The sequence below is a fragment of the Candidatus Poribacteria bacterium genome (assembly GCA_026702755.1).
Classification (GTDB): Bacteria; Poribacteria; WGA-4E; order WGA-4E; family WGA-3G; genus WGA-3G.
Genome location: JAPPBX010000033.1, coordinates 1 through 57671 on the forward strand (window position 1 = coordinate 1; position 57671 = coordinate 57671).

General features: G+C 47.5%; 68 protein-coding genes and 1 tRNA gene (1 of these 69 running past the window's edge). 23 read left to right on the top strand and 46 right to left on the bottom strand.

The features are described from left to right. The first annotated feature begins 104 nt into the window (after positions 1-104). Together OXH39_06335 and OXH39_06340 are read left to right on the top strand one after the other, a co-directional pair. Positions 105-677 (top strand): hypothetical protein, encoded by a 573-nt coding sequence (locus tag OXH39_06335; GenBank protein MCY3550059.1) that lies wholly within the window; start codon positions 105-107, stop codon positions 675-677. 92 nt (positions 678-769) lie between these two features. Then, a complete protein-coding gene (locus OXH39_06340; GenBank protein ID MCY3550060.1) occupies positions 770-2053 on the top strand; it encodes an outer membrane protein transport protein in 1284 nt (427 codons plus the stop codon). A gap of 196 nt (positions 2054-2249) precedes the next feature. On the opposite strand, the gene rplQ is transcribed toward OXH39_06340, so the two are convergent. The 39 genes from rplQ to OXH39_06535 all read right to left on the bottom strand — a co-directional run bounded on the left by rplQ (position 2250) and on the right by OXH39_06535 (position 27575). Next, positions 2250-2654, bottom strand: coding sequence for a 50S ribosomal protein L17 (rplQ, locus tag OXH39_06345; GenBank protein MCY3550061.1), 405 nt, complete (start codon positions 2652-2654; stop codon positions 2250-2252). Between the two features lie 34 nt (positions 2655-2688). Continuing rightward, positions 2689-3708, bottom strand: coding sequence for a DNA-directed RNA polymerase subunit alpha (locus OXH39_06350; GenBank protein ID MCY3550062.1), 1020 nt, complete (start codon positions 3706-3708; stop codon positions 2689-2691). A 241-nt stretch (positions 3709-3949) separates the two neighbouring features. After that, a complete protein-coding gene (rpsD, locus tag OXH39_06355) occupies positions 3950-4585 on the bottom strand; it encodes a 30S ribosomal protein S4 (protein ID MCY3550063.1) in 636 nt (211 codons plus the stop codon). Between the two features lie 23 nt (positions 4586-4608). Then, positions 4609-4980 (bottom strand): 30S ribosomal protein S11, encoded by a 372-nt coding sequence (gene rpsK, locus OXH39_06360; GenBank protein ID MCY3550064.1) that lies wholly within the window; start codon positions 4978-4980, stop codon positions 4609-4611. Positions 4981-5180: 200 nt separating this feature from the next. After that, positions 5181-5573: a 30S ribosomal protein S13 gene (gene rpsM / locus OXH39_06365; protein MCY3550065.1), complete on the bottom strand. Its 393-nt coding sequence runs from the start codon at positions 5571-5573 to the stop codon at positions 5181-5183. A 39-nt stretch (positions 5574-5612) separates the two neighbouring features. Then, positions 5613-5729, bottom strand: coding sequence for a 50S ribosomal protein L36 (gene rpmJ / locus OXH39_06370; GenBank protein ID MCY3550066.1), 117 nt, complete (start codon positions 5727-5729; stop codon positions 5613-5615). 25 nt (positions 5730-5754) lie between these two features. Continuing rightward, on the bottom strand, positions 5755-7086 hold the full coding sequence (gene secY / locus OXH39_06375; GenBank protein MCY3550067.1) for a preprotein translocase subunit SecY: 1332 nt from the start codon (positions 7084-7086) through the stop codon (positions 5755-5757). Positions 7087-7116: 30 nt separating this feature from the next. After that, a complete protein-coding gene (gene rplO / locus OXH39_06380) occupies positions 7117-7593 on the bottom strand; it encodes a 50S ribosomal protein L15 (protein ID MCY3550068.1) in 477 nt (158 codons plus the stop codon). A 122-nt stretch (positions 7594-7715) separates the two neighbouring features. Beyond that, positions 7716-8225, bottom strand: coding sequence for a 30S ribosomal protein S5 (gene rpsE, locus OXH39_06385; GenBank protein MCY3550069.1), 510 nt, complete (start codon positions 8223-8225; stop codon positions 7716-7718). Between the two features lie 92 nt (positions 8226-8317). Continuing rightward, positions 8318-8662 (bottom strand): 50S ribosomal protein L18, encoded by a 345-nt coding sequence (gene rplR, locus OXH39_06390; protein MCY3550070.1) that lies wholly within the window; start codon positions 8660-8662, stop codon positions 8318-8320. 85 nt (positions 8663-8747) lie between these two features. Continuing rightward, a complete protein-coding gene (gene rplF / locus OXH39_06395; protein MCY3550071.1) occupies positions 8748-9317 on the bottom strand; it encodes a 50S ribosomal protein L6 in 570 nt (189 codons plus the stop codon). A 39-nt stretch (positions 9318-9356) separates the two neighbouring features. After that, positions 9357-9758, bottom strand: a complete 402-nt coding sequence (gene rpsH, locus OXH39_06400) for a 30S ribosomal protein S8 (protein ID MCY3550072.1) — start codon at positions 9756-9758, stop codon at positions 9357-9359. A gap of 82 nt (positions 9759-9840) precedes the next feature. Then, positions 9841-10026 carry a type Z 30S ribosomal protein S14 gene (locus OXH39_06405; protein MCY3550073.1) on the bottom strand — a complete coding sequence of 62 codons (186 nt, stop codon included), beginning with the start codon at positions 10024-10026 and terminating at the stop codon, positions 9841-9843. 118 nt (positions 10027-10144) lie between these two features. Then, on the bottom strand, positions 10145-10708 hold the full coding sequence (rplE, locus tag OXH39_06410) for a 50S ribosomal protein L5 (protein ID MCY3550074.1): 564 nt from the start codon (positions 10706-10708) through the stop codon (positions 10145-10147). A gap of 90 nt (positions 10709-10798) precedes the next feature. Continuing rightward, positions 10799-11032 (bottom strand): 50S ribosomal protein L24, encoded by a 234-nt coding sequence (locus OXH39_06415; protein ID MCY3550075.1) that lies wholly within the window; start codon positions 11030-11032, stop codon positions 10799-10801. A gap of 10 nt (positions 11033-11042) precedes the next feature. Further along, positions 11043-11411: a 50S ribosomal protein L14 gene (rplN, locus tag OXH39_06420; GenBank protein ID MCY3550076.1), complete on the bottom strand. Its 369-nt coding sequence runs from the start codon at positions 11409-11411 to the stop codon at positions 11043-11045. A gap of 158 nt (positions 11412-11569) precedes the next feature. After that, positions 11570-11845 carry a 30S ribosomal protein S17 gene (rpsQ, locus tag OXH39_06425; GenBank protein ID MCY3550077.1) on the bottom strand — a complete coding sequence of 92 codons (276 nt, stop codon included), beginning with the start codon at positions 11843-11845 and terminating at the stop codon, positions 11570-11572. Positions 11846-11949: 104 nt separating this feature from the next. Further along, a complete protein-coding gene (rpmC, locus tag OXH39_06430) occupies positions 11950-12138 on the bottom strand; it encodes a 50S ribosomal protein L29 (GenBank protein ID MCY3550078.1) in 189 nt (62 codons plus the stop codon). A gap of 85 nt (positions 12139-12223) precedes the next feature. Then, entirely contained in the window at positions 12224-12637 is a 414-nt protein-coding gene (gene rplP / locus OXH39_06435; protein ID MCY3550079.1) for a 50S ribosomal protein L16, read from the bottom strand. Positions 12638-12672: 35 nt separating this feature from the next. Further along, complete coding sequence (gene rpsC / locus OXH39_06440; protein ID MCY3550080.1) at positions 12673-13479, bottom strand: 30S ribosomal protein S3; 807 nt, start codon at positions 13477-13479, stop codon at positions 12673-12675. A gap of 64 nt (positions 13480-13543) precedes the next feature. Continuing rightward, on the bottom strand, positions 13544-13897 hold the full coding sequence (rplV, locus tag OXH39_06445; GenBank protein MCY3550081.1) for a 50S ribosomal protein L22: 354 nt from the start codon (positions 13895-13897) through the stop codon (positions 13544-13546). Between the two features lie 108 nt (positions 13898-14005). Beyond that, the gene (gene rpsS / locus OXH39_06450) at positions 14006-14281 is read right to left on the bottom strand and encodes a 30S ribosomal protein S19 (GenBank protein MCY3550082.1); all 276 of its coding nucleotides are present in this window, start codon (positions 14279-14281) and stop codon (positions 14006-14008) included. 60 nt (positions 14282-14341) lie between these two features. Beyond that, on the bottom strand, positions 14342-15157 hold the full coding sequence (rplB, locus tag OXH39_06455) for a 50S ribosomal protein L2 (GenBank protein ID MCY3550083.1): 816 nt from the start codon (positions 15155-15157) through the stop codon (positions 14342-14344). A gap of 23 nt (positions 15158-15180) precedes the next feature. Next, positions 15181-15483 carry a 50S ribosomal protein L23 gene (gene rplW / locus OXH39_06460; protein MCY3550084.1) on the bottom strand — a complete coding sequence of 101 codons (303 nt, stop codon included), beginning with the start codon at positions 15481-15483 and terminating at the stop codon, positions 15181-15183. Between the two features lie 5 nt (positions 15484-15488). Then, a complete protein-coding gene (gene rplD, locus OXH39_06465) occupies positions 15489-16136 on the bottom strand; it encodes a 50S ribosomal protein L4 (protein MCY3550085.1) in 648 nt (215 codons plus the stop codon). A gap of 35 nt (positions 16137-16171) precedes the next feature. Continuing rightward, entirely contained in the window at positions 16172-16816 is a 645-nt protein-coding gene (gene rplC / locus OXH39_06470; protein ID MCY3550086.1) for a 50S ribosomal protein L3, read from the bottom strand. A gap of 125 nt (positions 16817-16941) precedes the next feature. Beyond that, positions 16942-17253, bottom strand: coding sequence for a 30S ribosomal protein S10 (gene rpsJ, locus OXH39_06475; GenBank protein MCY3550087.1), 312 nt, complete (start codon positions 17251-17253; stop codon positions 16942-16944). Between the two features lie 107 nt (positions 17254-17360). Beyond that, positions 17361-18560 carry an elongation factor Tu gene (gene tuf, locus OXH39_06480; GenBank protein ID MCY3550088.1) on the bottom strand — a complete coding sequence of 400 codons (1200 nt, stop codon included), beginning with the start codon at positions 18558-18560 and terminating at the stop codon, positions 17361-17363. 217 nt (positions 18561-18777) lie between these two features. Then, positions 18778-20895 carry an elongation factor G gene (fusA, locus tag OXH39_06485; GenBank protein MCY3550089.1) on the bottom strand — a complete coding sequence of 706 codons (2118 nt, stop codon included), beginning with the start codon at positions 20893-20895 and terminating at the stop codon, positions 18778-18780. A gap of 56 nt (positions 20896-20951) precedes the next feature. Next, on the bottom strand, positions 20952-21422 hold the full coding sequence (gene rpsG / locus OXH39_06490; protein MCY3550090.1) for a 30S ribosomal protein S7: 471 nt from the start codon (positions 21420-21422) through the stop codon (positions 20952-20954). An 18-nt stretch (positions 21423-21440) separates the two neighbouring features. Beyond that, positions 21441-21812, bottom strand: a complete 372-nt coding sequence (rpsL, locus tag OXH39_06495; GenBank protein MCY3550091.1) for a 30S ribosomal protein S12 — start codon at positions 21810-21812, stop codon at positions 21441-21443. A 246-nt stretch (positions 21813-22058) separates the two neighbouring features. Next, on the bottom strand, positions 22059-23318 hold the full coding sequence (locus OXH39_06500) for an amidohydrolase family protein (protein MCY3550092.1): 1260 nt from the start codon (positions 23316-23318) through the stop codon (positions 22059-22061). Between the two features lie 27 nt (positions 23319-23345). Next, entirely contained in the window at positions 23346-23978 is a 633-nt protein-coding gene (locus OXH39_06505) for a ThuA domain-containing protein (GenBank protein ID MCY3550093.1), read from the bottom strand. Positions 23979-23988: 10 nt separating this feature from the next. Next, on the bottom strand, positions 23989-24477 hold the full coding sequence (locus OXH39_06510) for a dihydrofolate reductase (GenBank protein MCY3550094.1): 489 nt from the start codon (positions 24475-24477) through the stop codon (positions 23989-23991). Position 24478: 1 nt separating this feature from the next. Beyond that, a complete protein-coding gene (locus OXH39_06515; GenBank protein ID MCY3550095.1) occupies positions 24479-25048 on the bottom strand; it encodes a hypothetical protein in 570 nt (189 codons plus the stop codon). Positions 25049-25064: 16 nt separating this feature from the next. Next, on the bottom strand, positions 25065-25862 hold the full coding sequence (locus OXH39_06520; GenBank protein MCY3550096.1) for a thymidylate synthase: 798 nt from the start codon (positions 25860-25862) through the stop codon (positions 25065-25067). A gap of 64 nt (positions 25863-25926) precedes the next feature. Beyond that, positions 25927-26358 (bottom strand): dUTP diphosphatase, encoded by a 432-nt coding sequence (gene dut / locus OXH39_06525; GenBank protein MCY3550097.1) that lies wholly within the window; start codon positions 26356-26358, stop codon positions 25927-25929. A gap of 5 nt (positions 26359-26363) precedes the next feature. Beyond that, positions 26364-27248, bottom strand: a complete 885-nt coding sequence (locus tag OXH39_06530; protein ID MCY3550098.1) for an SMP-30/gluconolactonase/LRE family protein — start codon at positions 27246-27248, stop codon at positions 26364-26366. A gap of 253 nt (positions 27249-27501) precedes the next feature. Continuing rightward, positions 27502-27575, bottom strand: a tRNA-Arg gene (locus OXH39_06535). 124 nt (positions 27576-27699) lie between these two features. On the opposite strand from OXH39_06535, the gene OXH39_06540 reads away from it, so the two are divergent. Continuing rightward, on the top strand, positions 27700-28773 hold the full coding sequence (locus OXH39_06540) for a hypothetical protein (GenBank protein MCY3550099.1): 1074 nt from the start codon (positions 27700-27702) through the stop codon (positions 28771-28773). A gap of 8 nt (positions 28774-28781) precedes the next feature. Continuing rightward, positions 28782-29408: a hypothetical protein gene (locus OXH39_06545; GenBank protein MCY3550100.1), complete on the top strand. Its 627-nt coding sequence runs from the start codon at positions 28782-28784 to the stop codon at positions 29406-29408. 72 nt (positions 29409-29480) lie between these two features. On the opposite strand, the gene OXH39_06550 is transcribed toward OXH39_06545, so the two are convergent. The 4 genes from OXH39_06550 to OXH39_06565 all read right to left on the bottom strand — a co-directional run bounded on the left by OXH39_06550 (position 29481) and on the right by OXH39_06565 (position 34114). Then, the gene (locus tag OXH39_06550) at positions 29481-30806 is read right to left on the bottom strand and encodes a hypothetical protein (GenBank protein MCY3550101.1); all 1326 of its coding nucleotides are present in this window, start codon (positions 30804-30806) and stop codon (positions 29481-29483) included. A gap of 104 nt (positions 30807-30910) precedes the next feature. After that, complete coding sequence (locus OXH39_06555) at positions 30911-31972, bottom strand: ELM1/GtrOC1 family putative glycosyltransferase (GenBank protein MCY3550102.1); 1062 nt, start codon at positions 31970-31972, stop codon at positions 30911-30913. 71 nt (positions 31973-32043) lie between these two features. Beyond that, complete coding sequence (locus OXH39_06560; GenBank protein MCY3550103.1) at positions 32044-32811, bottom strand: hypothetical protein; 768 nt, start codon at positions 32809-32811, stop codon at positions 32044-32046. Position 32812: 1 nt separating this feature from the next. Beyond that, a complete protein-coding gene (locus OXH39_06565; GenBank protein MCY3550104.1) occupies positions 32813-34114 on the bottom strand; it encodes a redoxin domain-containing protein in 1302 nt (433 codons plus the stop codon). A 259-nt stretch (positions 34115-34373) separates the two neighbouring features. Here OXH39_06565 and OXH39_06570 point away from each other — a divergent pair, with 259 nt between their 5' ends. Both OXH39_06570 and OXH39_06575 read left to right on the top strand, forming a co-directional pair. Next, positions 34374-35147 (top strand): ADP-ribosylglycohydrolase family protein, encoded by a 774-nt coding sequence (locus OXH39_06570; protein MCY3550105.1) that lies wholly within the window; start codon positions 34374-34376, stop codon positions 35145-35147. Positions 35148-35285: 138 nt separating this feature from the next. Beyond that, entirely contained in the window at positions 35286-36164 is an 879-nt protein-coding gene (locus tag OXH39_06575) for a restriction endonuclease (GenBank protein MCY3550106.1), read from the top strand. 69 nt (positions 36165-36233) lie between these two features. Here OXH39_06575 and OXH39_06580 read toward each other — a convergent pair whose 3' ends face one another. Beyond that, positions 36234-37415, bottom strand: coding sequence for a mandelate racemase/muconate lactonizing enzyme family protein (locus OXH39_06580; GenBank protein MCY3550107.1), 1182 nt, complete (start codon positions 37413-37415; stop codon positions 36234-36236). Positions 37416-37677: 262 nt separating this feature from the next. Between OXH39_06580 and OXH39_06585 the strand changes: the two genes are divergently transcribed. Together OXH39_06585 and OXH39_06590 are read left to right on the top strand one after the other, a co-directional pair. Then, positions 37678-38541: a phytanoyl-CoA dioxygenase family protein gene (locus OXH39_06585; GenBank protein ID MCY3550108.1), complete on the top strand. Its 864-nt coding sequence runs from the start codon at positions 37678-37680 to the stop codon at positions 38539-38541. A gap of 229 nt (positions 38542-38770) precedes the next feature. Next, on the top strand, positions 38771-39868 hold the full coding sequence (locus tag OXH39_06590; GenBank protein MCY3550109.1) for a hypothetical protein: 1098 nt from the start codon (positions 38771-38773) through the stop codon (positions 39866-39868). Between the two features lie 98 nt (positions 39869-39966). Here OXH39_06590 and OXH39_06595 read toward each other — a convergent pair whose 3' ends face one another. Further along, a complete protein-coding gene (locus OXH39_06595) occupies positions 39967-41196 on the bottom strand; it encodes an MFS transporter (protein ID MCY3550110.1) in 1230 nt (409 codons plus the stop codon). Positions 41197-41610: 414 nt separating this feature from the next. Between OXH39_06595 and OXH39_06600 the strand changes: the two genes are divergently transcribed. From OXH39_06600 to OXH39_06660, 13 genes are all read left to right on the top strand, one after another. Further along, positions 41611-42729, top strand: coding sequence for a transposase (locus tag OXH39_06600; protein MCY3550111.1), 1119 nt, complete (start codon positions 41611-41613; stop codon positions 42727-42729). Between the two features lie 83 nt (positions 42730-42812). Beyond that, positions 42813-43832, top strand: coding sequence for a lysylphosphatidylglycerol synthase transmembrane domain-containing protein (locus OXH39_06605; GenBank protein MCY3550112.1), 1020 nt, complete (start codon positions 42813-42815; stop codon positions 43830-43832). A gap of 1 nt (position 43833) precedes the next feature. Further along, on the top strand, positions 43834-44655 hold the full coding sequence (locus OXH39_06610; GenBank protein MCY3550113.1) for an amidohydrolase family protein: 822 nt from the start codon (positions 43834-43836) through the stop codon (positions 44653-44655). 298 nt (positions 44656-44953) lie between these two features. Then, a complete protein-coding gene (locus tag OXH39_06615) occupies positions 44954-45301 on the top strand; it encodes a hypothetical protein (protein MCY3550114.1) in 348 nt (115 codons plus the stop codon). After that, entirely contained in the window at positions 45294-45542 is a 249-nt protein-coding gene (locus tag OXH39_06620; protein ID MCY3550115.1) for a hypothetical protein, read from the top strand. The genes OXH39_06615 and OXH39_06620 overlap by 8 nt, the downstream gene beginning before the upstream one ends. Before the next feature lie 90 nt (positions 45543-45632). Then, positions 45633-46802, top strand: a complete 1170-nt coding sequence (locus tag OXH39_06625) for an SLBB domain-containing protein (GenBank protein ID MCY3550116.1) — start codon at positions 45633-45635, stop codon at positions 46800-46802. A gap of 25 nt (positions 46803-46827) precedes the next feature. Continuing rightward, on the top strand, positions 46828-47667 hold the full coding sequence (locus OXH39_06630; protein ID MCY3550117.1) for an RNA chaperone Hfq: 840 nt from the start codon (positions 46828-46830) through the stop codon (positions 47665-47667). A gap of 233 nt (positions 47668-47900) precedes the next feature. Further along, positions 47901-50987: an N-6 DNA methylase gene (locus OXH39_06635; protein ID MCY3550118.1), complete on the top strand. Its 3087-nt coding sequence runs from the start codon at positions 47901-47903 to the stop codon at positions 50985-50987. Positions 50988-51013: 26 nt separating this feature from the next. Continuing rightward, on the top strand, positions 51014-51775 hold the full coding sequence (locus OXH39_06640; protein ID MCY3550119.1) for a hypothetical protein: 762 nt from the start codon (positions 51014-51016) through the stop codon (positions 51773-51775). Positions 51776-51791: 16 nt separating this feature from the next. Next, positions 51792-52016: a hypothetical protein gene (locus OXH39_06645; GenBank protein ID MCY3550120.1), complete on the top strand. Its 225-nt coding sequence runs from the start codon at positions 51792-51794 to the stop codon at positions 52014-52016. 214 nt (positions 52017-52230) lie between these two features. Further along, positions 52231-53349 (top strand): RNA-guided endonuclease TnpB family protein, encoded by a 1119-nt coding sequence (locus OXH39_06650; GenBank protein MCY3550121.1) that lies wholly within the window; start codon positions 52231-52233, stop codon positions 53347-53349. Between the two features lie 145 nt (positions 53350-53494). Then, positions 53495-53911 carry a PIN domain nuclease gene (locus OXH39_06655; protein MCY3550122.1) on the top strand — a complete coding sequence of 139 codons (417 nt, stop codon included), beginning with the start codon at positions 53495-53497 and terminating at the stop codon, positions 53909-53911. An 85-nt stretch (positions 53912-53996) separates the two neighbouring features. Beyond that, the gene (locus OXH39_06660) at positions 53997-54932 is read left to right on the top strand and encodes a PorV/PorQ family protein (protein ID MCY3550123.1); all 936 of its coding nucleotides are present in this window, start codon (positions 53997-53999) and stop codon (positions 54930-54932) included. A gap of 31 nt (positions 54933-54963) precedes the next feature. On the opposite strand, the gene OXH39_06665 is transcribed toward OXH39_06660, so the two are convergent. After that, positions 54964-55656, bottom strand: a complete 693-nt coding sequence (locus OXH39_06665; GenBank protein MCY3550124.1) for a gamma-glutamyl-gamma-aminobutyrate hydrolase family protein — start codon at positions 55654-55656, stop codon at positions 54964-54966. A 275-nt stretch (positions 55657-55931) separates the two neighbouring features. Between OXH39_06665 and OXH39_06670 the strand changes: the two genes are divergently transcribed. Together OXH39_06670 and miaB are read left to right on the top strand one after the other, a co-directional pair. Further along, positions 55932-56690 carry a PmoA family protein gene (locus OXH39_06670; protein MCY3550125.1) on the top strand — a complete coding sequence of 253 codons (759 nt, stop codon included), beginning with the start codon at positions 55932-55934 and terminating at the stop codon, positions 56688-56690. 2 nt (positions 56691-56692) lie between these two features. Beyond that, positions 56693-57671 carry the 5' portion of a tRNA (N6-isopentenyl adenosine(37)-C2)-methylthiotransferase MiaB gene (miaB, locus tag OXH39_06675; protein MCY3550126.1) on the top strand. 455 nt of this gene lie beyond the right edge of the window, so the window shows 979 of its 1434 coding nt (coding positions 1-979); its start codon is at positions 56693-56695; its stop codon lies off the right edge, out of view.

Sequence of the window (57671 nt, forward strand, 5' to 3'; positions counted from 1 at the left end):
ACGCACGCATCAAACTCAACAAATTATATCCAGCAATATAAATGTGACAGACTATTAGGTTATAATAGTCGAGATTGATGGACAAATCTAAAGGAGAAGAAGAAATGAAGTGGCAATTGACTTTCGTACTACCGTTGCTCTTGGGAGCGGTAGCATTCGCGGGGTGTTATACGCAAGTCGGCTATCATGCGTCTTCGGGTTTTGATCAAAAATATAATAGGGCTTTGGAAGAAGAAAAAATGGAAGGTGTCTCTGAGGCAGAATCGGAAGAATTAGAGTCAGAGAATGCTGAAGAATCGGAAGGTTATTACGGGCGGCGGAAGTATACCCGTCGTACCGTTTACGCGTATCCTTCCAGTTACGGTAACTATTGGATGCCTTACATACCGTATCCGTATGGCTATTATCCACCGGTTGCGCGCTATTATCCGCCTCCTTGGTTTTACGGATACAGGTACTACGGTTACGCACCCTATTATCGAGGCTATTATCCTTATACAAACGTCTACCGACGGTACTATCGTGGGAGTCGATATGTGCCACTTTCACGGCGGACATACAAAAAGGGTGATTTGCGGTTGGAAAATAAGCGTTCTCGGAGTTCACGTAGCGTGACTTCACCAAAGTCAAGATCCGAACGACTGCAGCGACGCACGAAAAATCGGAACGAAAAATAATGGAAGGGTGGGTCTACGGAGAAACACTTCAAAATCCCAAACCCACCTAAACGGACCGCAAGGAAAAGTTAAAAATTGGAGGAATCGAAACGATGAAACGAACAGTGTATACGACTTTTATTTTCCTGTTTGCTGCCGTGTTCTTTACAACTGTCGGCGTAGCACAAGTAGAGGAAATGGCGATCGGAAATACATTCGGTGTTGGCGCACGGACGATGGGAATGGGCGGTGCCTCTGTCGCCCTCGCTGATGATTTCACTGCGCTCTATTGGAATCCTGCGGGGATGGCGCAAATCCAAAAATTTGAATTTTTTAGCAGTTTTTCGCATAACACAGCGAGTACAGATACGTACTTTGCTGGAGATGAGATAACCGGGACGACCCGTTCACAGATGCGTCCGAATTCTATCGGATTTGTTTATCCAATCCAGACGAGACGCGGGGGGTGGGCAGTTGGTTTCGGTTACAATCGTCCACAAAACTTCGACTATCAGACTGCCATTCAAGGCATTGACCCCAGTTCAGGAACCGACTTTAGCGGGTTCGCTGTTGATGAAACCAACATAAACAGTGGCGGCATTGGGATATGGAGTTTTGGTACGAGTGTGTACGTCTCAAAACGGGTCCTTATTGGCGGTTCGTTGGACTTCTGGCAAGGGAGTAGCTTGAATGAGTTGGATACGACAGGTACCGATCTATTGAAGGTGGATAGTGACTTGTCACGCTTCAGGTACGACGATGAAATTGACCGAGAGTATTCAGGTTTAGGCGGTAGGATAGGGCTTTTGGCGAACCTGACGGACACTATCAGCCTCGGTCTGACCTTCGTCACACCCGTCGAATTGGGCGTTGATGAACTCTGGTATGAATCAACTCGGGTGGTCTATGATGACGGTGAGGAAACATCTGATGTCCTCGACGGGGCACAAACGTTTGATATTGAGCGTCCCTTTGAAATTGGAACAGGCGTGGCTGTGAAATTGCTAAATAAACAGTTAATCCTGGCTGGCGACATCCAACTCACAGACTGGACCCAGACGCGCTACGATCCAGCCCCTCCTGCGGATGACATTTCAAAGGATAACTTTGAGAAGTTCTATGCGACAACGCTCCAAGCACGGATCGGCGCGGAATACCGAATCCCCGCTATTGGTACACACGTCCGTCTCGGTTATTTTCGGGATACGATTCCATTCACGGATGCCGAGGTTGAAAACGCACGTGATTTCTTGACACTGGGGGCAGGCCAAATCTTTGAGGATTCGCTGAAACTTGATGTCGCGTATATGCTCGGCACTTGGCAACGAAGCAAAAATCAACTTACCACGGAACGGCTTACGCATCGCGTATTCGTATCCGCTGCGTATCGGTTTTAATAGTTGTCAGCAGTCGGCACTCGGGACGTTCGCTGCCCTCACTGTCAGTAATGGATGGTTTTCCATTCTTGGTAACTACTGGCGGTCAATAAGCGGTGGTATCTTTGTATTGAACTACGGTTTAAGCAGAAACGGGCGGAATTTTACCTCCGCCCGTGTGTTTTACCGACTGCTGATAGCCGATAGCCGACAGCCATTAAACCAATTGAATATAACCCATCTGGGTGCCGTCGCCTTTTCGGAGTTCACCGCGTATGATACGTGTGTAGCCGCCGTTTCGATCTTGATACCGCGGTCCAATGTCATCGAACAGTTTGCGCAAGATGTTCTGTTTATCGATGCCACTGCCCTCTTCTCCCCTTCTGGGTTTGTAATGCAGGTTGGTCCCATAGAGCATCTTTGCGGCTTGCCGACGTGCGGGTAGATCTCCGCGTTTTGCGAGCGTAATCAACTTTTCAGCGACACGCCGAAGTTCTTTACACTTCGGTAGTGTTGTCCGAATTTGTTCGTGTTCAAATAGCGCCGTGGCTTGATTGCGGAAAAGTGCTTTTCGATGACTTGTCGTTCGTCCCAATTTCCTTCCACGTTTTCTGTGGCGCATCGTCTTCCTCCATTTACGCGTTGTCGTGAAGAATTTAGGTAGCCGGTTGCAAGGGGGCTTGCATCATATCTTCTTCGTCGAGGTCCGCGTCGTCTACATCGTCCAGATTCATTCCGAGGGAAAGTCCCATGTTGTCAAGTTGTTCCTTAATTTCGTTGAGCGATGTCCGCCCGAAATTCTTGTACTCCAACATATCCTTTTCCTCTTTTGTGACGAGTTCTCGTATAGTTTTAATGTTAGCAGTTTCAAGGCAATTGCTGGCGCGGACAGAGAGTTCAAGCTCGGAGACGGGCTTGGCGAGATAGCGGTTGCGTCGGAGTTTCGCCTCATCAATCTCTGGTTCCGGTTCAACATAACTTTCATCAAATTCTGTAAAGATCTCGAGTTGTTCCAACAAGATGTCGGCAGCGCGTGTGACAGCTTCCTTCGCTGTGATAGTCGCATCCGTCCAGACTTCAAGGTTAAGCTTATCGAAGTTCGTCATATCCCCGACACGTGTTTCCTCTACCCAAAAGTTGACTTTCTCAACAGGTGAGAACTTTGCGTCAACTGGAATCAATCCGATTTCGTGTCTCGGTGGTCTGTGCTCTTCAGCGAGAGAGTATCCTCTTCCGGTTTGCACATGAATTTCTATGTCCAATCCTTCGCATTCATCAAGGGTCGCGATATGCTGGTCAGGGTTTATAATCTCAACGTACGCGTTAGGACGAATGTCAGCTGCTGTGATTTCACCGGAGCCTTCTGCTTTCAGTGTGAGTCGCATTGGATCGTCGGTTGATATGTTTAATCGGATCTCTTTGAGATTGAGAATAATCTGTACCACATCTTCCAGGACTCCGGGGATCGTAGCGTACTCGTGCTTTACTTGCTCAATTTGAACAGCTGTAATCGCTGCACCTTTAATTGACGACAGGAGGACTCGGCGTAGTGAATTGCCGAGGGTCATCCCAAATCCGCGCTCGAAAGGTTCAGCGGTATACTTCGCGTAATTGGGGCGTAAGGAGACTGTATCAGTTTTCAGCCGTTCGGGCTTTTCTAGCTCGGACCTTATCATCGATTTCCTCCTACAGGAATAGATTAAGTGTTAGCATACGGACAAACGGAGCGGCAGCGTGTTTGTATTTAGTACACGCCCTCTTAATTTTATGTCTGTATTGTATTTTGGGACATCCCCTAATTTCCTCGTGTGAGGTAGATTGCTGCTAAGCTCTTGATTGTATATAATAGGTACGCAGTCGTATCGCATACCGGCTTATAAAACCTATAGGCAGTAACACACGGGTATGGGGATGTACCTATCGGGAGTAAAGTTCAATGATGAGTTGCATTTCAAGGTCCGCAGCGATCTGCTCCACCACCGGTGCACCCTGAACACGCCCTTCTGGTTTGTCCCTGTCAATTTCCAGCCATTCAGGTGCCCCGCGATGCTGTGAGTAATCTAATGCCTCTTGAATGGTAGCGAGGTGCTGACTCCGTTCGCGTGGCGTAATGACATCCCCGACTTTCACTACATAAGAAGGGATGTTAACTCGCTTGCCATTCACGGTGAAGTGGTTGTGCTTCACAAGTTGCCGCGCCTGATTTCTGGAAGTTGCGAATCCGAGTCGATAAACGACATTGTCTAACCGGCGTTCAAGGAAACTAATTAAGTTCTCACCAGCGATACCAGTTTGGCGCGCTGCTTTGAAATAATAATTCCGAAATTGTTTCTCAAAAACACCGTAAGTACGTTTGACTTTCTGTTTGGCGCGCAACTGTCGTCGGAAGTCGTCCCCGCGACCTCTGCGCGGAATAGTCTGTCCGTGTTCGCCAGGCGGATAACTGCGGCGTTCAAAAGAACACTTGGGACCATCGCAGCGCCGCCCTTTCAGAAAGAGTTTTTCACCTTCCCGGCGACATAATTTACAGACTGAATCTAAATATCTGCTCATTCCCTCTCCTTATATAAAAACCCTTAAACCCGCCGTCTCTTAGGCGGACGACATCCATTGTGTGGGATCGGAGTCACGTCCTTCATTAAACTAATTTCGAGACCGGCTGCAGCAAGTGCCCGTATCGAAGACTCGCGTCCTGAACCGGGACCCTTGACTCTAACCTCCACGCGTTTCACGCCGTGATCCATTGCTCTGCGGGCACACGCTTCTGCTGTTTGTTGTGCAGCAAAGGGCGTTGACTTCCGTGAACCAGTAAAGGTCATACCAGCGTTTGCCCAAGCAACGGTATTTCCGTTTAAGTCTGTTATCGTAATAATTGTATTATTGAAGGTCGCTTGTATGTGTGCGATACCCTCGGGGACGTTCTTACGTTCTCTTCTTCTTCCACGCAAAACGGTTCTCCTTTCTTATCAGTGGTTGTCAGTTATCGGTTATCAATTGTCAAAGTCAGCAACTGTGCTAAAGTTTCAAAGTGTGCTAAAGTTGCGAATGCCTCACAGTGAGAGTAACTTTACGGACTTTAGAAACACTTTAGGAACTTCTTTAACGGATAACTATTGCCTCTGCTAACCGATAACTGAAGGCAATTGCGTTAGCCGCCTTTGCGTGCTGCCTCTTTAGCTTTTCTACCAACGGAAATCGTTCGTGCTTTCCCTTTGCGGGTACGAGCGTTGGTATTCGTACGCTGTCCGCGGACAGGTAGCTGCCGACGGTGCCGCAAACCACGATAACTATTGATATCCATTAGTCGTTTAATGTTCTGGTCAATTTCGCGACGCAAATCACCTTCAATCTTGTATTCTTGAACCTTGTCTCGGAGTTGGTTAATCTCATTTTCAGCGAGGTTGTCAACTTTTTTTCCTGGGTCAAGATCAAGGTCGGTGACAATTTGCGATGCGGTATAACGGCCGATGCCATAAATTGCTGTTAGGGCAATATCCACCCGTTTGTCTCGGGGTAAGTCAACCCCTGCGATCCTTGCCATGAGTTTCCTCCTTCTCGGAATCCGAGAGGTGTAAACGGATTAGCCTTGTCTTTGTTTGTGCTTCGGGTTTGAAGGACAAATGACGCGGATTATCCCTTTTCGTTTGACAATTTTACACTGGTTACACATCTTTTTAACAGAAGGTTTGACTTTCATGATGTCCTCTTTCAGGTGAAAGTGCTCAACGCCGTCTGCCTTTGAGCTTACGATCTTTTAAGAATCCTTCATAATGGCGTACCGTTAAATAGGATTCGATTTGTGACATTGTATCTAACACGACACCGACGACAATCAAGATAGAAGCACCTTCCACCATGTTTCCAACGTTAAGCCGACTTGTGATAATAATCGGAATCACGGCGATAGCGGCGAGAAAAATTGCCCCTGGAAGCGTAATACGCGTAAGTGTGGTGTTAATGTAATCTGCAGTCTGTTTGCCAGCACGGATACCGGGGATAAAACCGCCGTATTTTTGTAAATCCTCTGCCATTTGAATCGGGTTGATTTGCACGGCTGTGTAGAAATAGGTGAAGCCAATAATTAACAATCCATAAACAGCGAGATACAACGGTGTTCCCGGAGCAATGAGGGCTTCTACACCAGCCACCCATCCCCAATCCCGTGGGAGAAAGCCAAGTACAGTCGGTGGAAACTGGATAAGCGTGACAGCGAAGATGATTGGAATCATGCCAGCTGCATTAACTCGGAGTGGCAGGTGGGTCGATTGTCCACCGATCACTCTACGTCCGCGAATCTGCCTGCCGTATTGCACCGGAATCTTCCGCACAGAAAGTGTGATAAACACAGTTCCCATGACCGCTACAACAACAAGACCGACTAAGAGAGCGAGTTGTAAAATGCCGAACTCTGGTCGCGTTACCAGATTGTTGAAAACAGTTGTAACACCGCCCGGCAATCCAGCAATAATACCGACTGTGATAATTAATGAAATACCTTGTCCAATGCCGCGTTCAGTAATCTGTTCACCCAACCACATTACAAAAGAGGTGCCTGCTGTGAGTGTCAAGACTACGAGAAAATGCCACCATAAATTAGGATCCCTGACAATCTCACCCGCTTGTCCGGTAATGTTCTCTGGATTCCGCAAGACGATGCTGATCGTTATGCCTTGAATGATACTGAGTATAACCGTTCCATATCGGGTATACTGGGTAATCTTCTTTCTGCCATCAGGTTCTTTGGAGAGTCGCTCCAATGAAGGAACAATGACAGCGAGGAGCTGCATAATGATTGAGGCACTGATATAAGGTTGTATGCCGAGCGCGAAAATTGTCATCTGGCTAAAAGCACCGCCAGAAAACAGGTCAATGAATCCAATGACATTACCCCCACGCTCCATAAGTTGCTGAAAAAAAGCTTCAAGTGCCTGGTCGTCGATACCCGGAAGCGTAATATGGGCACCAAGGCGATAAACAATCAAGAGCAACGCTGTAAACATGATGCGTTTCCGCAATTCGGGTATTTTAAAAGCGTTTTGAAATGCCTTAATCACTTATTTCTTTTCCTCCTCGCCTGCAAGTTCTCACGCAGCGTTGCCAGTATTCGCGTGCATCTCAAGGACTTCGGTTGTGCCACCTTTGGATTCAATTTTCTCGATTGCAGATTTTGAGAAGCGGTGCGCTTGGACTTTCAGCTGTTTTTCCAGTTCACCATCGCCGAGTATCTTTACCAGCGCATTCTTCCGTTTAATTAAGCCTGCTTCGCGTAGGGCTTCAAGGCTAACGACCGCTGCGTCCTCAAACAGATTAAGGGTTTCTACGTTAATAATGTCGTACGCAACCCGTTTATGTGCAGTCCGCCGCGGACCTCGCTTCGGGAGCCGTCGCACGAGCGGCATCTGCCCGCCTTCAAACCATGCGGGGATTGAGCTGCCAGATCGAGATTTTTGTCCCTTGTGACCGCGACCACAAGTGCCACCCTTGCCCGAAGCGTTGCCTCTTCCTACCCGCTTTCTGGAGCGGTTTGCCCCAGGGGCAGGTTTGAGTTCATTCAGTTTCATCAGGATTTACTCCATTCCTTTATGGCTATCAGCTATCGGCTTTCAATTGTCAAGTAAGAGGAATTTGAATGTTCAATTACCTACTTTCTGACCACTGACTGCTAACCGCTGATTACCAATCTTTAGCGTTTCTTGAGTAGTTCTTCGACGGACAGGTCTCTTAACCGTGCGACTTCGTTAACATCTTTGAGGTTTTTCAACCCTAACATAGTAGCTTCAGCGATATTTTTCACGTTTCGCGAAGAAAGGCATTTCGTCAACGCATCTCGAACGCCTGCAAATTCGAGGATAGCACGTGTTGCATTCCCTGCGATGATACCTGTCCCCGGACTCGCCGGTTTTAACAAGACTTTGGCAGATTTGAATTCGCTGACGATCTCATGCGGAAGTGTGCCGTCGACGATTGGAACCCGGATCAAATTTTTTCGAGCATCCGCGAAACTTTTTCGGAGCGCGCCTGCTACCTCGCTCGCGCTGCCGAATCCAATACCAACAATACCGTCACGATTGCCAACAACGGTGAGCGAATTGAAACTCGGCGTTCGCCGCCCTTTACCGACTCGCATCACGCGGTTGATTTTAATCATGCGCTCCTCAAATTCAAAGTCATCAGGGTTGATTTTATCTTTCAGCAAAAAAATCTCCTATCCGGTGTTAGCCTGTTATCTTAGATATAGTGTTAATTCTACAATCTTTTTGACAACAGAACCCGGTTCGCGGGGTATTAAAACTTCAATCCTTCCGCTTTCGCAGCTTCAGCAAGGGCTTTTATACGCCCATGGTAGAGATGTCCGCCCCGGTCAAAGACCACTACCTCAATCTTCTGCTGTTTGGCTTTTTGCGCGATAAGTGCCCCAACGCTTTCCGCTGCCGGTACATTTCCGCCGGTTGAAAGGTTCTCTTTCAGTTCAGGGGACAAAGTCGAGGCTTCCGCGACCGTCACGCCAAGCTCATCGTTAATAAGCTGCGCATAAATATGTTTTATGCTTCGAAAAACAGAGAGCCGCGGTCTGTTACCGGTGCCACTAATCTTTTGGCGGACACGCCTCCGGCGCCGTAAATGGCCCATCCGTTTCTTTTTAATGAGTGCCAAGGGGTCTCCTTATTACTATAAACACGCTTGCTATTTCCTAACGTGCAAAAGTCTAATAACGTTAGCCAATAGCGGCTTTTCCTTCTTTATCTCGAACGCGCTCCCCGTCGTAGCGGATACCTTTGCAAGGTTTGTAAGTTTCCGGTTTCTTAATTTGACGAATAGAAGCCGCGACTTGTCCAACCAATTGTTTATCAATGCCACTGATAATAACAGGTGTATGGGTCTGTCCATCTATTGTTTCAGTCGCTTCAACACTCAGCGTTATCCCCTCAGGTGGGGTGTAAGTGACGGAGTGCGAATAGCCAACGTCAAGAACCAAATTTTTATCGCGGTTGACTTCGGCGCGATAACCCGTACCAACCACTCTTAGTTTTTTCTCAAAGCCTTCTGAAACACCGGCAATCATGTTAGCGATGAGGCTACGTGCTAACCCGTGCAAAGCTTTGTATTGTTTGAGTTCACTCGTTCTTTGGACGGTTAGGACGTTTTCCTCAAGCGTCGCATTGATTCCTTCTGGAAGTTTCCAATTGAGACTCCCTTTCGGTCCATCCACCTGCACGTCGCTTTTGTCCAAAGCTACCTGCACCTTGTCAGGCACCGGAATCGGTTTTAGTCCAATACGTGACATTCTATCTCTCCCAACTCGTTGAGAGTCATCAACAAGATTTTACCAGACGTAGCAAAGGACTTCACCGCCGATTTTTTCTCTACGGCATTCTGGGGTGGTCTTTAGTCCTCCAGATGTCGATAAGATCGCGACACCAAGTCCTCCATAAACCCGTGGCAGCTTATCGGCTTTCGCGTAAACCCGCCTGCCAGGTTTGCTGACGCGCCTAAGGTTTGTGATGACCTTCTCTTTTTTTGTGTTTCCGTATTTCAAGTAAATTCTTAAAATCCCCTGTTTTCCGTCTTCAAGTAAACGATAGTTGCGGACGAAACCTTCTTCTGCCAAAATGCGTGCGATCTCAGCTTTGACTTTTGAAGAGGGAATTTCAACGCGTTCATGTCCTGCCATATTGGCATTGCGGATACGGGTCAACATATCTGCAATCGGATCGGTCATCGACATGAAAGATTCTCCTTATTTGTTCTCGTTTCTGAAGGGTCGCTGTGCCCGTCATGTTTGTGTAAGTGAGGACAACTCTCAGTTTTTACCAACTCGCCTTTCGGACACCGGGGATCTTACCGGCGCGGGCAAAGAGGCGAAAACAGATGCGACACAATTCAAACTTGCGAAGATACCCACGCGCCCTACCGCAACTTTTACAGCGGCTGTATTTTCGGGTTTGGAACCGCGGGGTTCTTTTCTGTTTGGCAATCCATGATTTACTTGCCAATCTGGATGCTCCTTTCCTGACTTATCCGTAATGTGTACGGATGTTGGAAGTTAGCTGCGGATTCACGGAAACCTACGCGCTTGTTTGTAGATTTACCAAAAAACTCGGCACACTCAATCTATTGCCGAAACGGCATCCCCAGCAATCTTAGCAGCTCGCGGCCTTCTTCGTCCGTTGGGGCGGTGGTAACAATGGTTACATTCAGCCCGCGGATGTCGTTAACTTTGTCGTACTCAATTTCAGGAAAAATTAACTGCTCGGTGAGACCGAGGGAATAGTTACCGCGGCCATCAAAAGAATCAGGCGATACACCGCGAAAATCCCGAATTTGGGGTAGGACGACGTTAATCAAACGATTGAGGAACTCATACATCCTTTGCTGCCGAAGCGTAACCTTACACCCGATAGCCATGCCCGGCGTACGCCCTAACTTCGATGGCCCCCTGATTTTGAAGGCAGAGATCGACTTTTTGGCGCGGGTGATGATTGCCCGTTGACCCGCAATTAGACTCAATTCTTCAACGGCATCTTCCAATACGTTTGGAGTCTGAACCGCTGCACCAACACCGATGTTCAGTGTAATCTTGTCCAATTTCGGGATCTGCATCACATTTTTATAGTTAAAGTGATTTTGCAGCGAGGGTATGACTTCCGATTGATAAAATTCTTTGAATGGGCTCATAAGCCTTGTATCCTATAGAAATCGTGTATTCCATGAAGAGTGCTTTTGCAGAGCACATCTTCTACGGTGTCTGGAGCGATTCGCTCCGGTTTAGGCATCAACCTTTTTGAGATTAGAAACGTGAATGGTGCCTTCGCGTTCGACAATACCGCCTTGTCCCGCTTGGTTGGGCCGAAGGTGGCGTGTGATGATATGAACGCCTTCAACGATTGCCCGTTGTTTCTTTGGGAACACCTCTAAAACCACGCCTTGTGTACCTCGGTTTTTCCCACTGAGAACTACCACCGTATCATTCTTCTTGATATGTAGTTTTTGCTTTGCCACAATCGTCCTCCTAAATCACCTCGGGGGCGAGCGAGACAATTCGGGTGAACTCCTTTTCCCTGAGTTCACGAGCGACCGGTCCGAAAATTCGGGTACCACGCGGTTGATTCTGCGGGTCAATCAGAACCGCAGCATTCTGGTCGAATTTAATATAGGAGCCGTCTGCACGTCGATATTCTTTGGTCGTACGGACGACGACTGCGCGCACAACTTCACCGGCACTTACCTGTGTATTAGGTGTCGCTTCCTTAATGCTTGCAACGATCACGTCGCCTACACGCGCATAGCGACGACGAGTTCCGCCAAGCACGCTAATGCACATTAATTGCCTTGCGCCAGTATTATCAGCACAGGTTAATCGAGTATATGATTGAACCATTTTTATTTCCTCCTCTATCGTTTTCAAAGCAGTTTGTTTGGAAACGTCAGAGTGGAGATCAAACCCTTTCTTCTCAAGTGCTATGCGATCCACGTTGCTACGCTGTTTGATTTCACATACGCGTTACAAACCACGCGTGCTATCGGTGGTGGCACTTCTTAATCGTTTGCGGGTTGTACTGAGCTCACTATCGCTTGGACCCGCCACCTTTTATGACGACTCAGCGGCCGGGTTTCGACAACCTGCACCACGTCACCGACGTTACAACTATTCTGCTCATCGTGAGCCAAAACCTTTTTCGTTTTCCGGACTACCTTTTTGTAAAGGGGATGTTGATAGCGCCGAACAAGTGAAACTGCGACAGTTTTGTCCATACTGTTACCTGTAACAAGACCTGTCCGAGATTTGCGATGTTTTCGTCTTTCCTCGTTCAACTTTATCCTCCAAACCAGTCAAAACCTATTTTTTGTAAGTACACAGTACAAATTTGATGAAACGGAATACTGCTGAGGCACGCAACCTTGCCCTATAAGTTCCATTACTCTGAACGGGACCGTAGAACAGTTTTCACACGTGCAATGTCCTTCCGGATCTTTCCAATAAGCGTTGTGTCCTCCTGTTGGCCTAAGATATTTCGGAATTTCTGGTTAAACAAATTCTCTTTCAGAGCCTTCAGTTCACCTTCTAATTCTTCGGTTGTCTTTCCTCGTAGCTCATCCGCTTTCATTTTTCCGAATCTCCTTGCGTGTTCTCAAACCACGGTGCTGCGTCACTACACTCATGATTTTCCAACCTCGGAGTCGCAGACGAAATTACTCATTCCGTGCAACGAACTTAGTTTTGATTGGCAATTTGTGGGCGGCTCGTTCCATCGCCCCTTTTGCATCTTCAAGCGAAACGCCGCTTAATTCGTAAAGGACTCTACCGGGTTTAACAACAGCAACCCAATGTTCAGGGGGACCCTTTTTACCTTTACCCATGCGTGTTTCAGCAGGTTGTTTACTGAGTGGTTTATGTGGAAAAATTTTAATCCAAAGTTTCCCACCACGGCGGACATATCGCGTAATAGCGACACGTGCCGATTCAATTTGGTTACTGGTAATCCAACCAGCTTCCATCGCTTGCAAGCCGTACTCACCAAAGTTAATCCTTGAACCTCGGAGCGGCTTTCCACGGCGTTTTCCGCGATGCACATACCGGCGCATCACACGTTTCGGCATTAACACTTAAATGCCTCCTTAAAAGTCTGTAAATGCGATTCTCAACGATTCTGAGAGTTCCCCGCGCCCCGACGTTGCCTGCGACGACCTCTGCCTCTACCCTGTTCACCGGATTGTCCAGAACGTCTGTCACCACGGCGACGTTCGGAACGTTGCGAACCTGTGTCCTCACGTCGTCCAGATTGACGACGGACAGACGGTTCACCTTTTAATTTGTCCGGGACCCCAATAATTTCACCTTTAAAAATCCACGTTTTGACCCCGATCTTACCGTATGTTGTGTTTGCTTCCGTAAACCCGTAGTCAACATCGGCTCTGAGTGTGTGAAGAGGTACCCGTCCTTCAATACTCGACTCCGCACGGGCAATTTCCTTGCCATCCAACCTGCCACTCACCATGATTTTAACGCCCAATGCACCTGCTTGTATTGAACCGGAAATTTTACGCCGCATCGCTTGTTTAAAGCCAGCACGGCGTTCTATTTGTGTCGCTACGTCTTCTGCAACGAGTTGGGCATCAAGTTCTGGTTCTCTGATTTCCGAGACATTAATCCGGACAGAACAACCGACCTCTTTTTCGATGAGTGCTTGTAGCTTCTCAGCTTCTGCGCCGCGACGACCGATCACGATACCTGGGCGGGCTGTATGGATATTAATACTGCAGCGGTCAGCAACGCGTTCCACTTCAACACGCGAAATACCAGCACGCGCAAGTTGCTCTTTGACGAACTCCTGAATTTTAAAATCTTCGTGGAGCCACTTGGCGTAATCGCGTTCACTGTACCACTTTGAATCCCACGTTTCAATGATTCCTAAGCGTAATCCACGCGGATGAGTTTTTTGTCCCACGCAAACCTCCTATCAAACGATTTCCCGTTCGAGATGTTGCTGTCGGTGCGTTGTCAGCGTGTTGCTATTCATCATCTACGGTACTCTCCTCATCAACAACAACGACAATATGACTGCTCCGTTTTAGAATTCTATTTGCCATGCCTCGCGCCCGGGGACGTATCCATTTCCGCGTAATCCCTTCATCAACCCGAATCTCTTTGACATATAAGTTTGTGATATCAATGTTCGGATCCTGATATTGCGCATTTGCAGCTGCTGACTGAATCAGTTTATAAATTATAGGGGACGCGGCTTTATGCGTAAAGCGCAGCTGACTTAACGCATCCTCAACATACTGATTACGGACGAGATCGGCTACTAAGCGCGCTTTCCGTGGCGCAACCGACGCGTTCCTAATCTTAGATCTGGCTTCCATCAGTGTCTCCTAATAAAAGCAATTGGCTGATTTCATCGTGATTTATATGAGACATTCAAACGCATCACTTCATACGTGCCTCAATCTGCGATGAAGGCTATCACAAAACTATCTTCTGGCACCGCCACCACCAGCATGGGACCGGAAGGTGCGAGTTGGCGAGAATTCCCCGAGCTTGTGTCCTACCATGTTCTCCGTAATGTACACCGGAAAGAACTTTTTGCCGTTATAAATCGCCAAAGTGTGTCCTACCAACTCAGGGGTAATCATTGAACGACGGGACCAAGTCCGGATCACCCGTTTGCTACCAGAACGTTCCATAGCAGCTACCTTCTTAGCAAGTTTCGTATCTATGTAAGGTCCCTTTTTCAGAGAGCGCGCCATTATGTTCTCCTCTACCTTATAAACATTAAGCCCGTACCGAACGAAGCGTTACGAAAAAGATTATTTACGTTTTCCAACAATATAGCGACCCGATTTCTTCTTCGGATTTCGGGTCTTATACCCCTTCGTTGGAACGCCCCAAGGGGTAACTGGATGTCTACCACCGGAACTCTTTCCTTCTCCACCGCCGTGTGGATGATCAATCGGATTCATCGCCACGCCACGAACCTTCGGTCGTTTTCCGAGCCATCTTGAGCGACCCGCTTTACCGATGACGATCTGGCTAACGTTGCCGACCTGTCCAAGCGTTGCCATTGCTTGCACAGGGACAAGCCGAATCTCGCCTGACGGAAGTCGGATACGCGCGTATTTTCCTTCTCTGTCAACCAATTGCGCAGCAGCACCAGCACTCCGCACCAGTTGTCCGCCTTTGCCAGGACGCATCTCTATGTTATGAATTGAGGAGCCGAGCGGAATCCTTTCGAGCGGTAAAGCATTACCGACGCGAATTTCCGCGTCCGCACCTGAACTTAACATGTCGCCAACCTGAATACCAACAGGCGCAAGAATGTAGCGTTTTTCGCCGTCAACATAGTGTAGCAGTGCTATATGTGCTGACCGGTTCGGATCGTATTCAATTGAGGCAACTTTAGCAGGGATGCCAAACTTGTCTCGTTTGAAGTCAATGACTCGGTATCGACGTTTGTGGCCGCCACCACGCCGTCTCACTGTCATACGACCACTGGCGTTTCGACCAGCTCTCTGCTTCATACCTTTGACAAGAGATTTTTCCGGTTTGCTCCGCGTAATTTCTTCAAAGGTATACCCCGTCATAAACCGGCGACTTGGGGTTATCGGTGAATAAGTTTTAGGCACTCTGATTTCCTCACTTGATGTCCCTATAATATAGTTTCAAAGGCTTGGATGGTTGCCCCTTCTCTTAGGGTAATAATCGCTTTCTTCCAATTCGGTTTTCTACCACGTTGATAACGCAACATTTTACCTTTAGGTTTGCCGCGAACTCGCATCGTACGAACTTTGAGAATATCTCCTTCGAGATCAAACAATTCTTCCGCAGCTTGCCGAATTTGTGGCTTCGTTGCTTCGCGGTTGACAACAAACGCGTATTTGTTAGAATCACGGAGTATTGTGCTTTTCTCCGTGATTAGGGGTTGTAATATAACCTGATATGCATCTTTCATCAGCTTTATCCTTCTGTCTCTGAACTAATGCTGACAAATTTGGATTCCAGTTTCTCAGCGGCGTTTTCAGTGATTATCAGTGTGTCATGCCACATGACCTGATAAACGTTGAGGTTATTCCATATACAACTATTAACTTGTGGAATATTCCTTACAGAAAGGCGGATATTCGTGTCGTGTTCATTGAGAACCAGCAACACTTTTCCTTCAGCATTCACCGCCTTTAACATGTTGACCATGTCCTTGGTTCGCGGGCGTTCAAGTGTGAAATCTTCAACCAGAATGCACTGCTGATTCTGAAACCTGTCTGCAAGTGCGCTGTGGAGCCCAAGTTGACGAACCCGCTTCGGGGTGTATTGTCGGTAACTGCGCGGCTTAGGTCCGAATGCGACACCACCATGCACTCGAATTGGAGATTTGGCATGTCCGACACGAGCCCTGCCGGTTCCCTTTTGGCGGTAGAGTTTTCTCCCACTGCCTTTCACTTCACTCCGGGTTTTTGTCGATGCAGTCCCTTGACGCTGATTGGCGAGATAGGCAACGACACACTGGTGAATAACAGGGCCATTCACTTCAGCATCGATAAATACATCGGCTAATTCCTTTTCGTGAAGGACGGCTCCGGATCTGTTGTGTACAGCTAAAGTTGACATATTTTCCTCTTGACAATCTGTTTGGTGGAGGTTGTCTACATAGCACTCGGTGCTTTAGATGCCTTTCTAATCAGAAGTAAACCGTTGGGGGGTCCAGGAACAGCCCCTTTTATCACCAACAGGTTGCGTTCAGGATCGGCTTGAATCACAGGTAAATTTTGGATAGTATGGCGTTTAGCACCCGAACGACCAGCCATCCGTTTCCCTTTGAAGACTCGTGAAGGGGTCGCGCTCGCTCCAATTGAGCCGGGACGCCGAAGGTCTTGTTCCCCACCGTGGCTCTTCTTACCACCAGCGAACTTCCAGCGTTTTACCACACCAGTGAAACCACGTCCTTTTGAGGTACCCGTCACGTCAACAAGTTCACCTTCTGAAAAGACACTGGCATCAATAACACTTCCTACGGATACGTCTTCGAGGCTCTGCACACGAAACTCCCGAAGCACAAAAGTTGGATCAACTTCGGCTTTGGCGAAATGTCCACGCTTTGGACTATTCACGCGGTTTTCTTTCCGTTCTCCGAAACCCAACTGAACTGCTTGGTATCCGTCTTTTTCTTGCGTTTTGAGTTGAACAATTGGACAAGGACCTGCTTCGATGACAGTAACAGGCACGGCTTCTCCTGAATCCTCAAAGACTTGTGTCATGCCGACTTTGCGACCAATAATTCCATTAACCATTTTCTTTCGCCTTTTTTAATGGTTGTCAGTTGTCAGTTGTCAGTTGTCGGTCGCCAGTAAGAGATTTTCGTTTAACGAAACCCTCTTTAACTGAAAACCGATAACCGATAACCGACGACTATTTTCTAAAGAAGCGTGATTTTGACATCGACACCTGCCGGCAGGTCCAAACGCATCAAAGCATCAACGGTTTTAGGGGTCGTCTCTAAGATATCCAGCAGACGTTTATGAATCCGCATCTCAAATTGTTCACGCGACTTTTTGTCTTTAAACGTTGAACGTTGAACGGTGTAGGTATGCTTTTTCGTCGGCAATGGAATCGGACCAGAGACAGCTGCGCCCGTACGTTTCGCAGTTTCTGCTATCTGCTTTGACGACAGGTCTAACAACCGATAGTCAAATGCCTTGAGCCGGATGCGAATTTTTTGATTGTCCATCTTTTCGTATCGCCTTTATCAAACAGAGCGTTTCCGCTGTTTTACATACTGAATGCCCTGTGTTGATAGCATTAAAAGGGCAGGACGTGAGTCCTGCCCTAAACGTTTTATTCAATGATTTTGGAGACAACACCGGCACCGACAGTTTGCCCACCTTCCCTAATCGCGAATCGGAGTTGTTCTTCCATCGCGATGGGTTTGGAAAGTTTTACGGTGATCTGTGCGTTGTCGCCAGGCATAATCATTTCGATGCCTTCAGGGAGATTCATCTCTCCGGTTACGTCGGTTGTGCGGAAATAGAACTGCGGTCTGTATCCACTAAAGAATGGATTCCAGCGTCCACCTTCATCTTTTGTGAGAATGTAGGCTTCGGCTTCAAATTGAGTATGCGGCGTAACAGTCCCGGGGACTGCTAAGACTTGTCCGCGTTCGACTTCATCACGCTCAACGCCACGGAGCAGCGCACCGAGATTATCACCGGCTTGACCTTCGTCAAGGCTTTTCTTGAACATCTCAACACCTGTGACGACGGTGTCCTGTGTTTCGCGCAGACCGACGATTTCAACCGTGTTTCCGATTTCAACGGTCCCACGTTCCACACGTCCCGTTACAACGGTCCCACGTCCACTGATGGTGAAGATGTCTTCTATCGGCATCAGGAAGGGTCTGTCCGTATCACGCAGAGGTTCTGGAATGTACTCATCAACGGCTGCCATGAGTTCCAGAATTGGTTGACAGGCTTCGTTACCGGGATCACCACCGGATTCCATCGCTTCAAGAGCGGAACCGATGACGATAGGAATGTCGTCCCCAGGGAAGTCATAATCGCTAAGTAATTCGCGAACTTCCAGCTCAACGAGTTCAAGCAACTCTTCGTCATCAACCATATCTGCTTTGTTCAGGAAAACAACGAGAGAGGGAACGTTCACCTGCCGCGCGAGTAGCACGTGCTCACGCGTTTGAGGCATAGGACCATCAGCAGCGGATACAACAAGAATTGCGCCATCCATCTGTGCCGCACCAGTAATCATATTCTTGATATAGTCGGCGTGTCCGGGGCAATCCACGTGTGCGTAATGCCGATTCTCGGTTTCATATTCAACGTGTGCTGTGTTAATGGTAATGCCACGCTCTTTTTCTTCAGGTGCCTTATCGATTTCGTCATATTCCATAACGTAATCGGTATCGGCAAGTTTTGAGAGTACCATAGTAATTGCTGCTGTCAGCGTTGTCTTACCGTGGTCAACGTGGCCGATTGTTCCAACATTAACGTGTGGCTTCGTCCTTTCAAATGTTTCCTTAGCCATTTTTTCCGAGCTCCACTAAAAGTTTATTGTTGCGGGCATTGTAGGCGCGGTTTACAGTATTTCCACTATAGGCTTACAATCTCTGCCTTAAAACTGCGCATCCCCGTTTCTATGAGATGTTCAAACGTTTTGGCGTCCGAACACACCTTTTAACTAAATCTTGTGTCCGCTTATGGGAAGTGAGAACACTCCCACAGTTCGGACACTTCACAATTACTTAACGATTCGCTGATGAAATTAAGTCCTCCATTACACTCGTGGGGACTTCGTTATAGTGTGCAAACTCCATAGAGTAGTTGGCTCTACCCTGTGTGAGCGACCTAAGGGTTTTGACGTACCCAAACATTTCCGAGAGAGGCACATCAACACTGATAACTTGAATACGAGATTTCGCTTGCGTTTCCGTATTACGTATCTGGGCACGCCGCGAATTTAAATCTCCTATTACTTTGCCGAGATATTCGTCAGGGACGATAACCTCAACGTCCATAATCGGTTCAAGGAGTATTGGTGACGCTTCCTTCATCGCATCCTTAAACGCCATTGAACCGGCGATAGAAAACGCCATTTCCGATGAATCTACGGCGTGATGTGAACCATCAACCAACCTTACGGATACATCAACAACCGGATACCCCGCAAGGACACCTACATTCATCGCGTTCTCAATGCCTTTCCGTACGGCTGGGATATATTCCTGTGGAATAGCACCACCTTTGGTTTCATCGATGAATTCAAAGCCAGTCCCTTTCTCAAGCGGTTCAACCTCGATCACGACGTGACCGAATTGACCCCTACCACCAGACTGACGGACGAAACGCCCCACAGATTTGACCGGTTTAAGGATTGTTTCTCGATACGCAACCTGCGGATTGCCAACGTTCGCTGAGACATTGAACTCACGTACAAGTCTATCAACAATGATTTTGAGGTGAAGTTCTCCCATACCAGACAGCAACGTTTGTCCTGTTTCACTGTCTTGATGCACTTTGAAGGTTGGATCTTCTTCGGCGAGTTTCGAGAGCGCAAGGTTCAGCTTATCGATATCTGACTGTGTTCGTGGTTCAACTGCGATAGACATTACGGGCAGCGGAAACACCATAGTTTCCAGCGTAATATGCGCCTTCGGATCGCAAAGTGTATCACCCGTTGAGAGGTCTTTTAAGCCGATTGCTGCAGCAATGTCGCCCGCATAAACTGCTTGATGCTCTTCCCGCTTATTCGCGTGCATCTTCATCAACCGTCCGATCCGTTCGTGCTTCCTTGTTTTACTATTATAAACTGTATCCCCTTTCTTGAGGACACCAGAGTACACACGTAGGTAAGTCAGTTTGCCAACGTGGGGATCGGTCATAATCTTGAATGCCAAAGCGCAGAATGGTTCATTGTCATTCGGTGAACGTGCTTCATCGTCTTCCGTCACTGGATTAAACCCTGCTACTGGCGGTACATCCGTAGGGGCTGGTAGATAGGAAACAATCGCGTCTAAGAGGGGCTGAACACCTTTATTTTTTAAAGCGGTTCCGCATAGAATTGGGACAGCTTTGCCAGCAATTACAGCGTTTCGTATTGCCACTTTAATTTCTTCGGGCGAAATTTCAATACCATCCACGTATTTCATCAGGAGTTCGTCATCGTAATCGGCGATCGCCTCTAACATACGATCCCGATAGTCATTTGCCATTTCCTCCATTTCCTTGGGGATGTCTGTTTCTTGGATAACAGTACCATCACTACCAGCATCGTTCCCTATGTTCCATATCTGGCCCTTCATGGAGATGAGATCTACGATTCCTGTGAACTGTTCCGCCGAACCGATAGGAAGTTGCACCGGGATTGCCGTAGCACCGAGGCGTTCTTCCATCATTTCAACAGTACGGAAGAAGTCAGCACCCGTCCGATCCATTTTATTTACGAATGCGATTCGCGGTATGTCATATTTATCCGCTTGTCTCCAAACGGTTTCAGATTGGGGTTCAACGCCACCAACTGCGCAGAAAACTGCCACCGCACCGTCAAGGACACGCAGCGAGCGTTCAACTTCGACGGTAAAATCAATATGCCCCGGCGTATCAATGATATTGATAGAGTGTTCTTTCCACTGGCAAGTCGTCGCAGCCGCAGTAATCGTGATACCGCGTTCTTGCTCTTGCACCATCCAGTCCATAGCGGTGGTGCCGTCGTCCACGTCGCCGATCCGATAGAGTCTACCGGTATAGTACAGAATGCGTTCGGTTACAGTGGTCTTTCCGGCATCAATATGAGCCATGATGCCGATATTTCGCATGTGGGGCAGTTCTAAGCGTTGTGAGTTGTTATTTTTTTTCTCTGCCACGATCGAGTGACTCCTTATTGTCTATTCGCGTTTCGGTTATAAGCCCCGATCACGTTTTACCATCGGTAATGCGCAAAAGCTCGATTGGCTTCTGCCATTCGATGCTGATCCATTTTTCTGCGGATTGCGCCGCCTTCGTTACGTGATGCTTCAAGTATCTCGCCTGCAAGGCGTTCTGCCATTCGTCTTTCACCACGCTCGCGCGCTGATTGGATAAGCCAACTAAAAGCCAATCGCTGTTTCCGTTCTGCCTTTACATCGACGGGAACTTGGTAAGTCTGGCTACCTACACGCCGTGGCCTAATTTCCAACACCGGTTTAACGTTATTGATCGCTTGGCGGAACACAGCGAAACCATCTTCATTCGTCCGAGATTCGATGATTTGAAAACTCTCATAAAGGATTGATTGCGCTGTACTTTTCTTCCCATCCAACATGAGACTGTTGATGAATTTTGACACTAACTTACTGTTATGAACTGCGTCGGGGTTCACATCCCGTTTGCTGATATTTCCACGTCTCGGCATCTACAATTCCTCCGCTGTTTAACCCGGTTTCCGCGCCCCGTATTTTGAACGACCTTGACGGCGGTTATCAACACCTGCTGTATCTAACTGCCCACGGACGATGTGGTAACGCACGTTAGCGAGATCCCTCACTTTTCCACCCCGAACCAAAACGACTGAGTGTTCTTGCAAATTGTGATCAATCCCCGGAATGTAACAGGTGGCTTCATAGCCGGTCGTGAAACGGACTCGAGCGACTTTGCGCAGGGCAGAATTCGGTTTCCTCGGTGTTACCGTTTTCACCTGTAAACATATACCGCGCCGCTGGGGACACTGCTCAAGTACCGGTGATTTCGTCTTCTTCCGGGATCTTTTGCGCGGTTTTTTGATTAATTGATTAATCGTCGGCATTTCATAACCTCCGCAATGGCATCTTATGGGCTTCTCGCATTAAAAAAGCCCCGCGCGGGGCATCACAACTTCAACAAATTAACGTGGAATTTCGGATACGACGTTAGAATGTTTTCCGGATAAGTGCCCCTCGTTTCTAAAAAAGATTGATTAGGCTTTCCAAAACATATATTATACACTATAAATTAGGCGATGTCAAATTTTTTTTGAAAAAAAAGCAAAAAACATTGGAATTCTATGAATTTTCTAATTTTTCAGCAGTTTTCCACGTAAAATAACCCTTTGAACGCTTAAATTGTCATCAACAATAACGATATCTGCTATTTTACCGGCGGCTATCGAACCGATCGATTCCGTAACGCCTAAATTTTGGGCAGGCGTTAATGTTGCCATTGTTAAGGCATCTTCGATAGCGTGTTCCCAGTTTATAACGTTGCGAATGCCATCCATGAGTGTAATTGTCGCACCAGCAAGCCGTTCAGTAGGTTTCCCGACATCCAACCACATCGCCCCGTTACGGACGTATTTCTCGGTACTGCCTACTTCAAAGGCTGTGTCGCTTTCAGAACCCATGTCTTCGTTGAGGCGATAAGCGTCAAGTTCAGGCATGTATGTTGCCGACTCCTGCCATTCTTCCGTAGGGACACCTGCGAGTTCTGTGCAATCTGTGATGAGTCCAACTGCATTGATCCCTTTCTGCTGAATCAGGTGATTGCCCCAGAAAGGGTGAACGTGATGTTCATCAACGATAAGTTCTGCGTGGATATCCGGATGGGAGAGGACAGCTTCAACGGCTCCAAGGTCGCGGTGGTGCATTCCGCTCATGCCGTTATAGGTGTGTGTTGCGCGCGTTATACCTGCGTCAATCGCTTCCATCGCCTGTCGATAGGTTGCGTTTGTATGCCCCATCGCAATGACGATGTTGTTGTAAGCGTCTGCCTTAAAGGTCGAGAGGTGCTTGATGAATTGGAGATTCTCGTCGTTTTCGGGTGCGACGGAGATAACTTTCAAGGTGCCATCAGAAGCCGCCCACATTGCATGGAATTCTTCAAAATTCGGAGGTGTAATATACTTCGCGTTCTGTGCGCCGTTTTTAGCGAGACTCCCAAATTTCCCTTCCACATACGACCCTAAAATCTGAGAACCGTCTGCTACCGGTTCATCGACGATCTGTGCAATAGCAGTTAAGGCACCGTTGATTTGTGCCATGCTTCCGGAAGAAATCCCTAACACCAACGAAGTGACACCGCTCTGCGCATGTGCCCGCGCGATTGTCGCAATATCTTCAACTTGACCCGTCATGCTATCATAGCCGCCACCACCATGCACTAATCCATCAATCAACCCCGGAATCACGAGGCATCCGGATGCATCAATAACCTCCCCTGCTGGTTGAAGTGCTTCTGATGTTATCGCTGAAATTTTGTCATCTTGAATGACGATACTTCCGTGCCCGTAATGCGTTGGGGTATAGATGTCGCCATTCACAATCGTCAGTGTTTCCATATCTCCAAAATGCCTCGATTTTTTTTCCTAAATCTGTTCCGATACCCACAAAATACTTTGTGCAAGGAATCGTAAAAAGGGTTCTACTTCAAAATCTTTCTGGTGCCCTAATGAAGTATAACAGATGCGACCGCCGTTATGTAAACGCGTCCATGCGACAGGTTCTGAATGTTCATCTGTGTGTCCCATTAAGAGTAAAGACGTATCATCACGAAGTGATGGGTTTTTGTAAAGACTCCCATAACAATCGAACGCTGGTATATCCTTCAGAATTGGATGTCCCGCCTCAACGATTTCAACACGCGTCATCGGTCCATGACCGTAATGTCCTTGATAATCCCCACCGAGAACATCTTTATCAAACGCCAGCCAGTTTTGATACGCATGACTCGCTGTCCTGACCCCGACGATTGGTCTGCCCTGTTCACAGTACGTTTGAAACTGTCTGAGCGATGCCCCATCTGTATTGAGGCGACGTGTGAAAACCAACAAAGCGTCTGCGTCGTTCAACGCTGCCAAAGAGGGATCGTCATCCTCGGAACCGTAAATAATTAAATTCGCTTGAATCGGATAGTGTTTCTCAACAAAGGTCTTGAAAATCTTCAAAGATACTTCGGAATCGTATTCAAAGGAACCTGAAAGCATACACAAATTAAGCACAACTTTGCTCCTATTTTCTTTCTAAAAACAGAAAACTGTAAGGATAAGGATTTTTCTCATCGGGTTCACCATCAATGCGTTTCACTTCTTGCCACGCTTCCATATCAAACGCGGGGAAATAGACATCACCTTCAAATGTGGCGTGAACCTGTGTGAGGTAGAGCCGGTCCGCGTGCGCTAAAAAGGCTTCGTAGATAGGGGCACCACCACATATCATGAGCTCTTCTGAATCCTTACAAACGTTAAGGACCTCTTCTACGGAATGGGTGACGATACAACCTTCCGGTGCCTTATAAGCCGTATTTCGCGTGAGAATGATGTTGCGCCGTTTGCCAAGCGGACGTTTGAGTGTTTCAAAAGTCTTACGTCCCATAACAACAGGTTTACCGATTGTCATATCGCGAAAATGCCGCCGATCAGCAGGTAGCTGCCACGGAATATGCGGTCCGTTGCCAATAAGCCGATTTTTGTCCATCGCGGCAATCATTGAAATTACCATTTTAAGGGGATACTCCTCCTTCGCGCTCTCCTGCCTCTAAGCCACTCAAGACCTGTTCAGCAAAATTGATTACTGTCTCTTTTATCATCCGAGGTGCCAACTTGATCTGATTACGTCGTTTCCACTCTATCTTAAATTGCCCTGTTTTCACGAGCTCATTGATCCCTGTCCGAATGTTTTTCACATTGGTATCAAAGTGTTCAGCGAGTTTACGAAGGCTTAAAGGTTCTTCGGTTTGAAAAGAGAGCACTTCAATCCATAGCCACATTCCCAACCGCCGGGCGAAGTGTGAGATATCCTCGGTTGTTTCCGACAGATGAATAATTGAGGCAAAACAGTAAGCGGCGTGATGCGGATAGTCATTTAAAAGTCCTTCAAATTCCTCAAAGATAAGTTGAATAAGGAGTGCAGCTTCGTCTGACAGCGTAAGTTCGTCTGAAGCGGACGGGTTACCGTTTTGTTCTGAAGTGCCGAAGTTATCTTGGTTTAGTTTTTCCTGTTTCATTGTTTCCTTGTTATGCTGCGTTGTGATAGTTAAAAACAGAAGTATCAACCCTTTTGTTTTTACCATTAACTTGCTTCTCCTGTTAAACAATCATAGGAGCACGGATCGCGTCGTGGTGTTGATAGTCCTCTAACTGAATGTGTTGCATCTTGAAAGCATCAATTGACTTGATTTTCGGATCCAATTCAAGTCGCGGAAGCGGATACGGACTCCGTTTCAATTGTACTTCAACAGCTTCAAAGTGTGCGTGATAGATGTGCGCATCACCTAAAGTATGAATGAATTCGTAGGGTGTTAATCCTGTTACCTGAGCCACCATATGTAGGAGGAGCGCGTAGGATGCGATGTTAAACGGGACTCCTAAAAACATATCACAGCTGGGCTGATACATCTGTAGCGACAACTTACCGTTTGCTATAAAGAATTGAAAGAATGCGTGGCATGGTGTCAACGCCATCTCATCTAAGTCTGCCGGGTTCCATGCCGTAACAATATGTTTACGGCTATGCGGGTTTATCTGAATTTGTTCAATGACCCTGGCGAGCTGATCAATCGTGCCTTCTTCCGTTTGCCACTTTCGCCACTGAACACCATATATCCGTCCAAGGTACCCATCACGTCCCCAAGCATCAGCGTTTGCGTTCCATATCTGTGTCCCGAGTTTCTCAAACTGCTCAGCGTGATCATAGCCGCGCAAAAAACCTAAGAGTTCCGCTTTTACGGAACGGAACGCAAGTTTCTTGGTAGTTACAGCGGGGAATCCATCTTCCAGATTATATCGCATCTGCATGCCGAAGAGGGCACGAGTTTTCCCGTTTCTGCCCACTCGGTCAACTCCAGCATCTAAGACCTGCTGAAGTCCTTCAAGGTATTGTTTCATGCCTATTGATTACCAGTATTTGGTACTGGCTTTCCTCCCATAAGACGCGCTTCGTAGTTTATGACTACCGATCTGTGCTGCCAAATCCGCCGCGAGACGGTGTCGTCATCTGTTCAACTTCGTTCCATTCTGCGGTGTCCACACGTACAAAAATTCCTTGCGCAATCCGACTCCCTTTTTCAACATGCACAACCTCATCCGTAAAATTGTAAACCTGAATCTTCAGTTCGTCCTCTTCGCCGCAATAATCATTATCGACGATGCCTACGCCTTGCGGCATCATTAATCCCAATTTACGAGGCGTGCTGCTTCGCAGACATACCATCAGCATATAGCCGGGGGGTGTTTCGACAATAACATTCGCAGGGATAAGGACAATAGAGTTCGGGGCAATCTCTGCTGATTCTCGACAGATGAGATCAAAACCTACAGACCCTGCCGTTTCATATTTCGGCAACGGAAGCGTTTTATCTATGCGTTTGATTTTGATTTTCATTGGCATCACGGCACTGCGACCCCAGTTGCTTTGCATTCTACTCGATAGACAGAGGTACTCGCCGTGATAAACAAACTTTGCCAACCATCTCCACCCCACGCCAAATTCGCTGAGCGTTCTGGGACGAGAATAATTCCGAGGTGTGTTCCGTCCGGCGCGAAAACCCAAATACCATCAGGACCGGTTAAATAAACATTTCCATGTGTATCGGCTTTCATTCCGTCTGGTTTTCCGGTATCCCCTTCCTCTTCACCAAAGACGCGGTCGTTCGCGATTGTGCCATCGGGCTGAACATCAAATGCGCGGACGTGCATCCGTTCGGTGTCGTTGATATAGAGGATGGACTCGTCTGGTGAGAAACAGATACCGTTGGGTCTGTCAAAATCGTCAACGAGAAGCGTCAGTGTATCACCGTTTGGGGACAAGCGATAGACACCTTGAAAATCGAGTTCCTTCTCCGATTCAACGCCGTACGCTGCGCTTAACCCATACGGTGGGTCGGTGAAATAGATGCTTCCATCAGATTTCACAACAACATCGTTCGGGCTGTTCAAGCGTTTGCCCTGATAGTGGGACGCAATTGTGAGCACCTGTCCATCTGCCGTTGTTCGCGAAACTCGGCGGTTGGCGTGTTCACAAGCGATAAGATGTCCGCCCTTATCGTAAGTCAAACCGTTTGACTTACCGGAGGGTTCACGAAAAACAGTCATTCCAGCGTCTGCATCCCATTTCCGCATCTTGTTCGCAGGAATATCGCTGAAAAGCAAAAACTGTTCTGTCGCGTGCCAAAGCGGTCCCTCGGTGAATTCGCAGCCTGTTGCTATTTGTTCAACAGATGCTTCTGCATCAATCAAATCCAATAGTCGTGAATCACGCACGTCAAGTGCCATATTTTCCTTTCAGGGCTATTTAGTTTTCCGTTTTTTCGCCCAATTTTGGACCCCCAGGCCCGGTAGGTGCAGTTTCCTAACCGCATCGGATCTTTAAAAAAGGACATCCAACCAGATAATTTATTAAAACTAAATGCCCAGTTTTCCTTTTAAATGTCCTTGACAACTATCTTAATTAATGTTAGGATAGTCTTTAAAGTGAAGTGGTGGATGTAGGATTTCGTGCAGTTTGCACGCCCATTAAGTGAAAAAACGTGCCTGGGGCGACTCGAACGCCCGACCTTCAGCTCCGGAGGCTGACGCTCTATCCATCTGAGCTACAGGCACATGAATTTAAAATCAGGAAGGTTGCGAAACCGAGCCTGAATTTACATATATCTTTAATATTTTAACAAATTCGGTATCTTTTGTCAAGTTTTTTCAGCGAAAAAATCTAAGGAGGAAGATCAGGGTGAAACGTAAATTTCAAAAATTCTCAATCCTCGCAGTTTTGGTTGTCTTTTTGTTTAGTTTCGCACCGGATATCGTAGAAAGCCGCCGCGGCTTTGGGGGTGGGCGGAGTTTCAGTCGCAGCCGGAGTTTCAGCCGCAGCACCAGTCGCCGAAGTTCCACACCGAGGCGTTCTTATAGTACCCCGCGAAGTTCGACACGGACGACACGCAGTACCGGTAGCAGTTATAGCAGAAACAGGGCGACGAGAAGCACCACGCGCTCCAGTACTGTAGCACGTCAGAGGCAGACAGCGACAAGCCGTGCCAGAGCAACAACCGCAACGAACCGAAACACGACTACAACGCGCGGCCAGCAGCGACAGGTGAGAACACAGAACCGAAAACAGGTTCGGCAACTCAAAGCAGAAAATCGCAGCTTGAAACGCCAGAACCGAAGGGCAAATCGGGAAACCGCACGTGCGCGTCGAGACGGACGCCAAACGATTAACGTCAATAACTACGGTGGTTACTATCCTATGATGGGATATTCGATGTATCCCTTGGCTGCATCTATGGCGTTTAACAATCTCATGTTCGGTATCTATTTTCACGATTACTACAACCATGCGATTCGCCATAGTTACTTGTGGCACTACCACCATCGCGATTATGACAGGTCGCATTGGAGTGCCGAAAAACAGGCGGAGTATGAGTATTATAAGGAATACTATGAAAGCCAAGGTGTCGAACCCAACCCGAATTACGTGGACCCGGGCACGAACCGCGATGAAGATTATGTCGCGAGTTATGTCGAGGAAAATCCTGATGAGTTTTATGGGGAAAATGCTGAATCTTTCACTGTTGAGGAGCTCCCCGATGAAGAGGCGTTAAAAACGGAACTCCTTGCAGCTGCCCAAGAAACACCTAACGTAACTGCACCCGCATCCACCACAAGCACAGCGCGTGCACCACCCACGCGAACCGTTGTTGTCCAGAAGGGGACATCCGGAGGGACTTGGTTCCTTCTTATCTTCGGAAGCATCCTTGTTGTTGGTGTGATTGCGTTGGTGATGTATAATAAGGGTTATTTTTAGGTGGGAACATGGCACTATTTGGTAGAAAAGACGGCAAATCCCTATTTGGTAGACGAAAAAAAGAGGCTGAACCCAAAAAGCCAGAACGGCATGAATTAGTTGACATTCCGATTGACAGCATGATTGAACTCTCCGACATCATTACGTATGAGGAGACCGGAGATACTTCACACGCCTTCAAACTGGTCACGCGAAAGAAGTATGAAGGCGACAACCTCCGTCGCTATATGTATCATATCCGTGATGCAGAGGAGGCGGTCGTTATCGGAGTTGATCATGTCCCCGGAACTAAGGACGACTACGAGGTTTCCCGGTGGATTGTTGATGACGAATGCGAACTTGGCGATCCGTTGCCGGATGAAATGACCCTCTATTTTCCGGACCCGGAGAATGAAAACGAAGACATCGCTGTTGAATACAACCGGCAGGATGTTGTTCCCGCAATGCTCACCGTTACTAATGCAGAAGGGGAAGAGAAATTTGAGGTTGAACTTCACGAGTACGCCAGCGATAACGACGAGTACATGTCTATTGAACTCTGTGGTGACTGGTTGACTTTCTACGTCGGTGTGCTTATAACACAATCGGATATAACAATCTATCCAGCGATGGAAGCACAACCTGAGCGCAAGTAAGTTTTAACCCTGATTTATCCATATATCCATAAGGCGAGGTGTCCACCTCGCCTTATTTTTTCGGGTCTTGAATTAGCGGTCAAGTAGTGGACGGGATGGACGGTGAGACCGTTCCAATTTTTTAAGTTGCTCTTTGGCGCGCTTAAGTGCTTCCTCCGCACCCATAAGTGCCTCCTCTGTGTCAACTTTGCCGAAGTAAACTGCAGCCTTCCTATTACGATGGTGAAGTTTTTCAAACATCTGCTTCAGATATGCGTCTTTATAAGTTTCCCAATCCTCGGCGGGTGCGATGCCGAAGAGCCTGGACGACCAGACCTCTGGATTTTTTTCCAGCTCCATCAATTCATCCCGCTTTGATAGGTAGGTCCAGTACTCTTCAAAATTATCAATGGTAATTCCTTTATCAAGGAGCATCTGGAGCCATTCATCCCGCGGGTATTTCGCATCAACCTCACTTATCGGCAGCGGGACATTATACTTAAAATTTACACCGTTGTCGAGTGTATAACTGACACTTCCTGAAGTTATAGCATACCTTTCGTTATACTTCTCGTCGTAGGCGTTCTGCAGTGCTTTGACAGTCTGTGGCACTGTAAAATCCTTAAAAAATATAGGTGGAGACGGAGCCTTAGGAAAATCCGGGGGTAGGGCATGAAGCAAGTACTTATCTACATTGTCTTTCTTGAGTAGATTGCGGTACTTTCCTAAAGCTGTATCATAATTGAGTATAAATGGGTGCGCTTCTTTTTCCAATCTTTTTTGAATCTGACCGATTTCTTGCACAATATATGCGTCTTTATAGGTTTCCCAATCTTCAGTAGCTGGAATGCCGAAAAGTCCGGATGTCCACACCTGGGGTTGTCTCTCAAGATGCACTAACGTATCCCGAAGGAATAGGTATTCCCAATATGCGTTTGCGTTCTTGATCGTAATCCCTTTGTCGAGGAGCATCTGGAGCCATGCGTCGCGCGGATATTTCGCGTCAACCTCAGCGAGCGGAATATTCTCGTCGTAAGCAAAGATTTCAGCGTCTCCTACCGTGTATGACACACGCACCGTGGTATCCTTATGTTTGCGGTTATAGCCTTCGTCGTAAGCGTCCCGCAGTTCCTTAACCGTTTGCAAGATGGCATAGTCCTGCGTCTGCGGCGGCGACGCTATCTCATTTTTCAGTTCGGCAGCGAGTGCTGAGAACTTTGCCCGAATGCTGGCGCGCATTTCAGCACGGCGTGCTTCGTCCGTTTCTCCAGCGGACTTTAGCACAGTGTCCGTCTGTTCGTCTACCCAAGCTTCCCAAGGGTCTTCGGCGGTTTGCGCATCTGGTTGCAATACCAAAAAAGCGACTGTTCCCAGAGCAATCAGGAGGGTAAGTATGTGGACAATATGTTTGGCTTTCATTGTTTGTCTCCTTCAGTTAGGTTATCGGTGATGTGTATTAACTACTACGTCTTACGGATTGTCACACCAAATCCCAAAAGAAGTTCCACTGTTCTCTTAATTTATCAATTAGCCGCTAATTGACGGATTGCCTGCACCGCTGTCTCTGTATCTTGGAGTGGGGTATTTGGAACACGTGAGGTAAGCGCACTCTTGATGTGCTGTGCTAACCCCTCAAATCTGCACTGACTCACGATGGCGTGCTGTTCCATATATTCGTAAACTTTATGTCGCTTCGGCAATCTGATGTTCTCTTGGGACAGCGTTAGGACGATAACCTTGCGTCCACTGCTCGCCGCCTCACATACCATTGAGAAACTATCTGCAGTAACGATAAGCAGGTCGCTTAAGGCAAGGATGGCTTGATACGGATCTTCAAGTTCTGAAGGCGTGTCCGGCACGATGAATAGCGGGCACCAATCAGAATGTTTCACCGTTGAAACCAGATGCGCAGTTACGTCTGGTGGGGTTCGGCGGGAAGTCGTCACCAGTATCTGCGTATTCATTTCCGTTGCGACTGTCTCACAAATCTTGCTCAGCCGCTCAGCATCAGCAACCGTGATCGTTTCATGCCGGTCTGCTCCACCGATAAGGAATCCGATACGCGGCCTCTCTGGGAGGTTCATTTCATCTTTCAAGCGTTTCCGCTCAGCGTCCAGTGTGTCTGGAGAGATAGGATTGGGCACGCCGATTGTTTGACAGACATTGTTCTTAGACGTAGCGTTATGCCAAGAGAGCATCGGGAGAATTGCGAGATCGAAATAACGGGTCCCTACCGGCGAAGGTCTGCGGCACGTAACCGTCTTAGCCCCCAAAATTCTGCCGAGGAGTAGATTGACGGCTGCCACAGACGAACCTGTTGAGAGGATAATATCAGTCGTTTGAAGGTGTATCAATGCGCCATAAGTCTCGGATGTGAGACTCCATCGCAGCAGCGTATGAATAACCAACATAGGGAGTGGTATGCCACCGAAGATACACATAAAAACGCGCAAGAGATTATCACGCCACTTGCGTCGGAATTCTACCTCAAGCCATTCCACTTGACATTCAGGCATCTTTTCCACAATGCCTAAGGATTGCTTGTAATGTCCCGGTTTCTTGTCGCTTAAGATTACAACTTTCATTTAAAGTAGCAGGCACACTCCGTGTGCCGTAGCCTTAGAGTAGTAGACGTATTCTATATGCCGTAACTTTCTTAATTTTCGGCTGTTGAACCTAAGGCATAATCAACCAGTTCCGTTACACTGTGTTCATCTTCGACTTTGACAATCCCGACGTGCGGGACAAACCATACCGTCTGATTCAATTGTGTTGTCTCCACTTCGGAAAAAAGAGAGTGTGTGATCTCTATCTGATACTCAATCTGGTACGTTTTTTCAAAGTTCCCGGCAGGCATTTCCAGCGGACTTTCGGCAACGACCTCTGCTTTGATACTCATAAGTACTTCAAAGGGGATCTGAAGCAGTGCGAGATTTTGCGGAGCGATGCTCCCATTGACCTTTATATTCAAGGCATCCCACTGAGCGTTGAGGGTTAGTGGAACTTGTAAAAAGATGAATTCAGTATGCGAGATTGGCTCTACTGCGACAGTCAATTCCAAGCCCGCGAGTTCGTTCTGTGCTGCTTTAGGGAGTTCGGTTTGCACGTAGCGATCTATCTTTTCACCGATGGCGAAAAGGACTCGGTTTTGTTCAACGCGAAAAACGTCCGGTTTCAGAAGGTTGAATCCTATAGTCTCAATCGGTGGTGTGGTCTTGAAGGTTCTATAGTCCTTTCCCTCAATATTTGTCTCGCCACTAACTTCAAGCGTCCATTGAAGCCCATCGGTGTTTCGGTAGACCCATCGGTTTCCGACCACATCGGGAAAGTAGTTTGGTTTATCTTCTATCGGGACAGAAGTTTCATCGGAACCGCACCCGAACAAAATAAAAATAGCACACAGCATCAGAGAGATCAGTCGCATTTTATTTTTTCACTGCCTCTGCTACCAGGCGTTCTAACTTTTCCCCTTTCGCTTGATGGGTAATCAGCGTGCCATCTTTATCAATAAGCCACAGTGCCGGAATCGCGCGAATGCCATACTGTCGTGAGACGGGACTATCCCAGCCTTTCCCACTAAACACCTGCCGCCAAGGAATGTCGTTCTTTTTAAGGTAATCCTGTAGCCTATCTTCATCAGTATCAAGGCTAATACCGATAATGTCAAATCCTTCGTCTTTGTAGCTATTGTAAACAGCCTTGACATTCGGCATTTCTGCGATGCACGGAAAGCACCAGACTGCCCAAAAATCGAGGAGGACGACTTTGCCACGGTATTGCTCAAGCGAAATCGGATTGCCATCAAGGTCTGTCGCTGAAAAGTCAGGTACAGTCTCTCCGATTAGTGATAGGAGGGCAGGATTAGCCTTTATGCGATATTCATTTGCCAGTTCGATGTTACCTGATGTTTCATGAATCTCGGCAAGTTTTCTGAAGACACTACGGTTTTCCGAGAACTGCTCTTCAAGTTTCGTAAAAAGCTGCAGCACCTCCTCATCTCGATTCATCAGTTCAAGCATATTACCGAGGACAAAGTGACCTCGAATGTTGTCAGGTTTTAGGGCATCTTTATAACGGTTAATGAGATTCTCGGCATCTTCTTCTCGTTCAACTTTAATGTAGAGGCGAGTAAGTGCCGGATATACATAAACGAAATTTTCATTATCCGGATGCTGTTGGATTCCAGCAATCAAGGTGGCGATGGTTTCTTCAACGCTTTCGTATATCTCTTCGGGTTTGTATTCCCATAAATTGGATGTCCGGTAAACTTTTGACGAAAAACTCAGGTTTAAAACCTCAAAATCATCGTTTGCATGATGGCGACAACGCACGAGAGGCATGGCATCGCCATATACCTTACGTTGTTCAGTTTTCCACTCTCTATACTTGGGGTAAAGCTCGTAACTATAACTCACTGGCATTTCTGGATCTGTGCTCTGCTTAAAAATCGGTTTGCCGCCTTCTTTATCTGCAGGACAAATTAACGCATTTTCATCTGCCAAGTGTTTCGGATGTAAATCTGACAGCCGGACTGGAAAATCGCTATGTTCTTTTTCATAGGTGTCAATCGCCTTGCCGATAGCGAGCAAGTTTTGCGTGCACATTTCAATGTTTTTCGCATGCTGCTTTACATTGAGATCTTCGGTTTCACCTTGCGCTGCCACTTCTAAGTTCGCAGATGTCATTAGCAGCCCCAACACGATTCCTAACGTCAAAATCATTTTCATTTGATTATCCTCTTCTTTTTTCTCGGCGTTAGTCAGACAGTAATATTGAACATTCTCCCTCTATTTAAAGGATAGTATAGCACATCTTGATAACTTGTGGGAGGGGTTTTTAACCCTGACCTCTTTCCATACCGTTTTCGCTGGCGAGATTTCCCAACTCAGTAAAGTCCCTGCCCGTTACTGGAAAAAGGTAAATTTGGCAGATTCGCTCAAGTGTAGTATAATACGGTAAGGGTGCTATAGGATTAAAGGAGAGAGCATGTTAGGTGCAATTATAGGCGATGTCGCCGGTTCCATCTACGAGGGAAATCCGATCAAAGCCAAGGATTTTCCTTTTTTCGGTGATTATTGTTGTTTTACGGATGATTCGGTGTGTACTATCGCAGTCGCAGATATTCTGCTGCACGACCTTCCACCAGCAGAGACGATGCAGCAGTGGTGTCGCCGTTACCCAGGACGCGGCTACGGTGGGAACTTTGGTATGTGGATTTATGACGATCCACCTGAACTCTATGGCAGTTATGGCAATGGTGCAGCGATGCGCGTCTCGCCAGCGGCGTTCCTGAACCGCGATAATCTGGATGCTGCACTCTCCGCTTCCGACAAGGTAACAGAGATTACCCACAACCACCCTGAAGGCATGAAAGGTGCACGAGCGACGACACACGCCATCTGGCTTGCATTTCAAGGCGAGCCTCCTACCGACATCCGCAAGGTTATCGCCTCTGAATACGGCTACGACCTCACCAAGACGGTGGGCGAGATCCGTCTATCCTACTTTTTCGATATAACCTGCCAAGGCACTGTCCCACAGGCGATAACGTGCGCGCTGGAATCCGTGAGTTATGAAGACGCGGTGCGTAACGCCATCTCCCTCGGTGGCGATGCCGATACGCTTGCTGCGATTGCTGGCCCCATCGCTGAAGCGTTGCACGGCATTCCTGATGAGTTCAAAGAGCGGACGGAAAGTATCTACCTCGCCGATGCCCCGGACATCCTTGAAGTGTTGGAAGAGATGTATCAGTTTCGGTAGGCGCGATTTCCCAACCGCATTGGTTCTCCCAGATACTCCTATCGGATCGATCTCCTGATCGCGACTTATCCCTTGACAAATAGATTGAATTCGTTATGCTATATAACACATTTCTAGACTCAAATCAGAGGATTTTTTATGGAAACTGTGACAAAAAAGGCTTGGAATCCAGATACAAATCAAGAATACGAAATAGAACTGCCAGCTCCTCACCTTGTGGAAGCTGTGCTTCTTGAAATTGACTTCCCGCTTAATGGACTTCCTAAAAAGAAAATAGCAGAGATATTAGAAGAACACTTTTCGCTTACTGATGAACAAAGAAAAGCAAAAAATAAGAATCAAGTTCGAGTCTTTCACCTTTATGTTGGTTTTATTAGTCGTGCCCTAATAAATGCAGGAAAATTGGTAGAGTTGACGAGCGGGTGGAGGGATATTAGTCGGAGACAGGCAAGCGAACAAGTTCAAGTACCTAAACAATATCCTGATGATGGATTCACCCCTGAAAAATCTATTGAAGAAAATTACCACAAAATCCGAGAAGGGTTGGCGGTAGAACTACTACAACAGATTAAGAGTAATACTCCTACTTTTTTTGAGGAATTAGTTATTGATCTACTCGTTGCCATGGGCTATGGTGGTTCACGCGAAGATGCTGGAAAAGCTGTAGGACGTGGTGGCGATGGTGGGATTGATGGTATCATTAACGAGGATCGACTTGGACTTGATGTCGTTTATGTTCAAGCGAAACGATGGGAGGGGAATGTCAGTCGTCCTGAGATTCAAAAGTTTGCAGGGGCACTACAAGGTCAACGTGCTCGTAAAGGAATCTTCATTACAACTTCGGATTTTACCAGAGATGCTGAAGGGTATGTGAAAACCATTGATTCTAAGATTATTCTTATTAATGGAAAACAACTTGCAGAGTATATGATTGAACACAACGTTGGCGTTTCCACAACGAAAACTTATGAAATCAAGCGCGTAGATTCTGATTATTTTGCCGAAGGTTCCGAATAAGATAGAACGTCACAAGATACGGGTTGTGTGAACCGCGGAAATCTGAGATTCACACAACCGACCGTTGCATCAAACCACTTCCATCCAAACCCCGGGCACAAACCCCGGATATTCCCCCTCACTGAACGCTGGATAGTAGACACTTTCTCCGTCAAAATCGTGAACCGTCTCTCCGCCGCTTTCATTCGGAATATGTACTCTACACGTATAATCGGTCTGATTGAACAACTGCTGCGGTGTCGGTGTAGATTCCTCAACGCGATATTCTGCTAATGCTGCTTCATCGATGTCAACGCCGAGTCCCGGCGACTCCGAGACCTGAATCGTTCCGTCAACGACATCAAGTCGTGTTTTGAGCAGATCCGATTCCCACAATTCGTGACACGTAATCGCTGGCAATTCGGCTTGCGATAATACCGCACCGAGATGCACCGAGTATGCCGTTGTAATACCCGTGCCAACCATCTGAAGCCAGTAGGGTTGCTCAAACGATGCACAGAGCGCGTTCGTCCGCCGTAACGAGTTCACGCCACCGCCGACAACAAACCCACCACAACAGCGCGCATGCAGACAGGATTCGTTGAAATGCTCGACGATCCGTTTCTCAACAGCCTCTTGCAGTCTCGCTGCACCCTCCACGTCCGTTCCGAGGTAGTATGGACTCTCATAGATGGCGACATTCGGGTGTTCGTCTAATTGCTGCAACACGGGGATAGCGTTATCCGCGGTCCGCAGGAATCCGTTGAAATCGATGTCGAGCCGATAGTCCGCTGGGACGGCATCGCCGACAGCGTCTACCTGTGCGAAGATGTCGCGCCAGGGACGCGCTTTGAGTTTCGCGGATGTGTAACCTCGTTTCACCGATTCTTGGACTTCCGCAACCCAATCCTCTGGCGGCATATCGATATCCCACCACGAGATAGGACATCTTTCCCGAACCTTAGGTCCGATGAGTTGATAGACGGGGACATCAACGGATTTGCCAATCGCGTCGAAAAGGGACATCTGGATGCCGAATCCGACGCTGTCATCGTTCATACAGGCAAATGCGTTCTGTCCGATCACCTGTTCGATGTTTGCCGATTCGTTTGATAAATTTTCGCCGTATCCGATAACGCCGTTGCTGAGTTCGACGCGGTAGACGTGAACCCGTTCGCCGTGTGTCAGCGCGCGGTGCATGTGTCGGCTAACCCGTTCATGATAAAATGGTACGTTCAACGGAATCGCTTCGAGATGTTTGATGCTAAGCATGAGTTCCCTCCCAAATTGATAAACAATCGCTCACGAGGTTTTCACTTTTTGCTGGTACGGTTTCCGAATTGTATCACATTTCCGAAATTGAAAGTGAAAATATTATGAAGATGTAGTGATTTCGTCTCTACCTACTGACAACTGAAAACTGACAACCAGTAACTGCTTCATCGCGGTTGACATGCCCTCCGTTTTGTTGGTATAATATCTTTAACACGTACGATATTGAAATACTGATACTTTCGCAAGCGAGGGACACATTATGACAGAACTTCAACCCTTTAATGTTTCAAATGGACTCTTAGATCAACCCGAAAAACTCCGAGAACAGGCGCGGCAAGACGGTTATCTTTTCTTTCGCGGCTTGATTGATACCGATTCTATCTACGAGGTGCGCAAGGACTTCTTGGAAATCTGTCATCGACACGGATGGGCGGAAGGTGGAGAAACACTGATGGACGGTATCCGCATCGGCGGTCCGTTCATGGAAGGCGATGACGGCTATTGGCCCGTGTTAGACGAATTCCAATGCTTACAATCCTTCCACGCCTTCGCACATCATCCGGCGATTTTGAACGTGTGTGACACACTCTTCGGCGAGAAGACGCTCGTGCATCCGCGGAATATTGGAAGAATTATGTTCCCAGAGAACACAAAATACACAACGCCTGCGCACCAAGATTTTATCCACATCCGAGGGACAGAGGAAACCTATACCGGATGGATACCACTCGGTGATTGTCCAATGCGTTTAGGCGGGTTGTCCGTATTGTCTGGATCGCACCAAAACGGCATATATCCGGTCAAACCGGCGTTCGGTGCTGGAGGCGTTGGTGTTGATACAGAGCCTTTGGAAGCGGATGGATTCCACTGGGCTGGTGGCGATTACGGTATCGGTGATGCGCTTTTCTTTCACAGCCACGCTGTTCACAAGGCACTGCCGAATCAGACCCCGAATCAGATTCGTCTCTCCGTGGATTATCGCTATCAGGGATGCTCCAAACCGGTCACCGAAGGGTCGTTATTGCCACATTTCAATCGGATGGCGTGGGATGAAATCTATAAGGAGTGGATCTCCGCGGAATATCAGTACTATTGGAATGCGTTTGATTTAAACAGGGTTTAACAACCATGAAAACGTATTAGGGGTTTTACTCTGTAGCAAATCGAAACGTGTTGTGCGCGGAGGATCGTGGAGTTTCAATGCGAAAAGCGTGCGTGTCGCGAATCGTCTCGCGGAGAGACCGTCGTTGTTGAGTAGCGATGTCGGGTTTCGTTGCGTGCGCGATGTAAATCCAAAGTAATAATCACACACCGTGTGCCGTCACAATAGACACAATAAAAAGAGAAACCAATTGATTAAATTACAACAACAAAAATCTAATACCGTATATCTCATCCGTTTTGTAGTGATACTCATCGGATGGGGGTGTATTGCTGTTTTACCCACTGCTGCTGAGAACTACACTGGAGACTTTTTGACGAACGGTGTTGGTGGTCGCGCACTCGGATTGGGGGGTGCTTATGTTGGCATTGCCGACGATGCCACCGCTGCCTATTGGAATCCTGCTGGTATTGCCGGTGTTCCTGACAAGTATCAGTTTTGTTTGATGCACGCCGCACGGCGTTCAGGATTGGGATCGTTCAACTATGTCGGAGGGACGACACAGGTGTTGCCGAACCTCAACCTTGGTGTATCGTGGCTTCGAGCAGGAGTAGACGACATCCCTATCTATCCACTTGTGCCAGCCTTCGATCCGAATATTAGTAGTGAGCAACGCCGAAACCTCGTAAAGAATCGACCGAGGGAATCCGACTTTATTCCAGCGGGCTACCTCAACGACAGTGAAAACGCCTATATCCTGACACTCGCGAAGCGTTGGGTTGTCAGCCAGTCTTGGTGGGACAATTTCGGTAGGGATTCAGTGCCGCCTGAATTTATGGTCGGCGTAAATACCAAATTGATTACACAGAGCGTAGGTGGAAGCGATCTTGAGGCATACAATTATGGGAGTTGGGGTTACGGTTTTGATGTTGGAATGCTCGTTCGCTTGCCTGATTTCAACGCACTTTTCGGTTTAGAAGATTTTGGCAGTCTTACATTTGGCATGAACCTTCAAGACATCTCAAAAACGACCTTGACGTGGAACACGCTCTCCGCACCCAAAGAATCTATCCCGGCGAATTGGAACATGGGCGTGGCGTATACGAACAATCGCGTTTTCAATCGAGAACTCATCTTGTCCTACCAGTGGCAGCAGCGCTATGGCGGGCAGATGCATCTCGGCATAGAGTATCATATTAGCAAACCGTTGGCACTTCGTGTCGGTTATCGCGATAATCGTATCACAAGCGGGATCGGCATTCAACTCCGAAAATTTCGGCTCGATTACGCCCTACTCTTTGGTGATCTGATTAGCACGCATTTTTTGAGTCTTTTGTGGCATTTTTAACTATAGGACTTACGCAACCCTTTTCTGCGTGGTTTTGCGGCGTACCTCACCCATCGGAAACCTGATTTTGACGTGAAGAAAATCCGAGAAAAACCCAATCATCGGGGCGCAGGTTTGGACAAATCCGGTTGGTCACGTAGTAGCAACAGGAGGGGCGCGAGCACCAACGGCAGCATCACCAAACCGTCTAACACAATCGGCAAACCGAATTGATCTCCCAAATTACCCACAATTTTATTCAATAATCCGCCGACACCCCATGCAGCACCCATCATCAAGCCGGATGCAATGTTTTCATGTCCGCGTAGGATCATCTGTGCTAAGATAATATTAATCGTTATGGAACTGGTGAGGACCACATTGCCGCAAAAGAGGAGTGCGAGGAAACTAAATCCGTCAGTGTGTAACGACGCATAGAGCAGCGGGGGGGCACCGAGCAGCGAGACCAATAAAAGGACATAGGTGTTTATACGACTCATAAGCCATCCACTTGACATGATACCCATAGAACCCGCGAAAATGAAAAGCGCGATAACAAGAGAGCGCACTTGATCCGAGTAATCTTGATCGTCTAAGTGGACGGATAAAAAAGTTTCTAAACCCGTTAGCGTAACAGTTCGGAGTGCCGCAATAATGAAAAGGACGATGAGTGGCAGCATACGGGGGGAAGCAACAGTCCAAAGAGGTTCTCGCGGTCTCGGTTCCTCGTTTGGTGCTCCACGGGTGGTAGCAGTTAAATCAAGCTGCTTCTCAAATCTCAATACTTTTGGCACCAGCAATGCTACGAGTATACCCGGTATCATTTCCCATGCGAGGAATTCCAACCCGAATCGATACGGGATGAACATCAGTGCCAACGGACCGAGTGCACGTCCAATGTTACCGCCTGTGAGAAAAATGGAGGTCCCCAACCCTCGATCCTCCGATGCAAGGGCACCAGCATAAGTTGTCGCCTGTGGATGGAATGCGGCAATCCCAATACCACCAATAGCTAACAGCAAATATACGATATTAGCAGATGGAGCAAGCCACAAGAGGCTTAAACCGATTGCGCTAAACGCAACACCGATCGTCAGAAAGTGCACTGTCTGCACCCGATCTGACAGCCATCCAAAGACGATCTGACCGAATGAGCTAAAGACACTATAAATTGCGACGAAGTTCCCCGCTAAACTGTTTCGCGCACCAGCTGCGGCTAACTTTGTTAGTAAGAGAGGTTGCAGATGCGATAGAAGTGTCGCGTAGGAATCAAGAACAGTATGTGATAACGTCAGAAAATAGAACTGTTTTCGAGAGGATGTTTTTGATGAATCTTGATCGTTTTTCATGAGGCGAAATAGGAACCGCATTTCTATAAAAATCGGACAATCATTATGATAAGAATACATTATAGAATGTATTGATCTAAAAAGCAAATTTTTTTTACTGTAGGCACAGCAACATTCAGTTCTCTTTTTAATAGTAGGTCTTCAAACTTGCCCTACTGACGACTGAATTTTTACTTGACAATAAAACTTCCAATATCTATCATATTACGAGCATTCGGGCGTAAAGCCCAATGCTTTAGCTTTGGGATATAGGTTTCCCGCTAAGGGAAACCTGTGCGAAAAATAAACTTGACATTAACTGAAAAAAGTCGTATAATGATCCTATCGCGTTGGGGACACAACCAAGCATGCTGCAAGGCGTGTCTGTCCCTAACCTATCTTGGTTGAAGGTTAAAGCGCGATACGCGATATATCATGAAAACGTATAAATATCCACTTTATGATCAGTCTAATTGTATCCGTATCGGCAATCTGCTTGACGATATGTGGCAAGTGCATGTGTATTTCCACGAGTGGCAACGTCAAAGGTATAAAGACGGGCTTCCTTATGTAAACTATGAAGGCATGTGTGATCACCTAAAACTGTTGAAAGAGACGACCCACCCGCATTGGAACGCCTTGCCGAGCCAAGTTATGCAACAGGAACTCAAGCGTATTCATAAAGCGTATGACCGTTTCTTTAAGAAACTTGGCGGTAGACCCCATATTAAGCCGAGACGTAAGTTTAAGTCTCTTACGTATCCGAGTTCTGCTGGCTGGTCTTTGTATAATAATCGTATCACATTGAGTTTTCGCAAGTGGAATCCAAAGACCTATAAATGGCAGTTTGATAAAGTCGCATATACTTTTCACAAGCACCGCCAGTGGCATGGAAGGATTAGCCAAGTTACGATAAAGCATGATAGTTGCGGGGACTATTGGCTTTGTATCACAACAACGTATACAGATTTTAGACCTCTGCCGACAACAGGTAAAAGCGTTGGGGCAGACTTCGGTATGAAAGACGCTTATTTGACACTTAGCACGGGTGAAAAGATCCAACACCCCCAACCTTTGAAACACTCCTTGAACGAACTTCGGTCTCTCAACAAAGCATTGAGTCGTAAAGTCAAAGGTTCTAACAGCTGGTGGAAGTGTGTTAGACAAATAGCACGCCTTTATCGGAAAATCAGCAATCAACGTAAAGACTTTCACTGGCAACTCGCCAGCAAACTTTGCAAGAAGTTTGATACGATTGCCATTGAAACGCTGAACCTTGACGGCATGAAACGCTTGTGGGGGCGTAAGGTTTCCGACCTTGCCTTCTATCAGTTTGTTGGGATATTGAAGTATAAGTGTCAAAAGCATAAGCGTCAACTTATTCAAATGAGTCAATGGACTGCTACGACGAAACCGTGTAGCGATTGTGGTTTTCATAATGAAAACCTAACATTGAACGATAGGCAGTGGAGGTGTCCCGAATGTGGTTCACACCATGATAGAGACATCAACGCTGCTGTAAATATATTGCGGGCAGGGATAGCCGTCACTTGACGATATGCCTTGTGTTCATTCAATCAATTTGAGAACACGAGGGAAACGCCCGTTGGTGGAGACGAAATAAGACGGTGGACTCTATGGGAAAACCGCACTGTCTACGAAACCGAAGTCCACGCCTTCAGGCGTTGGGTGCTATCACCAAGATCGGCTTACCAACGGTACTGGCAGTTGTCATAGCTTACTTCCTTTTAAAAGAGATCGACATTCAAGAGATACCGCGAACTCTAAGCCGATTGTCCATAAAGGCACTCTTAATCGGCTTCGCGTGTTATTGTTTATTAGTCTTAGCGAAAGCCCTCCGGTTTCGAGCACTGCTCAACCTTGGTAGCAGTGTCCATCAGATCTTTCCAATCTTGGCGTTGCATACCTTTTGGGGCAATATCCTCCCGATGCGGACAGGGGATGTCTCTTATGTCTATCTGATGCAACGACGACAGAAGGTCGATGCAACGCAGGGCATAGCGTCGCTTCTGGTCGCAAGTCTGATTGATCTTGTCCTGTTAATAGGTTTGGTGGTTGCCACGGCATGGCTACTGCGTGCCGAGCTTCGCGACACATTCTCTGGGACAGTCCTTTATATTACACCACTTCTGATGGCGGGTGCTTTGATTGTAGGGATGGTTTTCGTCTACATTGTACCAAACCTCTGTGTAAGGCTCGCTGAAAAATGCGCAGTGCCACTCTTGCGTCTTCAGAAACAATCTCTGACGTGGGCAGTCAACAAGGGACTGACGGTGATTCAAGAGCTAACGGGGTTCCGGTCGAATCGGCGGTTTTTAGAGGTATGGGGATATTCTGTAATCTGTCTTGCAATCCGTTTCGGATTCCAATGCTACCTCGTCACCGAGATGGGTGTTGATATTCCAATGGTTGAGGTCCTGTTCGCACTCGCTTTTACCAACGTCTTTAACCTGTTGCCTGTCCAAACGATTGGGAACTTCGGAACAACGGAATTTCCGTTTGTCTGGTTGCTAAATCATTTCGGCACGTCGGTGGAGACTGCGACTGTTACAGGATTTAGTTTACATATTCTGATCCTACTTTACTGTTTACCGTTAGGTGTGTATGGATTCTTCAGAAAACAGAAGGAGCAATAAGATGAGAATTATCGATCCACACGTTCATGTTTGGAAAAACGATCCGCAATTCCCGTGGGCACCGGAAACGACAAGTCCGCCTGCGGAAGATGCTACAGCGGAAATGCTATTGGAATTGATGGCGGCGAATGGTGTCGAAAAAACGGTTCTCGTTCAAGTCATCCATTACCGATGGGATAATCGTTACGCAGCGGATGCAATGAAAAGGTATCCCGATAAATTCATGGGCGTTTGTCGGATTAACCCCGAGGATCCAGAGGCACCAGACCATCTTAGTCGCTGGGTCGAGGAGGATGGTTTCCACGGTGTTCGGCTCAGTCCGTCCGTTGGTGAAGCGGGGGATTGGTTTACTGGCCCCTTGATGCCACCTATCTTTCGTCGTGCAGAAACACTCGGTGTGCCGATGCTTCTGCTCACAGGAGCCGAGCGATTGGTGGATCTCGTGCCACTTTTAGAGCACCATCCAGAACTTGACGTTGTGATAGATCACATGGCGAGCTGCTCGCCTGACGCACCTGAAAAACTTGAATTATTGCTCAATCTCGCGCAATTCCCTCGTGTCTATGTCAAGATAAGCCATACCTGGTCGATATCGAAAGGGGGGTACCCGTGGGCAGATACGTTTGAACAGGTGAAAAAAGTATATCATGCTTTTGGTGGTTCGCGGATTATGTGGGGGACCGATTGGCCCGTCTGCCTCAGCCGAGCAAGTTATGCAGAGACCTTGTCGGTTGTTCGTGATGAGATGGACTTCTTTACGTCGGAAGATCGAGAATGGGTGTTAGGCAAAACGGCACTCCGCCTCTGGCAATTCCAAGAGTGATTCTTAAATTCCGTGTTCTCTGTAGGTTCGGTAGATGTGGTTTCCTAACCGCACTGGATCGTGAAAAAAACGCGAAATCCGATAATCTCTTAAAACCGGAACGGCTCTGGAATTTAATATTTGACAAATTCTTTACGCTTATGTTATTATGCAAAGAATAGGTTGAAGGTCGTCGTGTATCCCGTTCCCAACCCTCTGCAGAAAAACAGCACCGTGGCAAGGCACCAAACGATAAAAAACGCTATGCTCTTTTACCGACAAGATTTCTATCCTTGTCCGTTCACAAGGAGGAAAGACGATGCCGTTCTGTCCACAATGCAATGCTGAATATAAGATAGAAGTCTCGATATGCATGGATTGTCAGGTAGACCTCGTGGCTCAATTGCCCCAAACCGAGTTTATGGAATATGGGGACTGGTCCACTGTCGAGTCTGTGCCGAATGAATTGGCGGGCAACATCCTTCAAAGCGTCTTACAGGAGGATGGTATTCCTGTGTATTTACGCTGCCATGATGTGCCCAATTATGGCGCGGTGAAAGGCAACGCGAATCAGTCCGAGTGGGGTGATGTCCTTGTCCCGGCTAATCTACTTCCGCAGGCGCGGGAATCTCTCAAAGCCTATTTTGATTCGCTAAAGGATGAATAACACACGCGAGCAGATCGTCATGAAAGCCAAGCAGCTCTATCTCATTAAGGAAGCGAAATCTCACGTCCGCATGGCTGGAAAAATCCATGTGAGAGCGCACCGTAGACGCAACGGTAGTTACGTCAAAGAGCATTGGCGGCGGAAACCGAGTAAAAATGTTGGCACGCCCAGACAATTTGAGCAAATCCGCTTCTTTGAAGACGATATGCAACTCCCGCTCTTTGAAGACGACAGTACCTGACATTGACAACACATCGAAAGGGTTATGTGAGGAGATACTGATGCGCTGGTGTTTGTGGTGTCATCGAGCCATGTCTTCTCCAAAAATGCTATGATCTACTTTTTGCGAAGTTTGCAAGGCTCTCGTTTTACACTGTGGTGCTTGCAAGCTCCGATTATTTTGCTATTTTTCATCGCAACGACAACGCTCTTCGCTGATGTTTACCGTATCAAAAAAGGGGACACGCTCCTGATTGCGGTGATCGGACAGCCGGAATTTACACATTCCGTACAGGTCCGTGAAGATGGCAGGATTAGTTACTTTGGCGGCGATTTTGACGTTGCTGGACAGACAGTCGCGGCGGTCAATCTGCAGATTCGCGAGTTTCTCATGGCGGGAGGGCTCGTCAGTAAGCCCGTCGTTCTGGTGTCGCCGGTGTTGCAAGAGAAAGGCGTTTTCGTTGGTGGTGCGGTGAAGACTCCGGGACGTTATCCTATTTCACCGGAGACGGACATCGGTTTATACCGTGCCATCGCGCTCGCGGGCGGTATGGCAGAGAACGCCGATCGCCAAGAGGTACAATTAATTCGGACCGATACAGCGCAGAAAGCTGAGAGCTATGATCTCTCAATAAACCGTCCTTACAGCGACATCCGTGTCAACATCAACGATTTGGTGTTCGTCATGCCGCTAAGTGTCGTTGAGGTGCAAGGACAGGTGCAGACCCCCGGAAAACTTTTTATTCGTGGGCAGCTCGGTATTGCGCAGGCACTCGCGCGCGCGGGCGGTGCTACGCAGGAAGCCGACCTCGCCGCCGTGGTAAAAGTTGAAGGAAACGGTAAACTCTCCGAATTCAATCTCTCCGAACAGTTCTGGAAATCGTCTCTAAACGGCAATCCTTCTGCCTTTCTATCGGATGGAGATGTGTTGTTTGTTCCTAATGTGTTCAAGGTTGAACTTATTTATGTGACCGGTTACGTTCACACCCCCGGTGCGCAACGCGTTCGCGGACCCTTGAGACTCTCGCAAGCGGTTGCCCTCAGTGGCGGGTTTGAGGCATCGGCGAATCGTGAGGAGGTGCTCATCCACCGCCGTGACGGCACAACCGTTGAGGTGCTTTTTACGCGCGGTCCTACAGATGGCACAACACAACAGATTTTACTCTATCCGGGTGACATCTTGGAGGTGAAAAAGAAGTTTCAGGTAAATTGGGGTCTTGTCAGTACGTTCGCCTACATCGTCATCAGCGGCGTGGGCATTATAATCCAACTAACGAAGTAAATTATAAGAAAGGAAAAATAGGAATATGAGCGAGAATTCTTCGCCGGAGTTTGCTCCGGGTCAAATTGTTTTTTTGAAATCAAATCCCTCTACCCGTGGGGCCGTTGTTGAGGTATTAACTGGGAGTAGTGAAAACCAGATCACCATTTTTGCTGATGGTAGGATCCAGAGTTTTGATGCCTCTCAGTTGCAGGTTAGCACATCTTCAGATATTCTCAGCCGCATTATTGACGCGTCCCCTGAGACAATTGAGCAAATTGAGACGTTGCTACAATCGCCCGCCGAATCTACGCCGACCATCTCACCGGCACCTCAAGAGGAACCGAGCGTTGCGTCAGCAGAACCGAGCGAGAAGCAGCAGAAAGAATCTCAACCATCGAAGAAAGAGGGCAGTAATTGGGACTCTGATAAACTCCTAAGCCAATATTTCGCACAACCCGTCCGCTTTATCACGTATACAGGTATAAAGGATCTATCCGAAATTAGAGCGGAACCTTATACCCTATGGGGGACTGATACCAACGGTAAAAAGATTAAGATGGCGAAACTTCAGGCCTTGTTTGCATTTCCGAAAGAGAAGATGCCGGACCTGAAACCATACGTGAAAGTAAGGCAACCGTTGAAAGCGCAAAACCTTCAGCCGATTGAGACCCCAGAGGATCGGTTCCATATTGATGACGATCTTCTTAAGCAGGCGCGAGAAAACAAATCTAATGTCAACATTGTCACGCGGGCAGGATACGTCTTGAATGGCTGGCTCCAACATTTTGACGAATATGTTCTGTATATGCGGGTCGGGGAGAAGGTTGTGGTTGTGTATCGACACGGCTTGTTTGAATTCACAATTACGGAGCAAGAAAGTTAACCTTCTGGAATTATAGTAAAACCCGAAAACATGTTTACAGTTCGTCAGTGAACGGGAGCCTCACCGCCGCTGGCGAGGGAGTTTTGCTTGGGTGTTTCCCTTAGTATCCTCGCCATTACATTGGTGTATAGGTAATTACGGGTTTTACTATAATCAAACTCACGTCAATTAGGAACGCTCCATAATCCTATAATCCTGTAAATCCTGATTCAGACAACAAGCAAAAAACACCGATGCCACACCTCAACATCAAACCCTCCCACAAACCTATCAAGACGTACTACGCCGAACTCCAAGAATACGACACCATCGGTGTAGCACACGAAGGCGCAGTCCGAGCCGCATTCCAAAGTCTACTTCAACACTACTGCCGACAAGCCTCCTTAACTCTCGTTTGTGAAAGAACGCACTACACCACAGAGAATAGACGGATCCGACCCGATGGCGAAGTCGTCGATACCTTCGGGCTGCCTTACGGTTATTGGGAAGCAAAGGATACGCAGGACGACCTCTACACCGAAGCAGCCAAGAAGTTTGACGCGGGCTACCCATCAAAAAACATCGTCGTCCAATCCCCGACCCACGCACTCCTCTATCAGCACGGGCAGCTGCAGCTGGACTTGGACATCAGCGAGCCGAGAAACCTCGTCCACGTTCTCCAGACCTTCTTCGCGTATCAGGAAGAGAATATATCGGCATGGCATACGGCGGTCGCTGAATTCAGAGAAATAGTGCCAGAACTCGGTGAGAAATTGACGGTGCTCATCGAAACAGAACGCCAAAACAATTCCCAATTTCAGGTCGCATTTACCAATTTCCATCAGCAATGCCAGGCTTTAATCAACCCGAATCTCTCCATCGCTGCGGTGGAAGAGATGCTCGTCCAACACCTGCTAACAGAACGCATCTTCCGCACCGTCTTTAACAATCCTGACTTCACACGTCGTAATATCATCGCACGCGAAATTGAGAACGTCATTGACGCGCTCACCTCACAGACGTTTGACCGCAACCAGTTCCTCCAGAGTTTAGATCCGTTCTACGTTGCGATTGAGCAAACCGCTGCCACTATCACCAACTTCTCACAAAAACAGGGATTCCTCAACACTGTCTATGAGCAGTTTTTTCAGGGTTTCTCTGTCAAAGTTGCAGATACACACGGCATCGTCTACACACCGCAGCCGATCGTCGATTTCATGGTGAAAAGCGTTGAGCATATCTTACAAACCGAGCTCAATCGCTCGCTTTCAGATAGTGGTGTGAATATCATTGATCCGTTTGTTGGCACCGGTAACTTCATCGTCCGGATTATGCAGGAACTTGATCCCATCTCCTTAGAGCGGAAATACACTGCTGACCCGCCGGAACTCCTGTGTAACGAGGTGATGCTCCTGCCCTACTACATCGCCAGTCTCAACATAGAGCACGAGTTCTACACCGCAACGAATCGGTATGTTCCTTATGAAGGTTTATGTTTGGTAGATACCTTTGAGGTTGCCGAAGCGCGGCAGATGCCACTGTTCACCCTTGACAACACAGCACGCGTTGAAAAGCAGAAGGAGACACCGATGTTTGTGGTTATCGGCAATCCACCCTACAATGTGGGACAGGTCAACGAGAACGATAACAACAAAAACCGAAAGTATGAGACGATGGACAAGTTGATTGCTGAGACTTATGCGAAAGACTCCAAAGCGACACTCAGAAGTCAGCTTTACGATCCGTATGTCAAGGCAATTCGGTGGGCATTGGACCGAATTGGTGAGGAAGGCGTTGTTGCTTTCGTAACAAACAACAGTTTTCTTGAAGGATTGGCGTTTGACGGGATGCGGAAACACCTCGCAGAAGATTGTGACGCGATCTATATTTTGGACTTGGGTGGAAACGCGAGGAAGGGATTGAAGGTCTCGGATGCCAATGTATTCGGAATTCGGGTGGGTGTGAGCGTCAACCTGTTTATGAAAAGGAAAGGGGATTCATCAGAAGCACCCCGATACTTTTACCATCGCACTGATGACCTATGGAACAGAGAACAGAAATTCGTTTTTCTGAATGAACGTCAGCACATAGGCAATATTGAGTGGCAACCGATTCAACCAGATGTGCGGCATACCTGGCTCACTGAAGGTTTTCATGCTGAATTTGACACTTTTCTTCCAATGGGGAGTAAGGAGACAAAGGCTGTAAAAGGTGAGGCAGTAGATGTGATTTTCAAAACTTACAGCAACGGTGTGAAAACCAATCGTGACGCATGGGTTTACAATTTTAACCAAAACACACTTGTTGAAAATACAAGTAAAATGATTGAAACTTACAATACTGAAGTCACTCGGTGGGGACAGCGGATGGATCGAAATGCTAATCTTAATGATTATGTAATTTCTGATGAGACAAAAATCAAGTGGAGTTTAACTCTAAAACAGAAGTTGCAGAGTAGTCAAACAGCAGCATTTACAGATGCGAAAATCCGGCAATCTCTCTATCGTCCGTTTATGAGATTAAACCTCTACTTTGATCGAATGATGAATGATAGGGTGCTTGTGTTTCCTTCTATCTTTCCCACACCAGAGACAGAAATAGAAAATCGGGTGATAATTGTTAGTGATCACGGCTTTCGCGCGGACTTTAGTACATTGGTAACGAACATAATTCCCGATGTTCATACCCTTTCAGCACAGGATAGTTTCCAGTGCTTTCCCTTCTATACCTACGACGAGGACGGCACAAACCGCCGCGAGAACATCACTGATTGGGCGTTGGCGGAGTTCCGAGCGCATTACGAGGACGACCCCATCACCAAGTGGGACATCTTCCACTACAACTATGGACTCTTGCATCATCCTGAGTATCGCGAGAAATATGAGGCGAATCTCAAGCGCGATCTTCCGCATATTCCGTTTGTGAAGGACTTCTGGGCGTTTGCGGAGGCAGGCGCACAGTTAGCGGACCTTCACGTTAACTATGAATCCCAACCCGAATACGATAAGCTGAAGTTTATCCAAAACTCGGATGTGCCGCTTAATTGGCGTGTTGAGAAGATGAAGCTTTCAAAAGACAAAGCCTCGCTTGTCTACAACGATTTCCTAACGATCAGTGGCATTCCTGAAAAGGCGTTTGATTACCGGCTCGGCACACGTTCCGCGTTAGAATGGATAATTAATCAATATTGTGTTAAAATAGATAAACGGAGCGGCATTGTGAACGATCCAAACCGGGCAGATGACCCGCAGTACATTGTCAAACTCATTGGGAAGGTGATTACCGTCAGTTTGGAGACGGTGGATATTGTTGAGGGATTGCCGGACTTGGATTTAGGATAGAGAGACATGGAGTCAAGGAGAAAGTCATGGGAATCATAGAGTGGCTAAACGCAAATAGTGGCGCAATAATCGTGATTGTCGCTATCGTGCTTGTTAGTGTCATTAGTTATTACGCCTATCTGACGTGGCGGCTGCTAAAAGCGAGTAACACACCTGAAATTGCGATCTCCCTGCGTCCGCATGAAGCACATATTCATTGTGTTATGCTCTGCATAGAGAATATAGGAACGGGAGCGGCTCGTAATATCCAATTCCAAACAGACCTTTCTTTTAAACCTGATGGGGAAAGATCCTTTGAGGATGTTGGTTTCCTCAAGAATGGAATTGACTACCTTGGCCCGGGGGAAAAGATTGAGCACTTTTTGGTGAGTGTGATAGGCAAATTAGATAAGCTCAAAGAAACGCCCCTTGAAATCGGTGTTACTTATACGGATTCGGTGAAAACAGCACATCAATGTGCCTTTCATCTTGATTTTGGTGAGGACGAAGGTTACGCCCGCGTTGGCAAACCGCCGCTTTTTGAGATAGCCGAGGCTACTCAGAAGTTACAGGAGGATGTCAACAACATTGCTACCGGATCTCGAAAACCCGTAATTCTCACTGAACCCCTATTTGAGCATAGGATACGGAACCATACTGACTTTTTGGAGAGGCGGATAAGTCAGTACCCGCGTAATATTCAAAGCAAAATTTTACAGAAAGTAGACTTCCTTATTCAAGATCAAGATCGGGAAATGCGTGAAAAATCACAGAATGGTGAGACAGAAACGGACGCGAATTCGTCATAAAAAGGGGGTGAAACAGATGGCAGTTACAATTTATATCTATGCTAATAATGGGACACCTATAGAAATTCCTGATGAGACGGAGGATCCGTTAGCGAATAATAATTCGCGGTTATCTACTGAAGAGTTTAAAGCGGTACTCGAGCGATTAGCAGTCAAATTTGAGGAATTCGCGGGTCCCAATGTCCCTCCCTTATCGGATTACGCGGTGAGCCGCGAAGGGCTGTACGAAGATCATTTATAGTTATGATTTATCAATCTTCCCGCCAAGACCCCATGCTTTAGCTTGCGGGATGTAGGCGGGCATTGGGTTTGTCATTGAAAAAACATTTTGACAATCGCCTAAAAATGTAGTATAATTAAAAGTATCAAGTTGGCAGACATGACAAGCACAGTCGCTTGACTGTGTGTCTGCCTACCCACTTGTCAGGGGTTAAAGACTTGATGCTTGATGTACCATGAAAACGTATAAGTATAAGTTTGGCGATCAATCGAATTGTATCCGTATCGGCAATCTGCTTGACGATATGTGGCAGGTGCATGACTATTTCCATAGGTGGCAGGATCAAAGGTATAGAGCTGGATTGCCGTATGCGGACCATCCTGCGATGTCTGCACACTTGACGGATTTGAAACGCACCACCCACCCGCATTGGAACGCTTTGCCGAGTCAAGCGATTCAAGAGGAACTCAAACGGATTGACAAGGCGTATGTGCGTTTTTTCAAAAAACTTGGTGGGAAACCGAAAAGGAAACGCCGACACAAGTTCAAGTCTATCACATACCCTGGAAGTGCGGGTTGGTCTCTGAAAAATAATCGTATCACGCTGACGTTCCGTAAATGGAATCCTCAGACGCGTAAGTGGCAGTATGATAAAGTGGCGTATACGTTTCATAAGCACCGCCAGTGGCATGGGACTCTCAGTCGTATTACAATCAAACGTGATAGTTGCGGAGACTATTGGCTTCATATCATAACAACCTACACAGATTTTAGACCACTGCCGGCAACAGGTCAGAGCGTTGGGGCAGACTTTGGTATGAAAGACGCATATTTGACACTTAGCACGGGTGAGAAGATACAACACCCACAACCTTTGAAGCAGTCTTTGAACGAACTCCGGTCTCTCAACAAAAGCCTTTCTCGAAAGGTTAAAGGTTCTAACGGGTGGTGGCGTGCTGTTCGACAACTCGCACGTCTCTACAGAAAAGTATCTAATCAGCGTAAAGATTTTCATTGGCAACTCGCCACTAAACTCTGTAAAAAGTTTGATACGATTGTCCTTGAAACTTTGAACCTTGATGGCATGAAACGGCTGTGGGGTCGTAAAGTTTCTGACCTCGCCTTCTACGAGTTTGTTGAGATATTGAAGTATAAAAGTCAAAAACATAAGCGTCAACTCATTCAAATCAGTCAATGGACTGCTACAACGAAACCGTGTAGCGATTGTGGCTATCACAACAAAAATCTTTCTCTTTCAGATAGGCAGTGGACATGTCCCGAATGTGGTTCACACCATGACCGAGACATCAACGCTGCGATAAACATTTTGCGGGCAGGGATAGCCGTTACCTAACGATATGCCTTGTCTGTGACAAGGGAAACGCCCGCGGGTGGAGCGAAAATAAGACGGTGGACTCTTTGAGAAAACCGCAGTCGCTACGAAACCGAAGCCCCTACCTTTAGGTAGTGGGTGCTATCACCTTGCAGATACCAATGTTTTGTTGCGTATCGTACAACGCACCGACGTACGTCATTCCATTGCTCAGGCTGCTGTGCACAAATTAGAGACAAAGGGCCATCAACTACAGACCACTTCGCAAAATTTCGCAGAATTCTGGAACGCTTCAACTCGACCTACTGAGCGAAATGGTTTTGGGCTCACGCCTGATGAGACAGACACGCTCTTAGGAGAATTAGAACAGTCTTTTCCTTTGCTGCCGGATTCACCAAATGTCTACCCAGTATGGAGACGACTCGTCGTGCAATATAATGTGTCGGGGCGTCAGGTTCACGATGCACGGTTGGTTGCGTCGATGATTGCGTATGATGTAACACATATCCTAACTTTCAACGTAACCGATTTTGAACGCTATGCCTCTGAAAGAATTGTGGCTATTGATCCAGCGGCGGTTTAGTAATGACTTGAAGAATGTCTTAGAGTTTCTCTTTTTTTGAAGAAAAACAACACTATTTACACCGAAATATTAGGTGAAACACTTTATGAATCAATTCTTTGCATACGCCCTTATTTTTTTGCTGATTTTTTTATGTCTGTCTGCTGCAGCGGATAGCACGGACATCCACGAAAACGCCGGCACCCGCGCTATGACTTTCCTCAAAATCGGGGTAGGTGCGAAGGCGATGGGGATGGGAGAATCTCACGTCGCTGCGACCGATGACCTTTACGCCTCGTATTGGAATCCCGCCGGACTTGCCAAGCTCCAACACCCACAACTTGCACTTATGCATAACGAATGGTTTGCTGGAATCAATCACGAGTTCGTCGGATTTGCACACCCGTTTGGGAGTGCTGGGACCCTCGGTGCGAGCGCGAGTTTCTTGTCCTTCGGTGAGTTGCAGGGACGCGATCGAGAGGGGAACGAAACGACTATTTTCCGTCCTTACGATCTGGCGTTGGTTCTGTCGTATGCCCGTGGTTTCGGTGATTCACTCGCTTTCGGTGCGAACGCGAAATTCTTGCGAGAGCAGATCGCTGACGAAAGCGGCACCGGTATTGCCTTCGATCTCGGTGGGATATACACCTTTTCAGAGATGCCTTTTCTTGCATTGGGGTTCAACGCGCAGCACGTGGGACCGCGAGTGAAGTTTATAGAGGAGGCTTTCGGTCTACCCTTTACCTTTAGACTCGGCGCGGCTTACAGAACCTCGACCCAGCCATTCATCCTAACGGTGGACATCATCCGACCCTCTGACAACGACATCGCAATCGCGGCAGGTGCAGGCTACACGATTGGCAATATTTTGGAACTCCGCACCGGTTATAAATACAAAATCGGTGGCAACGATTTAGGCGCGATTTCCGGCCTCACAGGCGGTTTTGGGTTGACACTCCTTCGCTTCCAAATCGATTACGCGCTCGTGCCTTTCGGCGTTTTGGGGTTAACACACCGATTCTCATTGATCGCTAATTTTTAGTAAGAGGCAAGGAGACTGCCTGCTAAAGGGCTTAGGAACAAGCGTTAATAAATGCGGTAAATAGTTTTGCCGAATGTTCTTGAAGCTCCAAAGAACCTTGCTTTTTGAACATCCGTTCCGGATGGTATTGCACACCGAGCATGAACTTTTTTGATGTGTCCTCTATTGCTTCAATAATCCCATCTTTTGATTGTGCTGTTACAGTAAACCCCTCGCCAATTACTTTTAAGGACTGATGATGTCTTGAATTGACTTCAGTGGTGGTTTCACTTGTAATTTGGTTGAGTCGGCTGTCCGATTGAATCTGAATATCGTGCCAAGAATCGTCGGTATTTTCTATTATCTTATGCGTCAAATGGTCTGTAAACTGTGAAGGGATGTCTTGGTACAGGCTGCTTCCAATTGCGACGTTCATAATCTGGATGCCGCGGCAGATTCCGAAAACGGGGAGATTTTCTTCTATTGCCTGCTTGCACAGTGGTAGTTCCAACTCGTCGCGGTCGAAATCAATGTCTGTCGTCTCGTGTTCTTCTTCACCGTAATGGATTGGGTCAATATCACGCCCTCCGGTGAGTAAAAGTCCTTTTAGACCTTTAAATACCTCTGGTGGTGCCCCTGGATACAGCGGACGGGCTATGCCGCCGTGTTTTTCAATGGCGCGGATGTAGTTGTTAGTCGGGTCGTTTTCATCGTAGCCAAATGTAATTCCAATAATAGGTTTCATATAGAAATCCTCCTTTTGATTTTGTTTTCCTGGATAAAAGCGATTTCCCGAATGTAGGTTGGGTTGAGCGGTATCTGACAAACCACGTCCGTTTGCCGCAGTAATCTTTACATATTTAAAATACCTACACACTCCAAAAACCGAGCGAAACCCAACGTCTTTCTAAACTCGGGATCCCTGTTAAATTATACTCTATTTTGCAGCCAAATGACAAACCAACCTGAATCGCATTTGCATTATACGTAGATGCGTGGTATAATTTGCACATAGCATTTATGTTACACGAATTTAACGAGAAAGAATTATCCATTACAGAAGACGAAGCACCGATACTCACGTGCTATCATGGTGGCGATGTGGCACATCCGCCATATCTGCATCCGCTCTATGCTCCCAATGGACAAGTGGTAACAGATGACACGAGCATAGGGCATCAGCATCCACCGGGAATTTGTTTCACTCGCGGAACCGTCAGCGGTGCGCAGCTGGAGCACGATGAGATTACGCGCGACACAAAGGCTGATTCAGCGAGGTTTTCTGTTGTCACGACGTGGAAGAATTCCGGGGAACCGTTGCTGATGGAAACCTGTGCAGTGAGGGTGCACCCACGTCAGACCGAAGTACAGGTCTTGGATATAGACATCTCGCTGCAGGCACTACGTGATTCTCTTGAATTTACCGACAACACAGGACTTGGCTACCTCGCTGTTGAGATGGAGTACCGTAAAGCAGCGGATGCCGAGGGACGGATCGGTGAGTCGGAAGTGAGTGGCAAAACATCGGCGTGGGGAACTCTCTGCGGTCTCACTGCTGCTGAGCAGGAAGCGGTCGGAGTCGCAATTCTCCCGCATCCCACAAACGGTGAAACAACGTTTTTTGCCGAGGATGCCTCGTTCGGATTTCTTTTCGCACAGACAACGCCTTTCACCGTGAATGCCGATGAGACGCACACACTGAAATACCGGGTGCTGGCATATATAGGTGATCTCTTTACTTTTGACGTGTGGGGATACCATCAAGATTACATAGGATAAGTATGAAAGACCAGACGCTTTTCCCACTCTATAATGAAAATAAGGGCATAGACACACCGCATCCACCGCCACAAGGATCGCAAAAGGGGGTGCCACAGGCGGACGCGCGTCGCGTCTATATTGAAACGTACGGATGTCAAATGAATGTCAGTGACAGTGAACTGATGGCAGGCATTTTGACGCAGAGTGGACATCAAACCGTGCCGCATCTCGACGATGCGGATGTCGTCCTTGTGAACACCTGCGCGATACGGGAAAACGCGGAAACAAAAGTGATTAATCGGCTCAAGCATCTGAACCATCGGAAACGCCGTCAACCGGAACTCATCATCGGTGTCTGCGGTTGTATGGCACAACACCTCCGAGACAAACTCTTAGACGCGGCACCTTATGTGGACCTTGTGATGGGCCCCGATGCTTATCGAGATCTACCCGTGGCACTGGATTCTTTGGTGCGTGGTGTGGAATCGCATGTCTCGCTGACGGATCGGGATCCGTTTGTAGGCTTGCGGTTAGACAAAAGCGAAGATTACGCCGACATCGCCCCCATCCGAAAAGAGGGAATTCGGGCGTGGCTCACCATTCAGCGTGGGTGTGATAAGATGTGCACCTTCTGCATCGTGCCCTTTGTTCGCGGCAGAGAACGGAGCCTTCCCCTGAAACTCCTTGTTGAAGATGTCGAAAAACTGGTGGACCAAGGATTCAAAGAGGTCGTTCTGCTTGGACAGACTGTTAATTCCTATCACGACGACAGTGCCGATTTCGGAGACCTCCTCTATGCTGTCGGCGAAGTCAATGGATTGGAACGCGTACGATTTACCTCCCCACACCCTGCTGATGCGACGGACAGTATGATTGACGCAATGGCGAGTTCACCGAGTGTTTGTAAGCATTTGCATCTCCCACTGCAATCTGGTTCAACGGAGGTGCTGGATCGTATGCGCCGTACCTACACAGCGGAGGAATATCGCGCGCTTGTCT

Coding starts and splice junctions, on each gene's coding strand:
- rpmJ (MCY3550066.1), bottom strand. CDS start 5,729: ATGAAAGTCAAACCTTCTGTTAAAAAGATGTGTAACCAGTGTAAAATT.
- rplN (MCY3550076.1), bottom strand. CDS start 11,411: ATGGTTCAATCATATACTCGATTAACCTGTGCTGATAATACTGGCGCA.
- rpmC (MCY3550078.1), bottom strand. CDS start 12,138: ATGAAAGCGGATGAGCTACGAGGAAAGACAACCGAAGAATTAGAAGGT.
- OXH39_06615 (MCY3550114.1), top strand. CDS start 44,954: ATGCCGTTCTGTCCACAATGCAATGCTGAATATAAGATAGAAGTCTCG.
- dut (MCY3550097.1), bottom strand. CDS start 26,358: ATGAAAATCAAAATCAAACGCATAGATAAAACGCTTCCGTTGCCGAAA.
- OXH39_06335 (MCY3550059.1), top strand. CDS start 105: ATGAAGTGGCAATTGACTTTCGTACTACCGTTGCTCTTGGGAGCGGTA.
- rplQ (MCY3550061.1), bottom strand. CDS start 2,654: ATGCGCCACAGAAAACGTGGAAGGAAATTGGGACGAACGACAAGTCAT.
- OXH39_06570 (MCY3550105.1), top strand. CDS start 34,374: ATGTTAGGTGCAATTATAGGCGATGTCGCCGGTTCCATCTACGAGGGA.
- OXH39_06520 (MCY3550096.1), bottom strand. CDS start 25,862: ATGAAACAATACCTTGAAGGACTTCAGCAGGTCTTAGATGCTGGAGTT.
- rpsM (MCY3550065.1), bottom strand. CDS start 5,573: ATGGCAAGGATCGCAGGGGTTGACTTACCCCGAGACAAACGGGTGGAT.
- rplF (MCY3550071.1), bottom strand. CDS start 9,317: ATGTCACGTATTGGACTAAAACCGATTCCGGTGCCTGACAAGGTGCAG.
- rpsD (MCY3550063.1), bottom strand. CDS start 4,585: ATGAGCAGATATTTAGATTCAGTCTGTAAATTATGTCGCCGGGAAGGT.
- OXH39_06555 (MCY3550102.1), bottom strand. CDS start 31,972: ATGAAAGTTGTAATCTTAAGCGACAAGAAACCGGGACATTACAAGCAA.
- OXH39_06510 (MCY3550094.1), bottom strand. CDS start 24,477: ATGGTAATTTCAATGATTGCCGCGATGGACAAAAATCGGCTTATTGGC.
- rpsH (MCY3550072.1), bottom strand. CDS start 9,758: ATGTCGATGACCGATCCGATTGCAGATATGTTGACCCGTATCCGCAAT.
- rplW (MCY3550084.1), bottom strand. CDS start 15,483: ATGAAAGATGCATATCAGGTTATATTACAACCCCTAATCACGGAGAAA.
- rpsJ (MCY3550087.1), bottom strand. CDS start 17,253: ATGGACAATCAAAAAATTCGCATCCGGCTCAAGGCATTTGACTATCGG.
- OXH39_06585 (MCY3550108.1), top strand. CDS start 37,678: ATGACAGAACTTCAACCCTTTAATGTTTCAAATGGACTCTTAGATCAA.
- rpsS (MCY3550082.1), bottom strand. CDS start 14,281: ATGGCGCGCTCTCTGAAAAAGGGACCTTACATAGATACGAAACTTGCT.
- OXH39_06575 (MCY3550106.1), top strand. CDS start 35,286: ATGGAAACTGTGACAAAAAAGGCTTGGAATCCAGATACAAATCAAGAA.
- OXH39_06580 (MCY3550107.1), bottom strand. CDS start 37,415: ATGCTTAGCATCAAACATCTCGAAGCGATTCCGTTGAACGTACCATTT.
- OXH39_06500 (MCY3550092.1), bottom strand. CDS start 23,318: ATGGAAACACTGACGATTGTGAATGGCGACATCTATACCCCAACGCAT.
- OXH39_06665 (MCY3550124.1), bottom strand. CDS start 55,656: ATGAAACCTATTATTGGAATTACATTTGGCTACGATGAAAACGACCCG.
- rplO (MCY3550068.1), bottom strand. CDS start 7,593: ATGAAACTGAATGAACTCAAACCTGCCCCTGGGGCAAACCGCTCCAGA.
- OXH39_06600 (MCY3550111.1), top strand. CDS start 41,611: ATGAAAACGTATAAATATCCACTTTATGATCAGTCTAATTGTATCCGT.
- OXH39_06650 (MCY3550121.1), top strand. CDS start 52,231: ATGAAAACGTATAAGTATAAGTTTGGCGATCAATCGAATTGTATCCGT.
- OXH39_06640 (MCY3550119.1), top strand. CDS start 51,014: ATGGGAATCATAGAGTGGCTAAACGCAAATAGTGGCGCAATAATCGTG.
- OXH39_06350 (MCY3550062.1), bottom strand. CDS start 3,708: ATGATAAGGTCCGAGCTAGAAAAGCCCGAACGGCTGAAAACTGATACA.
- OXH39_06530 (MCY3550098.1), bottom strand. CDS start 27,248: ATGGCACTTGACGTGCGTGATTCACGACTATTGGATTTGATTGATGCA.
- OXH39_06545 (MCY3550100.1), top strand. CDS start 28,782: ATGGCACTATTTGGTAGAAAAGACGGCAAATCCCTATTTGGTAGACGA.
- rplD (MCY3550085.1), bottom strand. CDS start 16,136: ATGTCAACTTTAGCTGTACACAACAGATCCGGAGCCGTCCTTCACGAA.
- OXH39_06645 (MCY3550120.1), top strand. CDS start 51,792: ATGGCAGTTACAATTTATATCTATGCTAATAATGGGACACCTATAGAA.
- OXH39_06340 (MCY3550060.1), top strand. CDS start 770: ATGAAACGAACAGTGTATACGACTTTTATTTTCCTGTTTGCTGCCGTG.
- rplV (MCY3550081.1), bottom strand. CDS start 13,897: ATGGAAGCCAGATCTAAGATTAGGAACGCGTCGGTTGCGCCACGGAAA.
- OXH39_06635 (MCY3550118.1), top strand. CDS start 47,901: ATGCCACACCTCAACATCAAACCCTCCCACAAACCTATCAAGACGTAC.
- OXH39_06605 (MCY3550112.1), top strand. CDS start 42,813: ATGGGAAAACCGCACTGTCTACGAAACCGAAGTCCACGCCTTCAGGCG.
- rpsG (MCY3550090.1), bottom strand. CDS start 21,422: ATGCCGAGACGTGGAAATATCAGCAAACGGGATGTGAACCCCGACGCA.
- OXH39_06550 (MCY3550101.1), bottom strand. CDS start 30,806: ATGAAAGCCAAACATATTGTCCACATACTTACCCTCCTGATTGCTCTG.
- OXH39_06670 (MCY3550125.1), top strand. CDS start 55,932: ATGTTACACGAATTTAACGAGAAAGAATTATCCATTACAGAAGACGAA.
- OXH39_06610 (MCY3550113.1), top strand. CDS start 43,834: ATGAGAATTATCGATCCACACGTTCATGTTTGGAAAAACGATCCGCAA.
- OXH39_06560 (MCY3550103.1), bottom strand. CDS start 32,811: ATGCGACTGATCTCTCTGATGCTGTGTGCTATTTTTATTTTGTTCGGG.
- OXH39_06595 (MCY3550110.1), bottom strand. CDS start 41,196: ATGAAAAACGATCAAGATTCATCAAAAACATCCTCTCGAAAACAGTTC.
- OXH39_06630 (MCY3550117.1), top strand. CDS start 46,828: ATGAGCGAGAATTCTTCGCCGGAGTTTGCTCCGGGTCAAATTGTTTTT.
- tuf (MCY3550088.1), bottom strand. CDS start 18,560: ATGGCTAAGGAAACATTTGAAAGGACGAAGCCACACGTTAATGTTGGA.
- OXH39_06565 (MCY3550104.1), bottom strand. CDS start 34,114: ATGAAAATGATTTTGACGTTAGGAATCGTGTTGGGGCTGCTAATGACA.
- OXH39_06660 (MCY3550123.1), top strand. CDS start 53,997: ATGAATCAATTCTTTGCATACGCCCTTATTTTTTTGCTGATTTTTTTA.
- rplR (MCY3550070.1), bottom strand. CDS start 8,662: ATGGGCCATTTACGGCGCCGGAGGCGTGTCCGCCAAAAGATTAGTGGC.
- OXH39_06515 (MCY3550095.1), bottom strand. CDS start 25,048: ATGGTAAAAACAAAAGGGTTGATACTTCTGTTTTTAACTATCACAACG.
- rpsL (MCY3550091.1), bottom strand. CDS start 21,812: ATGCCGACGATTAATCAATTAATCAAAAAACCGCGCAAAAGATCCCGG.
- OXH39_06620 (MCY3550115.1), top strand. CDS start 45,294: ATGAATAACACACGCGAGCAGATCGTCATGAAAGCCAAGCAGCTCTAT.
- rplC (MCY3550086.1), bottom strand. CDS start 16,816: ATGGTTAATGGAATTATTGGTCGCAAAGTCGGCATGACACAAGTCTTT.
- OXH39_06625 (MCY3550116.1), top strand. CDS start 45,633: ATGATCTACTTTTTGCGAAGTTTGCAAGGCTCTCGTTTTACACTGTGG.
- rplE (MCY3550074.1), bottom strand. CDS start 10,708: ATGAGCCCATTCAAAGAATTTTATCAATCGGAAGTCATACCCTCGCTG.